At 46.4% G+C, this 57068-nt stretch carries 58 protein-coding genes, 5 tRNA genes and 1 pseudogene (2 of these 64 only partly in view); 28 read left to right on the top strand and 36 right to left on the bottom strand.

The features are described from left to right. Positions 1-684 carry the 5' portion of a methionine adenosyltransferase gene (gene metK / locus DYD54_RS03495; RefSeq protein ID WP_063513766.1) on the bottom strand. Its footprint begins 483 nt before the window's first position, so the window shows 684 of its 1167 coding nt (coding positions 1-684); its start codon is at positions 682-684; its stop codon lies beyond the left edge, outside the window. A 390-nt stretch (positions 685-1074) separates the two neighbouring features. Between metK and DYD54_RS03500 the strand changes: the two genes are divergently transcribed. The 3 genes from DYD54_RS03500 to DYD54_RS03510 are packed head-to-tail and all read left to right on the top strand — an operon-like array spanning position 1075 to position 3210. Then, positions 1075-1281 carry a helix-turn-helix domain-containing protein gene (locus DYD54_RS03500; protein WP_063513767.1) on the top strand — a complete coding sequence of 69 codons (207 nt, stop codon included), beginning with the start codon at positions 1075-1077 and terminating at the stop codon, positions 1279-1281. 47 nt (positions 1282-1328) lie between these two features. Beyond that, entirely contained in the window at positions 1329-2213 is an 885-nt protein-coding gene (locus DYD54_RS03505; protein WP_063514949.1) for a hypothetical protein, read from the top strand. A gap of 10 nt (positions 2214-2223) precedes the next feature. Beyond that, positions 2224-3210: a DNA cytosine methyltransferase gene (locus DYD54_RS03510; RefSeq protein ID WP_063514948.1), complete on the top strand. Its 987-nt coding sequence runs from the start codon at positions 2224-2226 to the stop codon at positions 3208-3210. A gap of 91 nt (positions 3211-3301) precedes the next feature. Here the strand turns inward: DYD54_RS03510 and DYD54_RS03515 are convergent, their stop codons facing one another. Continuing rightward, positions 3302-4474 carry an MFS transporter gene (locus tag DYD54_RS03515; protein ID WP_115265728.1) on the bottom strand — a complete coding sequence of 391 codons (1173 nt, stop codon included), beginning with the start codon at positions 4472-4474 and terminating at the stop codon, positions 3302-3304. A gap of 190 nt (positions 4475-4664) precedes the next feature. Between DYD54_RS03515 and DYD54_RS03520 the strand changes: the two genes are divergently transcribed. From DYD54_RS03520 to secB, 7 genes are all read left to right on the top strand, one after another. Next, positions 4665-5957, top strand: a complete 1293-nt coding sequence (locus tag DYD54_RS03520; protein WP_084260589.1) for an FAD-dependent monooxygenase — start codon at positions 4665-4667, stop codon at positions 5955-5957. 76 nt (positions 5958-6033) lie between these two features. Continuing rightward, positions 6034-6124: transfer RNA gene (locus tag DYD54_RS03525), tRNA-Ser, on the top strand. A 39-nt stretch (positions 6125-6163) separates the two neighbouring features. After that, a tRNA-Ser gene (locus DYD54_RS03530) sits at positions 6164-6254 on the top strand. A gap of 119 nt (positions 6255-6373) precedes the next feature. After that, the gene (gene rsgA, locus DYD54_RS03535) at positions 6374-7453 is read left to right on the top strand and encodes a ribosome small subunit-dependent GTPase A (RefSeq protein ID WP_063513768.1); all 1080 of its coding nucleotides are present in this window, start codon (positions 6374-6376) and stop codon (positions 7451-7453) included. 61 nt (positions 7454-7514) lie between these two features. After that, a complete protein-coding gene (locus DYD54_RS03540; protein WP_063513769.1) occupies positions 7515-7931 on the top strand; it encodes a rhodanese-like domain-containing protein in 417 nt (138 codons plus the stop codon). Positions 7932-8031: 100 nt separating this feature from the next. Further along, the gene (locus DYD54_RS03545) at positions 8032-8292 is read left to right on the top strand and encodes a glutaredoxin domain-containing protein (RefSeq protein ID WP_063513770.1); all 261 of its coding nucleotides are present in this window, start codon (positions 8032-8034) and stop codon (positions 8290-8292) included. A 41-nt stretch (positions 8293-8333) separates the two neighbouring features. Next, a complete protein-coding gene (gene secB, locus DYD54_RS03550) occupies positions 8334-8771 on the top strand; it encodes a protein-export chaperone SecB (RefSeq protein WP_063513771.1) in 438 nt (145 codons plus the stop codon). Between the two features lie 54 nt (positions 8772-8825). Here secB and DYD54_RS03555 read toward each other — a convergent pair whose 3' ends face one another. From DYD54_RS03555 to DYD54_RS03565, 3 genes are read right to left on the bottom strand one after another with little or no spacing between them, the layout of a single operon-like run. After that, positions 8826-9545, bottom strand: a complete 720-nt coding sequence (locus DYD54_RS03555; protein WP_084260590.1) for a YdcF family protein — start codon at positions 9543-9545, stop codon at positions 8826-8828. Positions 9546-9551: 6 nt separating this feature from the next. Continuing rightward, positions 9552-10604 carry a UDP-N-acetylmuramate dehydrogenase gene (gene murB / locus DYD54_RS03560; protein ID WP_370446607.1) on the bottom strand — a complete coding sequence of 351 codons (1053 nt, stop codon included), beginning with the start codon at positions 10602-10604 and terminating at the stop codon, positions 9552-9554. Continuing rightward, a complete protein-coding gene (locus DYD54_RS03565) occupies positions 10597-11055 on the bottom strand; it encodes a low molecular weight protein-tyrosine-phosphatase (RefSeq protein WP_063513774.1) in 459 nt (152 codons plus the stop codon). The genes murB and DYD54_RS03565 overlap by 8 nt, the downstream gene beginning before the upstream one ends. 292 nt (positions 11056-11347) lie before the next feature. Between DYD54_RS03565 and DYD54_RS03570 the strand changes: the two genes are divergently transcribed. Then, positions 11348-11584, top strand: a complete 237-nt coding sequence (locus DYD54_RS03570) for a YMGG-like glycine zipper-containing protein (protein WP_063513775.1) — start codon at positions 11348-11350, stop codon at positions 11582-11584. 76 nt (positions 11585-11660) lie between these two features. Here the strand turns inward: DYD54_RS03570 and DYD54_RS03575 are convergent, their stop codons facing one another. The 3 genes from DYD54_RS03575 to argS all read right to left on the bottom strand — a co-directional run bounded on the left by DYD54_RS03575 (position 11661) and on the right by argS (position 14307). After that, positions 11661-12080 (bottom strand): RNA-binding S4 domain-containing protein, encoded by a 420-nt coding sequence (locus DYD54_RS03575; RefSeq protein WP_063513776.1) that lies wholly within the window; start codon positions 12078-12080, stop codon positions 11661-11663. After that, complete coding sequence (locus DYD54_RS03580; RefSeq protein WP_218563638.1) at positions 12077-12505, bottom strand: ASCH domain-containing protein; 429 nt, start codon at positions 12503-12505, stop codon at positions 12077-12079. Before DYD54_RS03580 ends, DYD54_RS03575 begins: the two co-directional genes overlap by 4 nt. A 62-nt stretch (positions 12506-12567) precedes the next feature. Beyond that, the gene (gene argS / locus DYD54_RS03585) at positions 12568-14307 is read right to left on the bottom strand and encodes an arginine--tRNA ligase (protein ID WP_063513777.1); all 1740 of its coding nucleotides are present in this window, start codon (positions 14305-14307) and stop codon (positions 12568-12570) included. 319 nt (positions 14308-14626) lie between these two features. On the opposite strand from argS, the gene pstS reads away from it, so the two are divergent. From pstS to phoR, 6 genes are all read left to right on the top strand, one after another. After that, positions 14627-15781: a phosphate ABC transporter substrate-binding protein PstS gene (gene pstS / locus DYD54_RS03590; RefSeq protein WP_084260592.1), complete on the top strand. Its 1155-nt coding sequence runs from the start codon at positions 14627-14629 to the stop codon at positions 15779-15781. Positions 15782-15882: 101 nt separating this feature from the next. Beyond that, on the top strand, positions 15883-16836 hold the full coding sequence (gene pstC / locus DYD54_RS03595; RefSeq protein WP_063513778.1) for a phosphate ABC transporter permease subunit PstC: 954 nt from the start codon (positions 15883-15885) through the stop codon (positions 16834-16836). 40 nt (positions 16837-16876) lie between these two features. After that, positions 16877-17797: a phosphate ABC transporter permease PstA gene (gene pstA / locus DYD54_RS03600; protein WP_084260593.1), complete on the top strand. Its 921-nt coding sequence runs from the start codon at positions 16877-16879 to the stop codon at positions 17795-17797. A gap of 33 nt (positions 17798-17830) precedes the next feature. Continuing rightward, entirely contained in the window at positions 17831-18625 is a 795-nt protein-coding gene (pstB, locus tag DYD54_RS03605; RefSeq protein WP_063513779.1) for a phosphate ABC transporter ATP-binding protein PstB, read from the top strand. A gap of 113 nt (positions 18626-18738) precedes the next feature. Next, complete coding sequence (phoB, locus tag DYD54_RS03610; protein ID WP_046696867.1) at positions 18739-19431, top strand: phosphate regulon transcriptional regulator PhoB; 693 nt, start codon at positions 18739-18741, stop codon at positions 19429-19431. Continuing rightward, on the top strand, positions 19431-20714 hold the full coding sequence (gene phoR, locus DYD54_RS03615; protein WP_063513780.1) for a phosphate regulon sensor histidine kinase PhoR: 1284 nt from the start codon (positions 19431-19433) through the stop codon (positions 20712-20714). Before phoB ends, phoR begins: the two co-directional genes overlap by 1 nt. Here phoR and DYD54_RS03620 read toward each other — a convergent pair. From DYD54_RS03620 to DYD54_RS11285, 4 genes are all read right to left on the bottom strand, one after another. Next, complete coding sequence (locus DYD54_RS03620) at positions 20706-20912, bottom strand: WG repeat-containing protein (protein WP_063513781.1); 207 nt, start codon at positions 20910-20912, stop codon at positions 20706-20708. The two genes, phoR and DYD54_RS03620, sit on opposite strands and share 9 nt — an antisense overlap. A 221-nt stretch (positions 20913-21133) precedes the next feature. After that, positions 21134-22678 carry a threonine ammonia-lyase, biosynthetic gene (gene ilvA / locus DYD54_RS03625; protein ID WP_063513782.1) on the bottom strand — a complete coding sequence of 515 codons (1545 nt, stop codon included), beginning with the start codon at positions 22676-22678 and terminating at the stop codon, positions 21134-21136. Between the two features lie 106 nt (positions 22679-22784). Next, complete coding sequence (locus DYD54_RS03630; protein ID WP_063513783.1) at positions 22785-23534, bottom strand: YebC/PmpR family DNA-binding transcriptional regulator; 750 nt, start codon at positions 23532-23534, stop codon at positions 22785-22787. A 72-nt stretch (positions 23535-23606) separates the two neighbouring features. Then, on the bottom strand, positions 23607-23831 hold the full coding sequence (locus tag DYD54_RS11285; protein ID WP_146740117.1) for a hypothetical protein: 225 nt from the start codon (positions 23829-23831) through the stop codon (positions 23607-23609). 119 nt (positions 23832-23950) lie between these two features. Between DYD54_RS11285 and DYD54_RS03635 the strand changes: the two genes are divergently transcribed. Next, positions 23951-24781, top strand: a complete 831-nt coding sequence (locus DYD54_RS03635; protein WP_063513784.1) for an ion transporter — start codon at positions 23951-23953, stop codon at positions 24779-24781. A gap of 59 nt (positions 24782-24840) precedes the next feature. On the opposite strand, the gene DYD54_RS03640 is transcribed toward DYD54_RS03635, so the two are convergent. From DYD54_RS03640 to DYD54_RS03650, 3 genes are read right to left on the bottom strand one after another with little or no spacing between them, the layout of a single operon-like run. Beyond that, positions 24841-26430 (bottom strand): TonB-dependent receptor domain-containing protein, encoded by a 1590-nt coding sequence (locus tag DYD54_RS03640; protein ID WP_063513785.1) that lies wholly within the window; start codon positions 26428-26430, stop codon positions 24841-24843. Next, positions 26406-26681 (bottom strand): hypothetical protein, encoded by a 276-nt coding sequence (locus DYD54_RS03645; protein WP_063513786.1) that lies wholly within the window; start codon positions 26679-26681, stop codon positions 26406-26408. The genes DYD54_RS03640 and DYD54_RS03645 overlap by 25 nt, the downstream gene beginning before the upstream one ends. A gap of 58 nt (positions 26682-26739) precedes the next feature. Beyond that, positions 26740-27366 carry a TonB-dependent receptor plug domain-containing protein gene (locus DYD54_RS03650; protein WP_063513787.1) on the bottom strand — a complete coding sequence of 209 codons (627 nt, stop codon included), beginning with the start codon at positions 27364-27366 and terminating at the stop codon, positions 26740-26742. A 238-nt stretch (positions 27367-27604) separates the two neighbouring features. Between DYD54_RS03650 and DYD54_RS03655 the strand changes: the two genes are divergently transcribed. After that, complete coding sequence (locus tag DYD54_RS03655) at positions 27605-28321, top strand: rhomboid family intramembrane serine protease (protein WP_063513788.1); 717 nt, start codon at positions 27605-27607, stop codon at positions 28319-28321. On the opposite strand, the gene DYD54_RS03660 is transcribed toward DYD54_RS03655, so the two are convergent. Then, positions 28318-29178, bottom strand: a complete 861-nt coding sequence (locus DYD54_RS03660) for a UDP-2,3-diacylglucosamine diphosphatase (protein WP_063513789.1) — start codon at positions 29176-29178, stop codon at positions 28318-28320. The genes DYD54_RS03655 and DYD54_RS03660 overlap by 4 nt on opposite strands. An 83-nt stretch (positions 29179-29261) precedes the next feature. After that, a complete protein-coding gene (locus tag DYD54_RS03665; RefSeq protein WP_063513790.1) occupies positions 29262-29771 on the bottom strand; it encodes a peptidylprolyl isomerase in 510 nt (169 codons plus the stop codon). 274 nt (positions 29772-30045) lie between these two features. On the opposite strand from DYD54_RS03665, the gene DYD54_RS03670 reads away from it, so the two are divergent. The 4 genes from DYD54_RS03670 (at position 30046) to recJ (ending at position 35703) form a co-directional block, all read left to right on the top strand. Next, positions 30046-30903 (top strand): DUF2272 domain-containing protein, encoded by an 858-nt coding sequence (locus DYD54_RS03670; protein WP_167541386.1) that lies wholly within the window; start codon positions 30046-30048, stop codon positions 30901-30903. Positions 30904-31051: 148 nt separating this feature from the next. Then, on the top strand, positions 31052-32809 hold the full coding sequence (locus DYD54_RS03675; RefSeq protein WP_063513792.1) for a glutamine--tRNA ligase/YqeY domain fusion protein: 1758 nt from the start codon (positions 31052-31054) through the stop codon (positions 32807-32809). A gap of 152 nt (positions 32810-32961) precedes the next feature. Then, the gene (ispH, locus tag DYD54_RS03680; protein WP_063513793.1) at positions 32962-33897 is read left to right on the top strand and encodes a 4-hydroxy-3-methylbut-2-enyl diphosphate reductase; all 936 of its coding nucleotides are present in this window, start codon (positions 32962-32964) and stop codon (positions 33895-33897) included. A 39-nt stretch (positions 33898-33936) separates the two neighbouring features. After that, positions 33937-35703, top strand: coding sequence for a single-stranded-DNA-specific exonuclease RecJ (recJ, locus tag DYD54_RS03685; protein ID WP_063513794.1), 1767 nt, complete (start codon positions 33937-33939; stop codon positions 35701-35703). Between the two features lie 170 nt (positions 35704-35873). Here the strand turns inward: recJ and DYD54_RS03690 are convergent. From DYD54_RS03690 to leuS, 8 genes are all read right to left on the bottom strand, one after another. Continuing rightward, positions 35874-35949: transfer RNA gene (locus DYD54_RS03690), tRNA-Asn, on the bottom strand. 1 nt (position 35950) lies between these two features. Next, positions 35951-36026: transfer RNA gene (locus DYD54_RS03695), tRNA-Lys, on the bottom strand. Positions 36027-36112: 86 nt separating this feature from the next. Next, positions 36113-36188 (bottom strand) — tRNA-Lys (locus DYD54_RS03700). A 110-nt stretch (positions 36189-36298) separates the two neighbouring features. Next, on the bottom strand, positions 36299-38290 hold the full coding sequence (locus DYD54_RS03705; protein WP_084260595.1) for a MacB family efflux pump subunit: 1992 nt from the start codon (positions 38288-38290) through the stop codon (positions 36299-36301). 13 nt (positions 38291-38303) lie between these two features. Further along, positions 38304-39611 carry an efflux RND transporter periplasmic adaptor subunit gene (locus DYD54_RS03710; protein ID WP_063513796.1) on the bottom strand — a complete coding sequence of 436 codons (1308 nt, stop codon included), beginning with the start codon at positions 39609-39611 and terminating at the stop codon, positions 38304-38306. A gap of 169 nt (positions 39612-39780) precedes the next feature. Further along, positions 39781-40785 carry a DNA polymerase III subunit delta gene (gene holA, locus DYD54_RS03715; protein WP_228703589.1) on the bottom strand — a complete coding sequence of 335 codons (1005 nt, stop codon included), beginning with the start codon at positions 40783-40785 and terminating at the stop codon, positions 39781-39783. A gap of 17 nt (positions 40786-40802) precedes the next feature. Further along, positions 40803-41291, bottom strand: coding sequence for an LPS-assembly lipoprotein LptE (locus DYD54_RS03720; protein ID WP_063513798.1), 489 nt, complete (start codon positions 41289-41291; stop codon positions 40803-40805). A 19-nt stretch (positions 41292-41310) separates the two neighbouring features. Further along, positions 41311-43902, bottom strand: a complete 2592-nt coding sequence (gene leuS / locus DYD54_RS03725; protein WP_063513799.1) for a leucine--tRNA ligase — start codon at positions 43900-43902, stop codon at positions 41311-41313. Between the two features lie 91 nt (positions 43903-43993). Here leuS and DYD54_RS03730 point away from each other — a divergent pair, with 91 nt between their 5' ends. After that, positions 43994-44350 carry an arsenate reductase family protein gene (locus DYD54_RS03730; protein WP_063513800.1) on the top strand — a complete coding sequence of 119 codons (357 nt, stop codon included), beginning with the start codon at positions 43994-43996 and terminating at the stop codon, positions 44348-44350. A gap of 10 nt (positions 44351-44360) precedes the next feature. Here the strand turns inward: DYD54_RS03730 and DYD54_RS03735 are convergent, their stop codons facing one another. From DYD54_RS03735 to DYD54_RS03760, 6 genes are all read right to left on the bottom strand, one after another. Further along, positions 44361-44624: a hypothetical protein gene (locus DYD54_RS03735; protein ID WP_063513801.1), complete on the bottom strand. Its 264-nt coding sequence runs from the start codon at positions 44622-44624 to the stop codon at positions 44361-44363. Positions 44625-44687: 63 nt separating this feature from the next. Further along, entirely contained in the window at positions 44688-44909 is a 222-nt protein-coding gene (locus tag DYD54_RS03740; protein WP_063513802.1) for a hypothetical protein, read from the bottom strand. After that, positions 44864-45400 (bottom strand): DUF4349 domain-containing protein, encoded by a 537-nt coding sequence (locus DYD54_RS03745; protein WP_063513803.1) that lies wholly within the window; start codon positions 45398-45400, stop codon positions 44864-44866. The genes DYD54_RS03740 and DYD54_RS03745 overlap by 46 nt, the downstream gene beginning before the upstream one ends. 99 nt (positions 45401-45499) lie before the next feature. Further along, positions 45500-46408 carry an acetylglutamate kinase gene (gene argB, locus DYD54_RS03750; RefSeq protein WP_063513804.1) on the bottom strand — a complete coding sequence of 303 codons (909 nt, stop codon included), beginning with the start codon at positions 46406-46408 and terminating at the stop codon, positions 45500-45502. 53 nt (positions 46409-46461) lie between these two features. Continuing rightward, positions 46462-46926 carry a dUTP diphosphatase gene (gene dut, locus DYD54_RS03755; protein WP_063513805.1) on the bottom strand — a complete coding sequence of 155 codons (465 nt, stop codon included), beginning with the start codon at positions 46924-46926 and terminating at the stop codon, positions 46462-46464. Between the two features lie 101 nt (positions 46927-47027). Continuing rightward, on the bottom strand, positions 47028-47321 hold the full coding sequence (locus DYD54_RS03760; RefSeq protein ID WP_063513806.1) for a DUF2218 domain-containing protein: 294 nt from the start codon (positions 47319-47321) through the stop codon (positions 47028-47030). 192 nt (positions 47322-47513) lie between these two features. Here DYD54_RS03760 and DYD54_RS03765 point away from each other — a divergent pair, with 192 nt between their 5' ends. Both DYD54_RS03765 and DYD54_RS03770 read left to right on the top strand, forming a co-directional pair. Continuing rightward, positions 47514-47843 (top strand): CidA/LrgA family protein, encoded by a 330-nt coding sequence (locus tag DYD54_RS03765; RefSeq protein ID WP_228703590.1) that lies wholly within the window; start codon positions 47514-47516, stop codon positions 47841-47843. After that, the gene (locus DYD54_RS03770) at positions 47843-48562 is read left to right on the top strand and encodes an LrgB family protein (protein WP_063513807.1); all 720 of its coding nucleotides are present in this window, start codon (positions 47843-47845) and stop codon (positions 48560-48562) included. The genes DYD54_RS03765 and DYD54_RS03770 overlap by 1 nt, the downstream gene beginning before the upstream one ends. 67 nt (positions 48563-48629) lie before the next feature. Here the strand turns inward: DYD54_RS03770 and htpX are convergent, their stop codons facing one another. The 3 genes and pseudogenes from htpX to DYD54_RS03785 form a co-directional block, all read right to left on the bottom strand. Beyond that, positions 48630-49535: a protease HtpX gene (gene htpX / locus DYD54_RS03775; RefSeq protein ID WP_063513808.1), complete on the bottom strand. Its 906-nt coding sequence runs from the start codon at positions 49533-49535 to the stop codon at positions 48630-48632. A 220-nt stretch (positions 49536-49755) separates the two neighbouring features. Further along, positions 49756-50466 carry a lytic transglycosylase domain-containing protein gene (locus tag DYD54_RS03780; RefSeq protein WP_228703591.1) on the bottom strand — a complete coding sequence of 237 codons (711 nt, stop codon included), beginning with the start codon at positions 50464-50466 and terminating at the stop codon, positions 49756-49758. A 271-nt stretch (positions 50467-50737) separates the two neighbouring features. After that, positions 50738-51343: pseudogene (locus tag DYD54_RS03785) on the bottom strand (nitroreductase family protein). Positions 51344-51493: 150 nt separating this feature from the next. Here DYD54_RS03785 and DYD54_RS03790 point away from each other — a divergent pair. Then, positions 51494-52387 carry a LysR family transcriptional regulator gene (locus DYD54_RS03790; protein WP_063513811.1) on the top strand — a complete coding sequence of 298 codons (894 nt, stop codon included), beginning with the start codon at positions 51494-51496 and terminating at the stop codon, positions 52385-52387. 58 nt (positions 52388-52445) lie between these two features. On the opposite strand, the gene DYD54_RS03795 is transcribed toward DYD54_RS03790, so the two are convergent. Next, complete coding sequence (locus DYD54_RS03795; RefSeq protein WP_063513812.1) at positions 52446-53759, bottom strand: peptidylprolyl isomerase; 1314 nt, start codon at positions 53757-53759, stop codon at positions 52446-52448. Between the two features lie 160 nt (positions 53760-53919). After that, positions 53920-56646: an LPS-assembly protein LptD gene (locus tag DYD54_RS03800; protein ID WP_228703592.1), complete on the bottom strand. Its 2727-nt coding sequence runs from the start codon at positions 56644-56646 to the stop codon at positions 53920-53922. 190 nt (positions 56647-56836) lie between these two features. On the opposite strand from DYD54_RS03800, the gene DYD54_RS03805 reads away from it, so the two are divergent. Continuing rightward, a protein-coding gene (locus DYD54_RS03805; protein ID WP_063513814.1) for an aminoglycoside phosphotransferase family protein crosses the window boundary here: on the top strand, positions 56837-57068 show its start. The gene runs 779 nt beyond the window's last position; the window shows 232 of its 1011 coding nt (coding positions 1-232); it begins with the start codon at positions 56837-56839; the stop codon falls past the right edge of the window.

The following is a 57068-nucleotide window of genomic DNA, read 5'->3' on the forward strand; positions in this document are numbered from 1 at the left end:
TGGGTTGATGTGATAAAGCGTATCTTTGTGTAGCAGTTCGCTTGGAATGACAGGCTTGATGATCTCTTCCATGACGGCTTCTTTGAGTGCATCATAGCTGATGTCTGGGTGATGCTGTGTTGATAATACCAATGCATCGACAGCCAGTGGCTTGTGATTGGAGTCATAACGTAGGGTAATCTGAGCCTTAGCATCAGGGCGTAGCCAGTCTAATGTACCATCTTTGCGAAGCTGCGCTTGGCGCTCCATCAAGCGATGACTTAGCTGGATTGGCGCTGGCATCAGCACGTCTGTCTCATTGGTGGCGTAGCCGAACATCAGACCCTGATCGCCTGCACCTTGGTCTTCTGGGCGTTGTCTGTCCACGCCTTGAGCGATCTCAGGGGATTGCTTGCCAATCATGTTAATAACCGCGCAGCTATTACCATCAAAGCCTAGATCACTGTGATTGTAGCCAATCTTATTTACGGTGGCGCGTACGATGCCTTCAATGTCGATGTTCGCGTGAGTACTGATCTCGCCAGCTAACACCACGGCGCCAGTCTTGGTGAGGGTCTCACAGGCGACACGTGCGTCTTTGTCCTCAGTTAAGATGGCGTCAAGCAATGCGTCGGAGATTTGGTCTGCCATCTTATCAGGATGACCTTCTGAGACGGATTCTGAAGTGAATACTTGATAGTTCATAAAAAATCACTTAATAAAAAAGATAAAAAATTGTGTGAATTTTGGTGGCTTTTCTAGGCTTGACAAAATGATCTGACGACCGAATGCACAAGGCGAATTACGATGTGTGGTCAGGACTGTATTGATAAAAGCTAATACAGCTAAAATCACAAGGTATTTGGGGGAGAATTATAAGATATTTTTGGGGAAATTGCTAATGAAAATTTTTCATATAGTGATGAAAAATGGTGTGGGTTCTGGGTATGTACTTTGATTGCATATGGATTTTAAAAACCAAATGAGTCTTACAAACTAACAAAAGAATTTTTTTGTTGCTTATAATCCGTTGTTTTATAGACAACAAAAAAGGATAATTTCACAGCTCCGATCATTATAAATAAGTAGGTGTGTATGATCTTACAGCAGGTTGGCATGAGAGTGCGTGAACTTCGCAAGGCAAAAGGACTGAGTCAGGAGAAATTTGCCTTACAAGCAAATATTGATCGCACTTATTTGGCAGGAATTGAGTCAGGCAAACGCAATCCTTCCTTAAAAAATTTAGAAAAGATTTTAAATACACTAGATGTGTCATTTTGTGAATTTTTTCAAGATATGTAATTGTTGATTATAAGCAACAATTTTGGTATAATTGCATGGAGTCTATTGTGACTAATTTTAGTAAATCAGAAAGATGGATTGAAAGCTTGTTTGTTGTTGGCGAAAGTGTAAATTTTCAAGGGCAAAAATATACTGTGACATCAGTTGGTAAACCTAGACCGACCAGTGGCGAAGCGAAAACCGATATTTATATCTTACTTCAAAATCAAAATGATAGTCGCGAAGTTAAAATTTCTTACAAAAAGGATAATGCTGATTTTCTTGAAAATAAAATTAGAGCTGAGCGTGCTGAACAATTATTTGGCGATGATTGGAGGGATGTCATTAAAAATTCAACAATCCAAATTCAATCTCAGTTCACAGGTAGAAAGCTTATCTTTAAATCAAAATTTAAAAGAACGGAGATGGGAGCGATTACGCTTGGATGGAAGTTCGAGTTAATGAATAAGCTAAGTGGAGAATTATCTGGTCAGATTATTTTGAGTCATAAGCAATATCAAGATGTATTAAGTGGAAATAATTTATCAGTAAATAAGAAAAATGCTTTCGTTAATGGGGAGGTGATTCCAAATTCGGGTGTAGCAAATTATATCTTGACTGGCGATGATTTTGATGATGTTGAAGATGTATTGAGCAAATTGGAAAGTATAGATGAATATATTCAGCGTTGTCCAAATATCTATTTTGCCTGTAAAGCGTTAAATTACCGAACCTTTAAATCTAAATATGATGGTAATCGCTCGCTTGCAGTGCAGGTAGAGTGGTCCGTCCAAGATAATAAGCTTGTGCCGAATTTGGTATTTGATAGACCGCTTACATTTAATGGCTTGGATTCAGCTAAGAAATTATTAACTTGTTTGCAGGAATTGGGCGTTAAAAATACAGATGATATACATGAGAATAACTGTTTAATGAGATATGTGTATGAGTAGTGTGAGTAAAATGAAAATAATCAGTTTATTTAGCGGTTGTGGCGGATTGGATTTAGGGTTTGAAAAAGCAGGGTTTGATATTGTGGTTGCCAATGAATACGACAAAAGCATTTGGGCAACTTTTAAAGCCAATCACCCCAAAACCAAACTCATAGAAGGCGATATTCGCCAAATCAAAGAAAGTGATTTTCCCGATGATATTGACGGCATTATTGGCGGACCACCGTGTCAATCGTGGTCAGAAGCAGGGGCATTGCGTGGCATTGATGACGCTCGTGGGCAATTATTTTTTGATTATATTCGTATTTTAAAAAATAAACAGCCCAAATTCTTTTTGGCGGAAAATGTCAGTGGAATGCTTGCCAATCGCCATAATCAAGCGGTAAAAAATATTTTAAAACACTTTGATGAATGCGGTTATGATGTTACTTTAACAATGGTTAATGCCAAAGATTATGGCGTGGCACAAGAACGCAAGCGGGTTTTTTATATTGGATTTAGAAAAGATTTAAATATCCATTTTGAATTTCCAATCGGTTCAACCACCCACGATAAAGATAAAATTACTTTAAAAGACATTATTTGGGATTTGCAAGAAACCGCCATTCCTGCATTGGAAAATAATAAAAAAAATCCACAAGCCGTTAATCATAATGAATATTTTATTGGCGGGTTTTCGCCCATTTTTATGAGCCGAAATCGTGTCAAAGCGTGGAATGAACAAGGTTTTACCGTGCAAGCGTCTGGACGGCAATGTCAATTACACCCACAAGCCCCCAAAATGCAAAAAGTAGAAGCTGATAAATTTGAATTTGTGGCGGGCAAAGAGCATTTGTATCGGCGAATGACGGTGCGAGAAGTGGCAAGGGTGCAAGGTTTTCCTGATGATTTTGTATTTATTTATCAAAATTTAAATGATGCTTATAAAATGATTGGCAATGCTGTGCCTGTCAATTTGGCTTATGAGATTGCAAAGGCGATTCGGAAGAAGTTGTGAATTGCAATGCTGAGATTTTAGTAGTTATTTATGTTAAGTTGTCGTTTTGTTTTGGTTGCAGTTAGCAATCTATCTAATCCTACTTCTAACCCTACCTTCTCATCAGTACCCACACCACCACCAAAGCCACCACCTGCACGGCGGTGATCATTGCCACCGTAAGCCCCCACGCGCCTTTGGCGTAGGCAATCGCACACGCCCATGCGCCGATACTGCCACCGCCGTAGTAGCCCATATAATATAGTCCTGAGGCGAGCGAACGACCTTCGGTAACATGAATGCCGATATAGCTGATGGTGGCTGCTTGTGTGATGAACACCCCTGACGACATGACAGTCAGTCCGACAATGATCAGCCATAACGGCGCACTTAATGTGATAAACAGACCAATCATAGAACAGATCACCGCGCCGATGATGACATTGGTCATGCCGAACTTGGCGATGAATTTGCCTGACAAAGGAGTGATGATCATGCCGATTAAGTATAAAGAGAAGATATTAGCAAGGTGAGAGGCGTTTAGATGATATGGCTCATCCGCCAGATGTAGGTTAATAAAGGTAAAGCAGCCCACGAGCGAGAACAGGACGCAGCCGCCCAATAGGCAGGCATTCATGACCTGTAGGTTCTTGGTGTGTGATAATAATAAAGCAAGCGAATGTTTAAAGTTATCGCTTTTGATGAAGTTTTTTGATAATGGTAGGGCTTTGAATGCCCACAACGCCCCGATGAGTGTGCAGACCGCCATGACGCCATAGCCATAGCGCCAACCAATCAGTTCGTGCAGATGCCCTGCAAAAAACCGCCCGCTAAAGCCGCCAAGTACCGTCCCTGCCACATATAGACTCATCATCTGCGCCACATGACTGCTGTACTCTTCACTAACATAGGCGATCAGCACCACCGTAATACCTGGTACAGCCAACCCCTGCAAGAATCGCCATATTGACAGCTCATCCACCGTACCGCTCACCCCAATCATGCCGGTCGGTATGGCGAGTAATAACAGCGAACCGACGATGAATATCTTTCGTCCAAAGGCATCGGACAGCATGCCCATGAATGGCGACATCAGCGCGATGGCCATCACTGTCGCCCCAACCGCCACGCCAATTGCTATCTCGGATGCGACAAAATCCGCCATCAGTACAGGTAAGATCGCCTGCACCGAATACACCTGCAAAAATGCAAAAAACCCAATCATCGCAACGGTGAATTTCTCAATGAAAGTGGGCTGTCGAAGGGTGGTGGGCTGAGTATTCATGGTGTTCTGGGGTTAAAAGTGGATATTGTAGCATGATTTCTGGGGCTTGCCATGCGCTTTTGTGTTGATTTGCATCAAATTACTGCCACCATCAAAAGCTGATTGATGGATTTTAAAATAATCCTTCTGGTGCATCGACTTTAGGGTGGACTGTGATACAATTTAGGCAGTTTTTTGAGGATGTATAGCAATGAGTGAAACCAATCAAATTTATGATGACACGAACAACAATAATAACTACGTTAATAACCATGTGCTAATCATTGGCGGTGGACAAGTTGGGCTGTCTTTTGCGCTACTGTTGGCGCATCATGGTATTTATAGTACGCTCATCGAGCAGTTTAAATACCCGACCATCAGCCCGGATGATGATGTTGCTCGTTCTGAATATCTAGACAGTCGCAATACTGCGCTATCAAGACGTACGGTGCAGATTTATACCGAGATAGGGTTGTGGGAGAGCTTGCAGAGCCATGCCTGCCGAATCGATGGCGTGGAGATCAGTGAGCTTGGCAGTTTTGGGCGGGCAAAACTTGATAAGACTGCTGAAGGTGTGGAGAGCTTTGGGCAAGTGATGGAGAATGCTTGGCTTGGTCGTCAGCTGCTGTTGGCGGTGCAAGCGAGTGAGTTCATCACGCTCATCGATGGCGCGAATGTCACCGACATTCGCCAAGATGATAAGCTTGCGATGGTTGTGTTTAACCAAGATGGCAAAACCAAAGAGCTGTCCGCACCCTTGATCGTGGCGTGCGATGGGCGAGATTCTATCAGTCGTCAGATCCTTAAGGTCGGCGTAGATACACACGACTATGGTCAGGTAGGTATCGTTGGCGTGGCTCAGACTGATAAGCCACATGGTCACATCGGCATTGAGAAATTCTCCGCTGTCGGACCGTTGGCGGTACTGCCGCTAACAGATGGACATGGCGATGGCATGGATGGTACAACGCAAGGCTATCGTCGTTCGGTTGTCTTCATCTGCAAGGCAGGTGAAGAAGAGCGCTATCTCAATGACGATGCGTATTTTATGAATACTTTGCAAGAAGTATTTGGCAGTGACGCGGGTCGCTTCGTGGCGGTGGGGCGCCGTGGTGCTTATCCACTGAGCCGAGTATTGGCGCACAGACAGGTGGTCGGGCGCTGCGTCATCATGGGAAATGCAGCACACACCCTACATCCTGTGGCGGGTCAAGGTTTTAACCTGTGCCTAAGAGATGCACACGCCTTGGCAAATATGCTTGCGCACGAGAAAAATCGCCATGCGGATTATGATTTTGGTAATTATGCCAATCTTCGTGCTTATGAGCAGGCGCGCCAAAAAGACCAAAAGCGCGTCATCAAGTTCTGTGATATGGTCGTTGGTAGCTTTACCCATCCTAATCCTGTGATGAAGCTCATGCGCAATGTGGGTTTGATCGCCTTTGATAAAGTGCCAGGAATTAAGCCTTTGGTGGCGACTTATGCCATGGGATTGAAATCTTAACGGATGCCATAAAATTTTTGTAAAAACTTAAAAAACGCTTGCAATTTCATAAAAAACCGCTATAATACACGCCTACGGAAGCTTGGCAGAGCGGTTGAATGCACCGGTCTTGAAAACCGGCGTGGGTTTGTAGCCCACCGAGAGTTCGAATCTCTCAGCTTCCGCCATTATTCTTGATTTTGTCCCTTTATGGGAAATACCGCTTAGGAAGCTTGGCAGAGCGGTTGAATGCACCGGTCTTGAAAACCGGCGTGGGTTTGTAGCCCACCGAGAGTTCGAATCTCTCAGCTTCCGCCATCATATAAAAACCATCTATTTATTAGATGGTTTTTTTATTACTTTAAATCGCCATAAAAAATTGTTCAAATGATGAATTTACGTTAGAATGAAAGAATTTATAAGCAAATAAGTCATTTATGTCCTTAATACGCCGCCGTAAACTCACCAAAAACCAAACCCGTCAAATCCAAAAAAACCAAGACACGCTCATCGATGATGGGACTCTCGTGTCGGGAGTGATTGTATCGCATTTCGGTAAGCAGCTTGATGTGCAGATCACTGATTTTCCTGATGTTTTGCCTGACTTTCCCCAAGATGCTACGCCGAATACATTGAAGATTGGTGATGTTTGGCGCTGTCATACGCGAACCAATTTACCGATGATGGCAGCAGGCGACCGCGTAAAATTCAGCGTGGATACAACCGCAGGCATGGGGCGAATTGAGGTGTTGTCTGAGCGACATACGCTCATCACCCGCCCTGATCGATATAATAAAGTTAAGCCCGTGGCGGCGAATGTTGAGACGCTTGCCATCGTATTTGCACCATTGCCTAAGCCTACGACCAATCTAATCGATCGTTATCTGTTGGTGGCACGACTAAGCGGTGTCAGACCGCTGTTGGTGCTAAATAAGGCAGATCTCCTGGATGACTTTGAGGAGGTTAGGCAGATTTATCAAGAATATCAAGCGATCGGTGAGCAGTACGGCTTTGACGTGATTCAGACGTCAAGCCTAAGCCATGATGGTCTGGATGAATTAAGGGTTCAGTTGGCAGACAAGCTGACCATCTTCGCAGGACAGTCTGGTGTGGGCAAATCCAGTCTGATCAATCAAATCCTACCCGATGCCAATCAATCCACCAACATCATCTCCATCGGCTCGCAGTTAGGTCAGCATACCACGACGACCAGCCGCCTGCTGCCATTTGATGATGGCGACCTGGATAAAGGCGGCATCATCGATACGCCTGGCATTCGTGAATATGGCATCTGGCATCTGTCGGCGGATGACATCATGGCAGGCTTTGATGAGTTGATCGCTTTAAATGGCTTGTGTCAGTTCCGCGACTGTAATCACGCGCCGAATGCCAAAGGCTGTGCGCTCTGGCAAGCGGTGGCTGACGGCGAGATTCTTGGGCGACGCGTTGAGAGTTTTAATGAGTTGGTGGCAGAAGCCAAAATGGGGGCGTTATCCGCCAGAAATATGGCAAAATAAGTGCAATTTTATGTACTTATCGGTATAATAAAGCTTTTGAATTTTTTAAATTGGAGCGAACGTGGAACGTTGGTTTACATTCATGGGTAATCACCCGATTTTATTTGGTATTTTGGCGGTACTAATCATCGCGTTTTTTATGGTGGAGGGTAAGCGTAACGGGAGAAAAGTTCCGCCAAGTGAGCTGGGCCTGCTGGTGAACAACCATCGTGCGTGCGTGATCGACATTCGTCCTGCCAATAAATTCGCAGTATCGCACATTTCAGGGAGTCGCAACATTCCTTTTAATGAATTAAAAAACCACCTAGATGAGCTGCGTGCCATCGAAGAACCTGTGATTTTTGTGTGCGATATTGGTATGCAATCGGGCGCTGCGGTAAGCCTAGTGGGTAAGCCAAACTTCATGCGACTGTCAGGCGGTATCCAAGGCTATCAGGCGGCAGGGCTTCCATTGGCTGTAGCAAAAGTGAAAAAATAACACTTTGGGCTTGAAAATGTATTTTTTGGCCCAATTGATAAAAATAAGAATTGGTTATTTTGACCATTTTATCATTCACAACTGTTAATAAGTGAATCCAATGACACAAGCAACCTTATACATCAAAGAAGAATGCCCATACTGCCGCGCTGCGCTAAAGCTACTTGACGATAAAGGCGCAGATTACGTCTCTACAAGTGTGTACGACATGAGTAGTCAAGAGCGTGCAGAAGTGGCAGCCAAGACGAATAACTATCGCACCGTGCCACAGATTTTTATCGGCGAGACATTCATCGGTGGCTTTGATCAGCTTAATAAGCTTAATCAAAGCGGTGAACTTGATGCGATGCTAAACAGCTAAGCTTTTTTATTACTTTAACCAGATAATCATAGGAATTTAACATGACAGAACAAGCACAACCACAGCTAGGTCTTGAGCGTATCTACGTTAAGGACATCTCTTTTGAAGTGCCGAATGCAGACGTATTCACCAAAGAATGGCAGCCAGAGATGGACATCAGCCTAGCAACTGCATCGAACGACCTTGATGAAGATCACAAAGAAATCGTTCTGACAGTTAGTGTTACCGTAAAAAACGGTGGCAGCACAGCATACATCGCAGAAGTGCAGCAGGCGGGTATTTTCTTGCTACGCAACATTCCTAAAGAAGATTTGGCTCACTTGCAGCAAGCCTATTGCCCGAATATCCTATTCCCATATGCCCGTGAAGTGATCAGTGATCTGGTATCTCGTGGCAGCTTCCCTCAGCTACTGCTGGCACCTGTGAACTTCGATCAAGCTTATCTACAAGCTCAAGCAGAAGCAGAAGGTAACATCTAAGCCTCCGCTAGGATAAAAAATAAGCAGTCTTTTGGCTGCTTATTTTTTTGGAGATTAGTTATGTGAGAAGATTCTGGGTTTTCTTCTGGGTGTGCCGATCTCTTCTAGGGTGATCTGATCAGCGGTTCGACAGTTCTCTTGTGGGCGAAAGATATCGCGCGCCAGAGCGGCGATCTCATAAATAGCGCGGCGCGAATGGATGAGATTATTCTTAGGGTCTCTCCATCGTAGCGGCATGAATAGCGGGGCGGGGTGTGGGGTGGTATCGACACCTGCGCGAGCGAATTGGCGTCTGGCACGCGCCATGTGATAGCGGTCAGTGACCAGATAGATGCTTTTTGGAAGCTCGTGATGATCAAGCAGCTTGGCGGTGAAGATGGCATTTTCGCAAGTGTTCATGCTGGCATTATCGCTGGCGGTGACGGACTTTCTTAGACTGCTGAGATAGTCGTCAAACCAAGGCGACTCTACACCACTTGTGATGATGGGTAGTTCTGTGTCTTTGTGCAACTGATAGGTGCTGTTAATGCGAGATTGGCTATAGTGATTTAAAATAATGCGTCCATCGTCTCGCGTCAGACCGCCACCCAGTACCGTGATGGCGATTGGTTTTTTTGGGCTGCTTAGCGTCACCCTACTAAAGGCATCTAAGAAAAATACACTAACATTGGCAAAAATTGGTGTAAATGGCAATACAGCGACAATCAGTGCTGTCAGTGTCAAGCACAATACCATTCGCCATAGCTGGGTGAGAAATCTTCGCCAAGATTGCATGATAGTCTACTTCACCCACACAGGTTCGCGAACCAAAGTAACACCAAATTTGTCCTGCACGGTGCGCACGATAAAATCCTGAGTGGTGCGGATGTCATCCTGTGTGGCAGTATAAGGCGCATGATTGGTTAGTACGAGAGCTTGTTTTTTGTGTGTTAGGATGGGGGCGATGCCTTTGCCTTTTAATCCAGCTTTATCAATCAGCCAGCCTGCTGGCACTTTGATGACTTGATCGTCAATCGGATAGCTTGGTAGGTCGGGAAATTCAGCTTTTAGGGTATTGAATTGCGCTATCGGGATGATAGGGTTTTGAAAGAATGAGCCGCAATTTGCCAGAACAGCAGGGCTGGGCAGTTTACTCTCTCGGATGGCAACCACTGCATGAAAGACATCGATAGGATGCGGTAGGTCTCGAACGTTTTTAGTGGCGAAATCCTGCGCCATGACGGACAGATCACCATAGTTGGTTAGAGTTTTGCACTCGTTTTTATGAAGCTTAAATATCACATGACTGATAAGATGACGACCTTCGTTGTCCTTAAAAAAACTGTGTCGATAATCAAACTGACAAGCATCCGCCCCAAACTCATGTCTTTGACCATCAGTCAAATCATAAGCGATGACTTTAGTAATAAAATCAGAGACTTGCACGCCATAAGCGCCGATATTCTGCACAGGACAAGCACCCACCAGCCCCGGGATGAGTGCCAGATTCTCAAGTCCGTAATAGCCTTTATCTAAGCAGGCTTGTACAAATTCGTGCCAATCCTCACCACAGGCGACCTCTAATGTGACGCTATCGGCGTTATCATCAAGGACTTTAATGTCTTTTATTCTAGGTAGAAGTACGAGCGCATTTAGCTCATTTGGCAAGATGACATTACTGCCAAATGACAGCACAAATAAGGGTAGGCTGTGCTGCGCCGCAAAATCAATGGCATGACGTATGTCGTCAGCCAGTGTGTCGCTACTATCTAGAATCATCGCATGTCGCGCGGTACAAGACAGCGCCATGGTGTTGTTGTGCGATAGGTCGTAATGATTGAGAATGTCAGCCACGATGATCGCCACCTCTCCATGTATCAATCCAGCGTCTGCTTGCTTGTTCAATATGTTCAAACATCGCATCAAAATCGCTCACGTCGCCATAATAAGGATCGGCGACTGCCTTATCATCGAACATCATGACTTTGGCGGTGGCATTGCTGGGTGCGATTTTAAGTAGATTGGTCAGATTACTCTCATCCATCGTAAAGATTGCATCAAAATCATAAAAATCCTGCGCTGTAACTTGGCGAGCGCGCAGCATGGATAGATCGTAGTTTAAATTTTTACCCACTTGGATGGCCCTGGGATCAGGAGGATTACCAATGTGGTAGCTTGCTGTGCCTGCAGAATCAAAGCGAATGTCTAGCCTAGCATCGCGTGCAATGTGTGTCATCACTGCTTCAGCAGAAGGGCTTCGGCAGATGTTGCCAAGGCAGACAAAAAGGATGGAGGTTGGCTGCATAATTATTCGAATTCTTCGGTGTTAAATTGACCCATTTTAACATAAATTGCACTGAGAATGAGTGCGATTATTTGGACTATTTTTGGTGATGTCGTGAGATTTTAGCAATAATCTTCACCAAATGTACGACAAATAATCCCATAAAATATACTTAAGATTATTGTTAAGACAACTAATTTTCTTGGAATTTCATCAAAATTAGCCAAAGAGTACATTTGTATTTCTTTTGAATTTAACTACCCAAGGGTGGCAACAACAAGGCAAATGATGCCAAACATTAAGAGAGAATCTTATGAATCGTAAATTATTAACAACTGCTGCATTGAGTGCAACTGTACTATTAACTGCTTGCGCAAGCGGTCCTTATGCTAACGACCCACAAGCACGCAACTCTGTTGTTGCCAGCACAATGGCAGACGCAGCTATCGGCGCATTAAGCCGCAGCGATGGTGATCGTAAAGACATCGGTAAAGGCGCTGCAGTTGGTGCAGTGGTTGGCGCTGGTACAGGGTACGTTCTGGCTAAATAATCTAAAAGCTAGAAACAAAAAAACACCGTATTTATGTACGGTGTTTTTTGTTTTGGTGTATTCAAATATATTTAAATTACCAATTATTTTTAAATTTCTCAATGTCCCGACGTTGTTTTTTGTCGGGTTTGGTGGATGGTCTGGCAAGGTTTTGTAATTTGCGTTGCTCGGCAAAAAACTCTCGGGTGGTAATGCTCTCATCCGTCTCATCGTATAGCGTTTGGGCGATGGTAGCACTGCCCCGATTGTCAGATAAGGCTTTGATAATGATGGTTTTTTGTTCTTGGACGCTGGCATGACCTTGGCGAATGGTTAGGGTGTCACCCACTTGTAGCTCTTTGCTCGTTTTGATTTTTTGACCGTTCATGTGGACTTTTCCGCCTTCTATCGCTTCTTTGGCAAGGGTGCGAGTGCGAAAAAATCGTGCCGCCCACAGCCATTTGTCGGCACGGACTTTATTTAGGGCTTGGGGTTCTTTGTTGGGTTGATTTTTCATGGGGTGTCCAGTATTTTTATAACATCAAAGGTTTCAAACAACAACCACATTTTATCATCAAATACCCCAAACCGCTCAAAAAATTCTTGATGAGCCGTCCGCCAAAAATCAAGCGACAAATCGCCTTCGCCTTCTTGACGTGCCAACTTTTCATCAACATCACAAAAGCGAATGATGAATTGGGTGGTGTTTTGGATAACACAGCGTGGGCGGTTTTGTCCGTCTGTGATGACTTGCAGGCTACCAACGGGATAAGCTGGCTCGTCCAAATGCCAATGCAGAGCGGTGCAAGTGGCTCGCTTTTTGCCGTCTAGGACAAGCCCTACAAGTTCGTCCGCCATTTTGGGGCTGTCGCCAAATGACCAATGGGGCAGGGTGGTAATGTTTAAATTGTCGGTGCTCATATTGCCAAATTTGTCAAACATAAGTGCTTCCAATTTAAAAAATTGCCATTAGGATAACCCAATGGCAATCTTGAATTTATCAATTACATTTTCTCAACCGTCTTAATGCCGAGTAAATCCAAGCCCGTTTTTAAGGTCTTAGCGGTCAAATCTGCCAGTTGCAGACGGCTGTTTTTGGTGTCGTCATCTGCCGACAGTATCGGGCAGGCTTCATAAAACGATGAAAAAATCCCAGCCAATTCATACAGATAGCCACACAACACATGGGGCGTACCGTCTTTGGCGACTTGGCGTAGGGCTTCTTCAAATTGTAGCAATTTGACCGCCAACGCTCGCTCTTTGTTGTCCGTGATGACAATCTCGCCTGTTAGTGTGTCAGGATTTACCCCTGCTTTGGCAAAAATAGAACGCACACGGGTGTAAGCGTACTGCATATAAGGGGCGGTGTTGCCTTCAAAGTTTAACATACTGTCCCAGTCAAACACATAATCGGTCGTGCGGTGCTTGGATAGGTCGGCATATTTGACCGCCCCAATGGCAACCGCATCAATGAGTGCCGTCCGCTCATCGGCAGTTACGTCTGGGTTTTTGCTGTCTATCAAGACGGTGGCACGGGCAACCGCTTCATCAAGCAGGTCGGCAAGTTTGACCGTACCGCCTGTGCGAGTTTTGAACGGTTTGCCGTCTTTGCCAAGCATCATGCCAAAATTGTGATGTTCTAATTTGAACGTATCAGGCGCAAATCCGCCAAGCCGTGCAATCGCCCACGCCTGTGCCATGTGTTGGGCTTGACGAGTGTCAGAATAGACAATGGCACGGTCAGCGTGCAAGGTGTGATAGCGATAGCTTGCGGCGGCGATGTCGGTGGTGGTGTACAAAAATCCGCCGTCTTTTTTCTGAATGATGATACCAAGTGGCTCGCCTTCTTTGTTTTTAAATTCGGGCAGATATACCACAGTCGCCCCGTCATCTTCTACCGCCACGCCTTTGTCTTTTAGGGTTTTGACGATGTCAGGGAGCATGGGGTTGTATAGACTCTCGCCCATGATGTCTTTATCGGTTAGGGTTACGTTTAGGCGTTCGTAACTGGCTTGGTTTTGGCTCATGGTAATGGCAACGAGTTTTTGCCACATGGCAAGGCAATATTCATCGCCACTTTGGAGTTTGACCACATAGCCACGAGCTTTTTCGGCAAAGTCGGTATCGCTGTCATAAGTTGCTTTGGCATCACGATAAAAGGCTTCTAGGTCGGATAATTCCATATCGGACGCATTTTCATTTTGCATTTTTTCAAGGTAGGCGATGAGCATACCAAACTGCGTCCCCCAGTCGCCCACATGGTTGGCACGAATGACGGTGTCGCCCAAAAATTCAAGCACACGTACCGAGCTGTCGCCAATAATGGTAGAACGCAAATGCCCAACGTGCATTTCTTTGGCGACATTTGGCGACGAATAGTCAATGACAACTGTCTCGGTGTGGTCGGACGTAATGCCCAAGCGGTCGGACGTGCGAGCGGTATGGGCGGACTTGGCTAGAAAATCATTGTCAAGAAAGATGTTAATAAAGCCCGGCCCTGCGATTTCTAATTTTTCGGCAATGCCGTCCAAGGCTTGGCTATTTTCCAGCTCATCAAGCACTTTTTGGGCAAATTCTCGTGGGTTTGTGCCAAGTTTTTTGGCGACGCTCATCACGCCATTGGCTTGGTAGTCGCCAAATTGGGGCTTGCCTGATTGCTTGATGACAGGGTCGGTGTCTTTGTCCGCCCCTGCGTTTATCATGGCGGTTTGTAGGTGGGTGTGAAGTAGGGATTGGATAGTCATGACGGCTCTTACGAATGAATAAAATTAAACCGATTATTATACTAAAAATTTAGCAATTTGGGGGGGAAATCATCGATGAAAACAATCACAGGGTTTTTACCATGATGGTAAAAGTAAGATAAATTGGCTTGGTCGGAAAAGATGGGAAATTTTTCGGGTATTTGAACCAAATTTACCAAAAAACAACATTGTCATACAAAAACTAAAAAATAAATTACTTGTCATATAACTGTCATTTTTGGTTGTTAAACTTAGCGCCAGTAAGTTAGTGGTATCTCCTTAACACCCATGGCGGGACAACTTTTCACAAGGTAATAATATGAAAGCAAATAAGTTCATCATCTCAGCACTATGCCTATCACTAGGCGCGATGACTCTAGCAGGTTGCCAAGATAAAGCAGCACCAGCAAAAGAAGGTGCAGAGCAAGCACCAGCGGCTGCAGCACCACAAGAAAACGCTACCGCTCCTGCGGCTGCAATTGATAAAGTTGCAATGAACGTAACAGGTGCAGGCGCATCATTCCCACAACCTATCTATGTACAATGGGCGCAAGGCTTCCTAGAAAAAGCAGGCGGTCAAGTTAACTATCAATCAATCGGTTCATCTGGCGGCGTGAAGCAAATCGTGGCTAAGACGGTTGATTTTGGTGCGACCGACTCGCCAATGAGCGCAGAAGAGCTTGATAAAGAAGGTTTAGTGCAGTTCCCAACCGTGATCGGTGGTGTTGTGCCAATCGTGAACATCGAAGGCGTTGAAGCTGGCGCATTAAAGCTAACTGGCGACGTTCTGGCTCAAATCTATCTAGGCGACATCACTAAGTGGAACGACCCAAAAATCGCTGAGCTAAACCCAGACCTAACCCTACCTGATGAGAACATCGTGACCGTATTCCGTTCTGATGGTTCGGGCACAAGCTTCATCTTCACCAACTACCTAAGCCAAGTATCTACCAAGTGGAAAGACACTGTAGGCGCAGACAAGACAGTTAAGTGGCCAACCGCTCAAACTGGTACAGCAGGTAAAGGCAACGAAGGCGTGGCAACGTATGTAGGTCGTGTGAAGAACTCGATCGGCTATGTTGAATATGCATACGCAAAACAAAACAACATGGCGCACACCCAGCTTCAAAACGCAGCGGGTCAATTCGTTCAGCCATCACAAGAGACATTCGCGGCAGCAGCAGATGTTGATTGGTCAAGCACCAAGGGCTTTAACCTAGTTCTAACCAACCAACCAAGCGACAACGCATGGCCACTGGCGTCAGCAACTTTCATCCTAGTTCACAAGAACCCAGCTAACCTAGACAACACCAAAGCCGCTCTGACTTTCTTTGATTGGGCATTTAAAGAGGGTGACGACATGGCAAAAGGTCTTGACTATGTGCCACTACCAGCGAACGTAAAAGACCTAGTTCGTAAAGAGTGGGAGCAAGTGGTTGGTCAAGATGGTAAACCACTATACGTAGGCAACTAAGCCTAAACAAGAAAAAACCATCGCTATGGTGGTTTTTTCTTTTATTTATGATTTTTCATTGAATGTTGTGATGTATCTAAGCGTGATTGGAGACGCTTTTCATGGATAATGTCCTTGCCAAAAAATTAAAACGCGAGCAGCTGTACGATAAGGTATTTGTCGGAACGACTCGACTGTTCGCCACATTGGTTCTGCTTATTTTGGGTGGTATCTTGGTATCTCTCATCTACGGTGCTTGGCCCAGCATCCAAAAGTTCGGCTTTGACTTCCTAACGTCGAGCAACTGGGATGTTGTCGCTGGTGAATATGGCGCATTGGCACCGATTTATGGCACGATCTTGACATCCATCATCGCGCTGGGTATCGCCACACCTGTAAGCTTCGGTATTGCCATTTTCTTAACCGAGCTTTGCCCAAAATTCCTAAAAAAACCCCTAGGCATCTGTATTGAGCTGCTAGCAGGTATTCCTTCGATTATTTATGGTATGTGGGGTCTATTCGTGTTCGCGCCGATCTTTGCAGACCATGTTCAGCCTGCACTTGCCAAGACCATCGGTCAGATTCCTGTACTTGATAAGCTCTTCTCAGGCGTGCCGATGGGCATTGGTATCTTGGCAGCAGGTTTGATTTTGGCGATCATGATTATTCCATTCATCGCATCTGTCATGCGAGATGTCTTTGAAGTGACACCACCCATGCTAAAAGAGTCTGCCTATGGATTGGGTGCAACCCGCTGGGAAGTGATCCGCAGTGTGGTACTGCCTTATACCAAGTCAGGTGTTGTCGGCGGCATCATTCTGGGTCTTGGACGTGCGCTGGGTGAGACGATGGCGGTGACATTCATCATCGGTAACACCTTCAACCTAAGCCTGGATTTGTTCGGCTCTGGCGTATCGATTACCTCAGCACTTGCCAACGAATTCGCCGAAGCCATCGACCCAATGCACGTATCATCGCTGCTGTTCTTAGGCTTGATCCTGTTCATCATTACATTCATCGTGCTGTGTATCTCAAAGCTTATGCTCATGAGAATGACCAAGAACGAAGGCCGATAAGCCAATCAAACCGTCAAATTGTAAATAAAAGGAAAAACCCATGCAAATCGAAGTCGCCAATAAACCAAAAGTTAACGTGCCACGTCTAGATACGCCACTATTTCCTGCGGTGAATAAGACATCGGACAATGCCATCTATACACGCCGCCGCCTGATCAATAAAGGCTCGCTCTTGTTCGCTTATGTGGCGATGGCGTTTGGCTTGTTCTGGCTTGGTTGGATTTTTTATACGCTATTTTATGAGGGCATCACGGGGCTTGGTGCGCACGTATTTAGCCTAGATACACCGCCGCCGGGCATGCAGGGCGGTCTGCGTAACGCCATCATCGGTAGTCTTATGATTACTGCCAGCGGTCTGCTTATCGGTACGCCGATTGGTATTTTTTGTGGTATTTATTTGGCGGAATTTGGACGTAATAGCAAACTGGCTGCTGCCACACGCTTTATGAACGACGTGCTACTGTCTGCACCATCTATCGTGATCGGTCTATTTATCTATGGTCTGATCGTTGTGCCACAGGGTCGGTTCTCAGGTTTTTCAGGTTCTTTGGCATTATCACTGCTGGTGATTCCTGTCGTGGTGCGTACCACAGAGAACATGCTACGCCTTGTCCCGAATGCGCTTCGTGAAGCTGCCTTTGCACTAGGCACACCTAAATACAAGCTGGTCAGCATGGTTACTCTAAAAGCCGCCAAAGCAGGTGTGATGACCGGTGTACTGCTTAGCCTTGCGCGTATCTCAGGTGAGACTGCACCGCTACTGTTCACAGCCTTGAATAACCAATTCTTCAGCACTGACATGTCATCACCGATGGCGAATTTGCCGAACGTGATTTATCAATTCGCCATGAGTCCTTATGCTGACTGGCACGCTCTGGCATGGACGGCGGCACTACTGATCGCATTGTCTGTATTGACGACGAACATCATCGCACGTGTCATGCAGTCTAAGTCACACTAACTTAAACCATTGTACTGAATTTTGAGAATAACCATGAACCTACCAACTTCTGACATCATCGCACCATCAGCCCAAGCGCCAAAGATCAGCGTGAAGGATTTTAACTTCTACTATGGCAAATTCCACGCGCTAAAGAACATCAACCTAGACATCCCTGCACATCAGGTAACAGCATTCATCGGTCCGTCAGGCTGCGGTAAATCAACGCTACTTCGTAGCTTCAACCGCATGTACGACCTGTATAACGAAAGCCACACCACAGGTAAGATTCTGCTTGATGGCAATGACATTCTGGGTGCTGATGTGGATGTGAACCTGCTGCGCGCTAAGGTGGGCATGGTGTTCCAAAAACCCACGCCATTCCCGATGTCAATCTATGACAATGTCGCCTTTGGCGTGAAACTATACGAAAAGCTAAGCAAAGCCGACATGGATGAGCGTGTCGAATGGGCGCTAAAAAAAGCCGCGCTATGGACGGAAGTTAAGGACAAGCTAAAGCAGTCTGGCAACTCTCTGTCAGGTGGTCAGCAGCAGCGTCTATGCATCGCACGTGCGGCAGCCTGCCGCCCTGAGGTGCTACTGCTTGATGAGCCGACATCTGCACTAGACCCGATCTCTACAGGATTCATCGAAGAACTGATCGGTGAGCTAAAGCATGACTACACCATCGCCATCGTTACCCATAACATGCAGCAAGCGGCTCGTGTGTCTGATCAAACCGCCTATATGTATCTGGGCGAGCTGATCGAGATCGGTGAGACGAACACGATGTTCACTCAGCCAAAAGTGCAGGCGACCCACGATTACATCACGGGTAAATTCGGCTAATACGCTCAAATTTTTTGTTTCACATTTTGAGAAATTGATGGTACATTTGAGCTATTGAATGTACCATTTTTTCCAGAATTTTTAGTATTGATATCAAGAAAAAAGGATATGTCATGCCAAGCATACTTGTCGTAGAAGATGAACTGTCTATCCAAAGACTGATTGAATTTGGTTTGCAGCAGGCGGGATTTGAGGTGAACTTGGTCGAAAGTGCCGAAGGCGCTAAGGCGGTCATCGATGATCGTCTTCCTGATGTGGTTCTACTTGATTGGATGCTGCCGAAGATGTCTGGCGTGGACTTCGCCAAAGAGCTACGCATGAACGAGCGCACCAAGGATCTGCCCATCATCATGCTGACCGCACGCGGCGAAGAGGCTGATAAGGAGCTTGGACTGAATCTGGGTGCAGATGACTATGTCACCAAGCCATTTAGTCCGCGAGAGCTGGTGGCGCGCATCAAGGCGTTGCTTCGTCGTCGCGCCCCGCAGAAGACAGACGACATCGTACAAGTTGGTAGACTGACCCTAAGCCCGCAGGAGCATCAAGTGAAAGTCGATGGCAAGGCGATTCATTTTGGTCCGACAGAGTTTAAGCTCTTGCATTTCTTCATGACACACACAGATCGTATCTATAGCCGCGGTGAGCTATTAGACTTGGTATGGGGTGATCATGTATTCATCGAAGAGCGGACGGTGGATGTACACATTCGTAGGCTAAGACGCGAGCTTGAAGAGGTGGGTGTGGCACACTACATCGAAACGGTGCGCGGCGTGGGTTATAGCTTTAATGATAAAGGTCAGGCCTGATGGTGCAGATGTTGGCGGTATTGGCATTTGCGCTGTTGTGCGGTGTGTTTGGCTTTTATATGGTTGGTGATTATGCTGGGTTTATCTTTGCGATCATTGTGCTGGTGGCTTGGGGCGTGTACCATAGCATTCATCTGCATCGATTGACCAAATGGCTCAACGACAGACGTCAAGCGATGCCAGAGGCGATCGGGTCGGGAAGTGGGCAGGGCGGTGTCTGGCAGGGCGTTTTTGATAAATTGTCCATCGAAGAGCGCAGCCGAACCAAGCGCAAACAACGCCTAACAGATACCATTCACCGCCTAAATCGCATGATGGCAGCCATTCCAAGTGCCGTACTTATCGTGAATGAGAAAGGCGGCATCGAATGGAAAAACGCCCGCGCTGACGAATATCTGGGGCTCAAGCCATCCAAGCTTTCATTAAAAGAACAGATTGATCATGAAGAATTTTCGTTATTTTTGGACAAAGCGATCGCACAAGGGGGGAGTGTGGACGATAAACTGACTTTGAATCAAAAAACCCTACTGATGAATTTGATTCCCATCGAGGCGAACGCCAACATGCTCATCGCGCATGACATCAGTGCCAGCGAGCAGCTCAATATCTCAAAAAATACTTTCATCGCTAACGTCTCACACGAGCTTAGAACGCCATTAACCGTCATTCAAGGCTTTCTTGAGACCTTGGCGGATAACGATCTTGATAAGCCATTGCAGCGTGAGTTTATTGGACTCATGCAAAAAGAAAGCTCAAGGATGCTTGATTTGATCGAAGGCTTGCTTACTTTATCCCGCTTAGAGAACGACCAAAAAAGCCTAGAGCACGCCGAACCCATCAATCTATCCGAGCTGATCGAAGGCATCTGCCAAGACGCCAAAGCACTCAGCAGCCACCACCACATCACCAGCGACATCGCGCCTGACGTGTGGGTATCAGGGGTGTACAAAGAGCTGTATAGCGTGTTTAGTAACCTTGTGTTCAATGCCATTCGCCACACTGACAACAGCACTGATGTCCATGTTCATCTGTCTGTGGGTGATGAGATTGAGTTTTTTGTGCAGGATAATGGCGAAGGGATTGATGCTGAGCATTTGGGACACTTAACCGAGCGATTCTATCGCGTGGATAAGGGTAGAAGTCGTAAGACGGGCGGTAGTGGGCTTGGGCTTGCCATTGCCAAACACGCCCTTGCGCGTTATCATGCGACTTTAAGCATTCAGAGCGAAGTGGGCGTGGGCAGCGTGTTTGGGGTAAAAATGCCAAAATCCGAGTCAGTCTAGGCGTTTGCCTGTTTTATCTATATGAAAATACTGACCATTTAGCTCTACAAGGGCTTTGCCATTTTTAAATCCCCAAGAGTAGTTGCATTGAAAAGATATGGCTGTTTTACCCGTTTTATCAACATAACCGTATTTGTTGTTTTTCTTTGCAATTGCCAAGCCATCTTTTAAACAACGCACATAATCATACCCCGCCACTTTCGGTCTTTCACACGCCAAAGCGGATAAGGTTAAGCGGATAAGGTTAAAAGGGATAGGGCGATGACAAGGGGTTTAGAAGTTTTTTCATAAAATTTTCCATTGGGTTGGGTGCCTAGTTTATTTTACAAAAACTCTTTGTAAGAACAAACTTTTTGGCTGCTGCAGGCAATAAAAGACACGGCAACTAATTACCGTGTTACCGTGTTTTTTTTTTGGGTTTATTTTAAAAACACCCCATAGCCAACATTATCCGTCAAATCTTCACATTCATAGCCAATCTCGGTCAGTGCGTCCACGATTTGCCGTCCGCTTGTGGGCGTGGCTTGTAGCCCCACCAAAATCCGCCCTTCCGCCGCTCCGTGATTGCGATAGTGGAATAAAGTTACGTTAAAATCCTGCCCCAATTTTTCAAGGAAGTTTAACAACGCCCCTGGACGCTCGGGAAACATAACACGAAACAGGCGTTCATCGGTCAGTCGCCCATGCCCGCCAATTAAATAGCGGATATGCGTTTTGGCAACTTCATCATCGGTTAGGTCATAAGCTTCGTATCCGCCCTTATCTAGCATATCGACAATCGTGGCACGCTCTTTTTGACCGTCTTTTAAGCCAATGCCGACAAACACCTGGGCGACATTGGGGCTGGTAGCATCTAGGCGATAGTTAAATTCGGTGATGTTTCGCCCCTGTAAACAGCGACAAAAATCTAAAAACGCCCCTGCCTGTTCGAGCAATTTCACCGCAAAAATCGCTTCTTTGTTCTCGCCGATCTCGGTGCGTTCGGCAATATAACGCAAGCGATCAAAGTTCATATTTGCCCCTGAGACGATTGCCACGCAGTTTTTGCCAGTCAAGTCATGCTCTTTGATGTATTTTTTTAGCCCTGCCAACGCCAACGCCCCAGACGGCTCAACGATGTGGCGGTTTTCTTCAAAGATGTCTTTCACACTGGCACAAATTTCATCGTTATTGCACGTTATCACGTCATCGATGACCTTGCCTTGCCCGTTTGATTTGGTTAGATTGGCGATGTCAAAAGGAATTTGTCCGATTTGAGCGACCGCCACCCCGTCTGCAAATAGGCTTACCTGTGGTAAGCGAGTGCGTTTGCCGTCTGCTAAGGCGACTTTTAGGCACGCTGCCCCTTCGGATTCCACCGCAATGACCTTGACGTGCGGGGCAACCTCGCCTAAAAATGCCGACATGCCTGCCACCAAGCCACCACCGCCCACAGGCACAAAGACGTATTCCATGTCTCGCCAGTCTTGCGACAGTTCTAACGCCACCGTGCCTTGCCCTGCAATCACCAGCTCATCATCATAAGGGGCGATGTAGGTCATGCCGTCCGTTGTTGCCTTGTCTATGGCAAAGCGGTTGGCTTCATCAAAGCTGTCGCCATGCAAATACACCGTACCACCAAAGGCTTTAACGGCTTGCACCTTGATGTCGGGCGTGGTTTTTGGCATGACGATTAGGTTATTAAGTTTTAGGCGGTTTGCCGAGTAGGCAACCCCTTGGGCGTGGTTGCCAGCAGATGCACAGATGATGCCCTTGGCTTTTTGTTCGTCTGATAATTGGCTGATTTTATTGTATGCCCCACGCAGTTTAAAGCTAAATACAGGCTGTAAGTCTTCGCGTTTTAGGCGAATGTCATTGCCAAAGCGTGCGGATAATTTGTCCGCCTGTTCAAGCGGAGTGCGAATGGCAACGTCATAGACGGTGGCGGTGATGATAGAACGGACGTAGTTAGATAGGGTGGTCATGAGTTTTCCTTGTCATAACGAATTTTTATAAAAATCATCAATGTAAAATCGCCCAAATCTGCATAAACGGACTTGGGCGATGTTTTATGGGCAAAAAGTTTTGTGATTAAGCATCAAGCTGTGCCATGACGTCATCGCTAAAATTGACGTTGGTATAGACTTCTTGCACATCGTCCAAATCTTCTAGCATATCGATCATTTTTAGCACTTTTTGAGCGTCGTCAATGTTGTTGATATCAGCGGTGGTGCTTGGTGACATGGTAACTTCCATACTGTCAGCTTTTAGATCGGCTGCCAACAGGGCATCCACCACAGCGCCGAAGTCATTAGGCTCTGTGATGACAAGCAGGCTTTCACCGTCATTCTCGATGTCGCTCGCGCCTGCTTCTAGGGCGACCTCCATGACTTTGTCTTCTAGTGATACGTCATTAAAAATAATCTCGCCACGCTTAGAGAACAGATACGCCACTGAGCCTGATGTGCCTAGGTTGCCACCGTGTTTGCTGAATGCATGGCGAACCTCGCCCACGGTGCGGTTTACGTTGTCGGTCATGGTCTCAACGATGACTGCCACACCGCCCACGCCATAGCCCTCATAGGTAATCTCTTGGACGTTGTCGCCTTCTCCGCCGCCTTGACCGCGCTCAATCGCACGCTTAATCACGTCTTTGGTCATGTTGGCGGCGTTGGCTTTTTCTAGCACGGCACGCAGGCGTGGGTTGTTGGCAGGGTCTGGATCGCCACCTTTACTGGCAGATACGATTTCACGAATGATTTTAGTAAAGATTTTGCCTTTTGCGGCGTCTTGTTTGGCTTTACGATGTTTGATGTTCGCCCATTTACTATGACCTGCCATAGAATGCACCTTTTAAATGAAAATAATAGAATAGGTTATTATACAAGGTTTGGGCGAATTTGCCAATATTTGCTAGGGGCAATGTGTGCGAATCAAGAAACGCTGATGCGTTTCTTGATATTCAGGCGAACTCATGTCAGGATAGCCTTGTGGTGTGCGTGGGACTGGGATATGGCGTTGGCAATTTGGGTCGTAAGTCGGGTAGGTTTGGGGTGTTTGACGCTTACTTTCAGAAAAATCTGTCATGTTCATGCAAGCGGTCAGGACAAGGGGTAGCATTAAGATGATGATTCTCATGATAAATCAAATGTAAAAAGCCTAAAACGTATCAATTATAACAAGAATTTTGTAAAAATACTATCCCAAGCCCCAACTTTATTATAAAATACACCCATCTTTCTCTCATTCTATCTTGCATGAAAGCCCCTGTTTACAAAAAAAGCCTGCCCTTAAAAGAGAAAATCCACATCGTCATCGAAGGCACAGACACCCGAACAGGTAAGTTCTTTGATGTGCTGCTGCTGATTGCTATTGCATTGTCGGTGGCGGTGGTCATGCTCGATAGTGTTTTGATTTTGCGGCTGCAGTACGGTCAGCTGTTTTTTTATGCTGAATGGCTGTTTACTATTCTTTTCACCATTGAATACGCGCTGCGATTGTATTCTGCGCCGAATCGCAAGCGTTATGCATTTAGCTTCTTTGGGATTATTGATTTGCTGGCATTATTACCAAGCTATCTAAGCTTGTTCTTCGTGGGCACGCAGTATCTGCTTGTGGTGCGTATTCTGCGTATTTTGCGCATCTTTAGGGTGTTTAAATTACGCTCATACATGCAGCAGGCGGGATTTTTGGCGGCGGCGTTTAAGACCAGTCAGCATAAGATCATCGTGTTTTTCTTATCGTTGTTGTTGCTTGTGACGATTTTTGGTTCGGTGATGTATGTGGTTGAAGGTCCTGAGAATGGCTACACCAGTATTCCGCTGTCGATTTATTGGGCGGTTGTGAGTTTGACGACGGTGGGTTATGGTGACATCTCACCAAAAACCCCAATCGGTCAGGCGATCGCATCGATGGTCATGATTACAGGTTATGCGATCATTGCCGTGCCGACGGGGATTTTTACCGCTGAGCTTACCCGAACCATGCGCCCACAGCTACATCCCATCAGTTGCCCAAAGTGCGGTAAATTCGGCCATGCATCCAACGCCAAGTTCTGCGACCGATGCGGGCATGATTTGCACGTCTAAATAGAGTTAACAAAATAAAAGCCAATCGCGATGGATTGGCTTTTTTTATTGAGAAATGATTAGAATTCATAAGTGAGCGATAAGGCGTAGTTACGACCTGGGGCGGTGTAGCGGTTGAAGCCATGACCTGCACTACCGCGGATATTACTATAATCCATAAAGTTATTAATACTAGGATTGTTGCCAAACTGACGCATATTTTCCCAAGGATAGTAACGTAAATTGGTCAGGTTATACACACCAGCTTGCAAGGTAAGCCCTTTGGCTAGTTTATAACTGCCATATACGTCAAATACCCAAGTATCTTTAATGCGATTAAGGTGGTCATAGGTTGCTACCTCTTCGCGATAGCCTGAAGCACGACCCCAATCTCTGACCGCTTTGACGTATTTGGTTTCGTCAGGACGTTTGGCTTCGGTGAATTTTGCTTTAAAATGCAAAGAGGCTTTATCATCATCACCAAAATAATAATCCATACCTAGGATGGTACTACTAGGTACAGAAGCTAATGTATTGATTTCTAGCACGCCATCAGCCTCTTGGTCAGCAACTACTTTGGCTTTATCTTTAGATTTGTGATAATCTAGTGTTAGATACATTCTGTCATTTGTGCCTAGGTATTTTGAGATGTCAGCACGTACACCTAATTTATAGCCTTTGATTTGAGCATCATTTAAATTTTCAGAAATGATACAAGTAGATTGTGAGCAACCCCATTTTGTGGCTTTGGCTTTGCTATCCCATCTATCCCAATAACTTGTGTGAATAAAGTTTTTATCATCACTTTGGTAGGCAGAACCTGTGAGTGTCAGCACATCATTGGGTTTAAATTCAAGCTCTAACTCATGGTTGACTGATGTTTCGGGTTTTAGATTGGGATTGATGATTTGTTGTGTGGCAAAGCCCTGAAAGGCTGAGTACATTTGTGTTATGTTGGGTGCTAAGAATCCTGTGCCAACTTTATAGCGAGCGGTAAGCTTATTTGGTACAATGTGATACCCAAAAGCACCGCTATAGGTAAATTTGTCAAAAGATGGCTTTTGGTTGTAAACGCCATTAACATAATCTTGGCAAAATACTAAGTAGGTATTGGCTGGGCAGGTACTAACTTCATTTTGTTCGTTTGTGCGAATATCACCAAGATAGGTGTCATTTTGGAAGTAAGGAGCAACCTTGTGGTAATCATAACGCACGCCTAATTTGGCATTTAGACGGTCATTAAAATGTATGTCATCAGACAATATTAGGCTATAAATGTCCTTTCTTGCGTCAGGAAAGACGACTTTATAAGGTTGAGTAGCCTGTGTCATTACACCACCGCTGTTATATAGTGCGCTGATATTGGTTGCTTTATAATCTTGCTTATTATAAGTGGCGGTTGCACTAAATTGGTGCGTACCAAATTTGCCCCAATCTATCGGCATGAACTTACCATCTAGCCTAAATTGGTTGGTTGTGGTTTCGGTGGGGCGATACTCTCTTCTGCCCAAGGACAATGTGGGAAACCCTGAATAAATCCAAGTGTCAGCAATACCCAGCACTTCTTGATGCTGATATTTAGCTTCTAGGCTTTCCAACCATGTACTGCCATTGGGCAAAAAGCGGCAGTTTAGCCCATAACTTTTCATCTCTTCGGTGTCCTCAGGCATGCGATAACCCGAACTGCCACTTTTGCTATACGCATAAGAGTGTGTTTTTTTTGTTTTTGGTAGATGGCTTGTACGCCAAGACGATGACTGTCATTAATGTGGTAATAAAATTTACCTAGTACACCATCACGCTTGTAAGTCAAGCTGTCGGGATAAAAGGTGGATTGGGGTTGTGAAGCACGACCGAGTTCACCATTACCTGCAAAATCATAATTGATATTATGTTCACGTTCTTTATTATGACTACGCATATCGTGATTTTTAAGTTCATGACCTTTACGGTGAGCATAATTGAGTAAAAGCTCTGCCTTATTCCATACCCTCCAATCCTACAGCAGTCAAAAGCTCTTCATTTTTGGCGGTGTAGCCAACCTTGGCATAACCGCCTAAATTACCATCACCTGTAACCATACTGGCAGGCTCTTTGGTTTTATAGGCGACAGGGCCACCCACAGCACCCGAACCTGATACAATGCTGTCAGCGCCTGCAGTTACTGATACTGACCCCATCATCTCTACATCGGGGTTAAACCGTCCCTCATAGATGTCGCCATAAGGGGAGAACAGCTCATTGCTTTCAATCTCAGGCAACGCCACCCCATCAATATTCATCGCCACACGGTTGCCGTCTACGCCACGAATGGCAAAGCCTTTATTGCCATAGCGACCGACTTCTGCCACGTCCACTTCGGTATTATAGCGGACGAGGTCATGAGCGTTTTGGATATTTTGCTCATCAAGCTCACGGCGTGTGATGATCTCTTCGCCAACTTTTTCTCTGGGTTTAGCATTTACGGTGACATTTAGAGTATCTAGCGTGACTCCGGGTTCGTTAGTATCTTGAGCGGTCGATTGGGTGCCATAAGCCATCATTGCAGGAATGATGAGCGCCAGCAGCACTTTATTGGTTTTTGGAAAGGGTGTGTGTTGTGCCATGCGGTTTTCCTTGGTTGAACATAAATAAAGTTGAACAAAGACTGTCCAAAGCGTAGCAATGTTAAGAATTTATTACAATAATGTAATTTATGGGGAATTATAACCGAGTCATTTTATTAAGTAGATAATAATCTATTTTATTTAGATATAATTTTCAATTAAATAATATTATCATTAATAAATAATAGTTTGAAAAAGGGGTATAATGCTGATTCTTGAATTGGTATTGATGTGATTTATGAACTTTCAGAATTTATTAATAAAAGCACCCGTCACCTTGTTGTTGATTGTGATTTTTGTGGGGTTTGCCTTATACCAGCTCACCCAAGGTGTTAGCATGGATAATCCTAGCACGAGTGATTTGTTGCGCTTTGGGGCGAATTTTTTGCCGTTGTCGCTCACGCATGAGCCTTGGCGTATGACTTCTAGTGTGTTTTTACATATTGGGATCATTCATCTGCTTTTTAATAGTTTTGCTGTGTACTATTTTGGACAAGTTACAGAACAGATCATTGGTAAGTGGCAGTTTTTGATGTTGTTCTTGTTGTCAGCGGTGGGTGGTAATCTGTTAAATCTATTCATTACTTGGCAGGATGTACAAGCAGGTGGATCAGTGGGGCTGTCAGCAGGCGCGTCGGGCGGCATCATGGGACTTGGTGTATTCTTATTGGTGCTAGCGGTGATGCGTGCACCGACGATGTTCGTCTTGAATGCCAAAAGTCTATTCGTTGTGATGGCGATTAACCTTCTGATGGGGTTTTCACTGCCAGGCATTGACAATGCAGCGCACATTGGTGGTGCATTGATTGGGGCGTTGTTTGGGATGGTGGTGTCATTGGTGTTGAAATCTAAGCTGTCGCGCGCATGGTTTTGGAAGATGTCAATGGTTGTAGCGGTAGTTTTTGGCGTGGTTTGGTGGCAGCTGCATACTCAGGTTTTGGCGCTAATAGCCTAAGATAAGACCATTAGATCGCTTTTTTGAAATGTAAATACCAAGTGGTTCTGGCATCTGACAGGATGGCGAAACTCCCATAAACCCATCTCACCATCATCAAGCACTGCCCCGATAACTGCCGTCACTTGATTGCTATTAAGTCGCCAGTCACCAAGAACGACTCTTTTTTTACCATCAATGTTATGCACGGCTGGCCGATGTGTGTGCCCATGCATCAGAATGTCGCATGTAGCTAGGGCGTTATGGGTTGCATTGTCATTCACGTCCATGATGACGGCAGTTTTTTGGGATTTGTCGTTTTGGGATTTTTGTTTGATGTTTTGAGCGAGTTGCCTGCGCTTGGCCAGTGGCTGCTTTAGGATTAGCCAAGAGATGACGGGGTTTTGAATGATTTTGCGGTAGCGTTGATAGGCTTTGTCATCGGTACACAGGCGATCACCGTGTTCTAGGCGAAGTTTTGATGCGTTGGATAAAGTTAAAAAATAGGGTTCTTTAATCAGTGTACCACCTAAGAAATCGCACAGACCTTGGCGTATCATAAAGTCGCGATTGCCATGCATGATATAAATGGTGGTCTTGTCGGAAAGCTTTTTTAGCTGATGTATAATGGGCGTAAGCCAATGCGCAGACTTTTGGGCATCAGATAAGCTTAAATAATCATCATCACCAATCCAGCTATCCAGCCAATCTCCTAAGATATAGAGTGTCTGCAGATTTGGCAAAGCCATCAAATCCTGTAATAGTGCCAAAAACGCCTGATTCAGCATTGCGGTATCGGCCGATAAATGCAAGTCGCTCACAAATACCATGCGGATGTCGTGAGGCTTGGTGGTCAGAAGATGATTGAAATCTTGCATGTTGAATCAGCGCTTGAATTTATGAGTGATGAAAATCACAAAAGGGCGAAAAATTTTCCGCCCCTTATGGTGTTTGCTTTGGGTTATTTTGAGATAACTTTGGCAGAGTTGATGACGATTGGCGTGCTAGGTACGTCTGAATGGTAGCCATAGCGACCTGTCGCAACGCCTTTGATTTGATTAACCACATCCATGCCGTCGGTTACTTTACCGAATACCGCATAACCCCAGCCTTGTGGTGTTGGGCTTGAGTGGTTTAGGAAGTCGTTGTTTTTAACGTTAATAAAGAACTGAGCGGTTGCAGAATGCGGGTCTTGGGTACGAGCCATGGCGATGGTGCCGATGTCGTTTTTTAGGCCGTTGTCAGCTTCGTTCTTGATCGGTGTGCCGGTGCGTTTTTCGTTCATGTCCGCGTCCATGCCGCCGCCTTGAATCATAAAGCCATCAATCACACGGTGGAAAATTGTACCGTCGTAATGACCGCTTTCAACGTAGTCGATGAAGTTGGCAACGGTGACAGGGGCTTTTTCGGCGTTTAGTTCGATGACGATGGCGCCGTGAGTGGTGTCAAATTGTACAACAGGCATATCCATGATTATTCCTTACAATAAAATAAAAAGTTAAGTATCAAAAATGATGGCTAAATTATAGCATACCCTTAATCAAATCCCAATCAAAAGCCAAAAAAATTACATAACCCACCCGCGCTATTAAGCTATCATTAATCTGCGTAAAACTTACGCAAAAAATAGGGATGCGACTTGCCAAGTGTGAAATTGAACCCAAAGTCATACCTATGCTACAATGCCCTAAAATCATAAATCACTTATAAGAATAATGCCAAATCTAAAAAGCTGCTTAAGCTTCATGTTACCTACATTATTACTGGCCGGCTGCGCAAGTATCGATTCATCAGACCGACAAGTTCGGCGTGCAGAATTGTGGCAGTCGCCATCAGTCAGCTTTCCTAATCATACCAGTAAAGCTGAGCGAATTCGCGCCATCGCCATCAAAGAGCATCAAGCATGGGGTGAGCCTTTTATTACCGCTCAGGGGCGCATCGCCAAGTATGACCATTATGAATCAGAGAATGCTCGATTGACAGATGGTGTTCGTGCGTGGGAGCGGGTGACAGCGTATTGGCGCGACAGCGGTGTTCTGCCGCGGTTAGACAGGTCTTTTAATTATCAAAAATGTAATAAGTTGGATACGAGTCACAATTCAAACATGAATATCTGCCGAGCCTTTGCCAGTGATGTGGCATGGTCGGCAGCGTTCATCTCCTATGTGATGGCTCAGGCGGGCATTGAGGATTTTTATGTATCGCCGCGCCATTATGATTATATGTATCGTGCGTGGCAACAGAAGGGCAGTTATCACGCTAAGAATCCTAAGCAGACAGCGCCCAAGGTCGGGGACATGCTGTGCTATGTGCGTGGCGGTTCATCGCTGTCTAGCTATGAGGCACTGACCGACCATATGGCGAATCAATCTGGAGGATTGCCTGCGCACTGTGACATCGTCACGCAGATTTATCAGCCTAAGGCAGAAGCATGGCTGATCGGTGGCAATGTGCTGCACGCCGTCATGCTAAGAAAGCTGCCCATCGATGACGATGGTCGTTTTGCCTTGCCTGAATACCAAGGGGAATGCAATCCACAAAGTGAGCAAAACTGTAATCTCAATCAACAAAATTGGCTGATGTTATTACAGTTGCAGCCTTAAATCTGAAGCATGCCTTGAAGTGCTTATAAAAATTCTACAATTTGTTTTTGTGGAATTTTTTATTGTCATAAACTGTGTTAAAATAGCATGATTTATGCTAATTTTGGGCGACGAATTGCCCTTAAAAATAACTGAAAAAAGGTAATCCATGACCGACATCACCACTGAGAAGAATGATTTTATTCGTCAGATTATTCGTGACGACTTGGCGAGCGGCAAGCACGACAGCATCGTTACTCGCTTTCCACCAGAGCCGAATGGTTATCTGCACATCGGGCATGTCAAATCCATCTGCCTAAATTTTGGCGTGGCAAAAGAGTTTGACGGCTTGTGTAATCTTCGCTTTGATGACACCAACCCAACCGCTGAGAAGCAGGATTATGTGGACAGCATCAAGGCGGACGTTGAATGGCTTGGCTTTAAATGGGCGGGCGATGTGCGTTATGCGTCTCATTATTTTGATCAGCTGCACGCATGGGCGATTCAGCTCATCAAGCAAGGCGATGCTTATGTGGATTTTCAGACGCCTGATGAGATTCGTGAGCATCGCGGCGGCTTTGGCAAGCCGTCTGTCGAATCGCCACAGCGAAATGCGACCATCGAAGAGAACTTGGTGCACTTTGATGACATGAAAAATGGCAAATACAAAGAAGGTCAAGCCGTACTTCGTGCCAAGATTGACATGAATCATGCCAACATGAACATGAGAGATCCTGTCATCTATCGTGTCATGCACGCTCACCATCATCAGACGGGCGACAAGTGGTGCATCTACCCGATGTACGATTATGCCCATCCGCTGTCCGATGCGATCGAGAACATCACGCATTCGCTGTGCACGCTTGAGTTTGAAGATCATCGCCCGTTTTATGATTGGGTGGTTGAGAAAGTTGGCTTTGAAGTGCCACCACGCCAATATGAATTTAGCCGTCTAAACCTAGATCACACCCTAACTTCTAAGCGTAAACTTAAACGCTTAGTGGACATGGGTGTCGTCTCGGGCTGGGATGATCCGCGCATGCCAACCGTGGCTGGTATGAGGCGTCGCGGTTATCCTGCTGAGGGTTTGCGTGATTTTTGTGAGCGCATTGGCGTATCTAAAGCAGATGGCGTGGTTGATTTTCGTCAGTTGGAATTTAGTGTGCGTAGCGCGCTCGAGAATACTACCGCACGTGGCATGGCGGTGCTAAGACCATTAAAAGTCACCATTGCTAATTTTGATGAGGCGGTGGCAGACTTTGAAACCCTTAAAAAAGATACTGTTAAGGCGCGTCTGGACGATAACGTCCTTTGGCTAACTCAGCCTAAGCATCCAAATGTTGATATGGGCAATCGTGAAATTCCATTCACCAGGACCATTTACATTGATCAGACCGATTTTGAAGTGAATCCACCGGCAGGCTACAAGCGACTGTCGCCAGAGAACCGTGAAATCCGCCTACGTAACAGCTACATCCTAAAAGTAGAGGAGCACATCACCGATGATAACGGTGATGTGGTCGAGTTGATCGCCACCATCGATCCTAAGACGCTGGGTAATAATCCTGAGGGACGCAAGGTCAAAGGTGTGATTCACTGGGTGTCAGCAAGTCACGGTGTGGATGCAGTGGTGCGCCTGTATGAGCATCTATTATTAGAAGATGATGAGATCAATCAAGATGCCACCTTGCACGAAAAAGACATGCTTGATGCGGATACAGATGCTGATACACTATGGATTAAGCAGCACCTTAATCCTAATTCTCTCACCGTCTATCAGGCGGTGGTTGAGTCATCTTTGGCAGAAGTGTCAGGCGGTGAGAGATTCCAGTTCGAACGTGAAAGCTACTTTGTGGCGGACATTGTCGAGACGACCAAAGAGCTGCCTGTATTTAACCAGATCGTTGGCCTAAAAGACAGCTTTTGATATTAGCCAACCAATTAAACCGCATGTTTATCGTGCGGTTTTTTTATTTGTATTTAAAAATAAAATCCCCAACCATCAATCAATTAATGCGTAAAATCCCCAAATATGATAAAGTAGTCAGTTAAAATAAACAAAAATAACAGAGTGATTATATGAAGATCTTATTAGCCAATCCACGCGGTTTTTGTGCCGGCGTGGATAGAGCCATCGCCATTGTTAATGAGGCATTGCGCCGCTTTAATCCGCCTATTTATGTGCGTCATGAAGTGGTTCATAATAAATTCGTGGTTGAAGATCTTGCCAACCGCGGGGCGATATTCGTTGAAGAGCTTGATGAAGTGCCTGATGGTGCGATTGTGATTTTCTCGGCGCATGGCGTATCTAAGGCAGTTGAGGACGAGGCAGCTCGACGTGATTTGACTGTATTTGATGCCACTTGCCCCTTGGTGACCAAAGTTCATATCGAGGTGGGTAAATTTGCCAAAGAAGGCATGGATGCGATTTTGATCGGGCATGCAGGACATCCTGAAGTTGAAGGAACGATGGGGCGATTTGATACGACCTTTGGCGGGCGCATTCATCTGGTTGAGGATGCTGATGATGTTGCGAATTTAAATTTTGAAGAAGACAAGGAGCTTGCTTTCGTTACTCAGACCACGCTGTCGATGGATGATACGGCTGTGGTGATTAATGCATTAAAGGATAAATTCCCACAAATCAACGCCCCGCGTAAGGATGACATCTGCTACGCCACCCAGAACCGTCAGGATGCGGTAAAGTCGTTGGCGGCAAACTGTGACATCGTTCTGGTGGTCGGGTCGCCAAATTCTTCTAATTCTAACCGCCTAAGAGAGCTTGCTGAGCGACTGGGTGCTAAGGCTTATCTTATTGATAACGCTAGCCAAATGGATCGTTCATGGTTTGATGGTGTGGCATGTGTGGGTGTAACGGCAGGCGCATCAGCCCCTGAGGTGCTTATCCAAGAAGTGCTAGACACCCTGCAATCATGGGGTGCCCAAAGCCCAGAAGAGATCAGTGGCATCGAAGAGAATGTTACATTTAGCCTGCCAAAATCCTTGCGTGCGTGATTGGTCTGGATTTAAGAATCAAAACAAAGAAGAATTACAATGACAAAGCTTAATTTATCACTGCGCTACACAGGTGAGATTGATGATGAACTGGTTCAGACCTTCGGTTCTGTGACTTTGGCGCGTGTGCTGCTCGCTCGTGGCATTCACGATGAGGCACAGCTAGATACTTCGGTTGGACAGCTGTTGCCTGCATCTGACTTAACAGGACTTGATGGGGCAGCGACCTTAATCAGTCAAGCGATCGATGAGCAAAAGCGTATTTTGATCGTAGGTGACTTTGATTGTGATGGTGCAACTTCAACAGCGCTCATGGTTCGCTGCCTAAAAGAGATGGGTGCTGATGTGAATTTCTTGGTGCCTGATCGATTTAAATTTGGTTATGGATTGACACCAGAGATTGTCAGCTATGGCGCAGAGGAATTTAACCCAGAGGTTATCATCACTGTGGATAATGGCATCTCAAGCCATGACGGTGTCATGCGCGCCGATGAGCTTGGCATCCAAGTCATCATCACAGATCACCATCTGACCACCAAGCCATCTCCGAGTGCCGCCGCTGTCGTGAATCCTAACCAACAAGGCTGCAATTTTGGCAGTAAATCCCTGGTCGGCGTGGGTGTGGCATTCTATGTCATGGGTCGTGTGGCGCGCATCCGCCGTGAAGCAGGGCTATCAACGACAAGTGTCGCCAAGTATCTAGACCTTGTGGCGCTGGGTACGGTGGCGGATGTTGGAACACTGGATCAGAACAACCGCATCTTAGTGACGCATGGGGTAAATGCCATCCGTAGTGGACGAGCTTGTCATGGGGTGCTTGCGATATTAGAGCAGTCGGGTCGCGACCATGAGAAAATCAGTAGCGATGACTTGGGTTTTGCCATTGCTCCCCGCATTAATGCTGCAGGGCGTATGGATAATATGCGCACAGGTGTTGAATGCTTATTGGCGGATGATTGGAGCCGAGCGCATACGCTGGCGTTGGAGCTGAATAAATTGAATCACTCGCGCCGCGCCATCGAGACGCGAATGCGAGATGAAGCGAATGACATCATTCATGAGTTGCACCTTAGCTCTGCAGAAGAGATCAGCCTGCCGCGCGCCATCATTCTATACCAAGACAACTGGCATCAGGGGGTTATTGGCATCGTCGCAGGCAGAATTAAGGAGTGCCTGTATCGTCCGACCATCGTATTCGCTCCAGCAGATGCCCAAAAAACTGACGACGATGATTACATCAAAGGTTCAGCCAGATCTATCGCTGGCGTGCACATTCGTGATGCCATTGAGGCGGTGGCGATCGCACATCCGCACTTGATCACGCATTTTGGTGGGCATGCCATGGCGGCAGGACTTACGATTAAAAAGCGGCATTTTGATGAATTCATGCAGGCGTTCTTGATGGTGATGGATGAATTTGATGAGTTGATATTTAACGAAGAGCATTTCACAGATGGCGAACTACTGCCTGAGGACTTTAGCCTAAGATTTGTATCAGAATTAAAGAGCATCAGCGTTTGGGGTAACGGCTTTGCACCGCCTAGCTTTGATGGTGAATTTGAGGTGCTAAACTTCCGCGTGATGAAAGACAAACACCTAAAACTAACCCTTCGCCTGCCTCAGGTGCAGTATCCCATTGATGCCATTTGGTTTAATTATGATGCGGACAAATGGGATTATCGCGCCAGTCGTGTTCATATCTTATTCGCCTTAGAGATTAACGAATGGCAGGGCAATCAGAGCCTGCAACTGGTCATCAAAGATTTGGCAGTAGGTCAAATTGCACCGATGATGCCGCCGTATTAAGAACAAAAAGCGCGTTCAAATGAATGCGCTTTTTATTTGAGGTAATTTGACCTGTAATTTATTCATTATGAATATCAGTAACTAAGGTCGGTGATTTGACAATTACAATGAATGATTTAATAGATATAAAAAGAAAGCCCTTCTTGATATGAGAAGGGCTTCTTGGAATATGGCTCCCCAACCTGGGCTCGAACCAGGGACACACGGATTAACAGTCCGATGCTCTACCAACTGAGCTATTGGGGAATGGTGGGTCGTGCAGGATTCGAACCTGCGACCAATTGATTAAAAGTCAACTGCTCTACCAACTGAGCTAACGACCCGATTTGTGTTGCGTATTATACTAGATAATTTCAACTTTGCAAGTATTTTTTTAAATATTTTTAAAACTAACTTGCTATTAGGATAATGGTGGGTCGTGCAGGATTCGAACCTGCGACCAATTGATTAAAAGTCAACTGCTCTACCAACTGAGCTAACGACCCTTATCGCTAATGTGGTGCGTATTATACAGTATATTTGGATGTTTGCAAGTGGTTTTTTATGTTTTTTATAAAAAATCGCAAACTTTTAAGTTTGCGATTTTATTGGGTGATTAATTATGTGCCAACGCATCCACAGGGTTGAGTCTTGACGCATTACGGGCGGGTAAAAAGCCAAACACCACACCAATGAGTGTTGAGCAGACAAAGGCAACCACGATAGATAGGGGCGAGTAAATCACACCCACGCTGTCGCCCCCAAATTTATTGACAAGACTGCCCACACCAAAGGCAAGCAAAATCCCCAAGACACCGCCCAAGATACACACCAACACCGCCTCAATCAAAAACTGCCCCATGATGTCCGACTGCCTTGCCCCAACCGCCATACGCACGCCAATCTCGCTGGTGCGTTCGGTCACGGACACGAGCATGATGTTCATCACGCCAATACCACCCACGATGAGCGAGATAATCGCAATCGACGAGATGAGCATGGTCATGGCGGTGGTCGTGGACTGCACTGTCTCTTTGATACTGTCGGTGTTCATGATGTTAAAATCTTCTTCGCCATGGCGGGTGCGTATCAAATCCTTGATGGCAGTCTCGGCGATGGCAGATGGCGTACCATCGGCAATCAGCACAACAAAACGGTCAATGTAGCTGGTGCCAAGCATACGATACATGACGGTGGTATAAGGCAGATAGACGGTGGGCGAGTTACTGGTGCGGGCAAAGGACGATGTTTTTTCGGACAACACGCCCACGATACGGGCAGGGACGTTGCCGATGAGCAGGGTTTGTCCGATAGGATTGCCTTCGTTATTAAAATAGGTCTTGTAGGCGTTTTGGTCGATGATGACATCCTGGGCGGACGTGGCGACACTGGTTTCATTAAACATCTGCCCCATAGCCAATTTTTCGCCCGTAACGGACAAATAGTCCTTACCCACGCCCATTACCGTGCCTGTCGTGTCTTGGTTTTGGTAGCGGATATTGACCGATTTGTTTACCATGGGGCTGACCGACAAGGCATAGGGCTGATCGGCAACGGCTTGGGCGTCCGCCACGGTGAGATTGTCCCGCCCAAACCGCCGTCTGGCATCGCCCCACGGATAGCCGTTCATCACGGTAATGGTGTTGGTGCCTAGGGCGTTGATGTCGGCTAGGATTTTGGCTTGCGAGCCTTGCCCAAGCCCCACGATAGACACCACAGAGGCGATACCGATGATAATCCCGAGCATGGTTAAAAGCGTTCGCATTTTATGGGCTTTCATGGCATAGATAGACATTTTAAAGGCTTCTTTTAGGCGGTCTATCACGCCAAATAGGGCGTTTTTTGAGCCAAAGGTATTTTTGCTTGTGGCGGTGTTTTGAGTATTGTGATTATTATCTTGCTGTTCTTGATTTCTGGCATTATCGGTATAATAATCAGCGATGATATGCCCGTCTTTTAGCTCAATCACTCGCTCGGCTTGGCTTGCCAAACTTGGGTCGTGCGTTACCATGATGATGGTGTGTCCGTCATCTTTTAGGCAGTGCAAGATGTTCATCACTTCCTTACCAGAACCGCTATCCAACGCCCCTGTCGGCTCGTCTGCTAGGATAATACCGCCCCCATTCATCAAGGCTCTTGCAATAGAGACACGCTGTTGCTGACCGCCTGAGAGCTGATTGGGGCGGTTGGTGGTTTTCTCGCCCAAGCCCAATTGGGTAAGAAGTTTGGTGGCTCGCTCACGCCTTTTGGTGGTGTTCATGCCTGCATAGACGGCAGGGATGGTAACATTATCAAGGGCGTTGATGTCGCCAAGCAAGTGATAACGCTGAAAAATAAAACCAAAATGCTCACGTCTTAGCTTAGCAAGCTCTTCACTATCCATGTCGTCCACAGATTTGCCAAAAATGGTATAGCTTCCGCTCGTGGCTTTGTCAAGACAGCCCAAAATGTTCATGAGCGTGGATTTGCCTGAGCCTGATTGCCCAATGATAGCAACCATTTCGCCTTGATAAAGCGTTAAATCAAGCCCGTGCAAAATACGAATATTAGTGTCGCCAGCAGGGAACTCACGCACGAGATTTTTGACTTGTATGAGTGGGATTTTCATGATTTTCTCCCTATCATCTCATCATTGGTGGGCGGTTTCGGCGTTGTTTGTTTTCACCGCTTTGACTTGCTTCGCCAATCACGACTTTATCGCCAGCGTTTAGCCCTGATTTGATTTCGGCATTGACACGGTTGTTTAGTCCCACTTGCACGTCCACAGGCTTGGCAATGCCGTCCGCCCCAACCACCTGCACGCTGTATTTGCCCTTGCCCCCTCTTAGGGCAGATGACGGTATGGTGAGTACGTTTTTGACTGAATCGGTGATGATATTGACCTGTGCGGTCATGTCAATGCGAAATTTACGTTCGGCATTATCCACGTCCAAATAACCGATATAATACACCGCCGAGTCCGTGCTACTGGTCGTGCTGATGTTCTCGGGGGCAGGCTCAACCCCTGCCAGCGTGGTGTCAAACTGCTGCTGGGTATTGCCAATGATGTTAAAGCGAGCAGGCATTCCTGCACTTACGTTTACCACGTCCGCCTCGCTGATTTGGGCGTTAATGCGGACACGGCTAAGGTCGGCAAGCGTTACAATGGTCGGGGCAGACTGCATGGCGTTCACTGTTGTGCCTTCTTTTTGGGTAACAGAAACAACTGTACCGTCCATTGGGGCGACTATCGTGGTATAGCTTAAATCTTCGGTGGCGGTGGATAGGTCATTTTGGGCTTTGTTAATGCTGGCTCGCTGGCTTTGGATGTTCGCCTGTGCGGTGGCAACGTCATTTTTGGCGTTTTGCACGTTTGCCCTTGCCACGTCCACGTTGGCACGAGCGACTTCGACCGCACTTTGGGCATCATCATAATCTTGGCGACTGATTGCATCAATTTTTAAAAGACTCTCCAAGCGAGCAAAGAACTGTTCGGCTTTTTTGAGTTCGGCAAGGCGTGCTTGTAAGGTGGCTTCTGAGCTTGCCACATTGCCTTGACTGGATGCCAGATTTGCTTGGGCTTGGGCAAGGCTGGCCTGGGCTTGTTGTAGATTAGCACCCGCATTTGAGACGGTATTTTTTTGTTCTACTTGGTTAATTTGGGCGATCAGGTCGCCTTTTTTGACTTCATCGCCCACGTCCACGTACAGCTTGACAATTCGCCCTGATACCTGAGCCCCCACGTCCACGCTGTAAATGGGCTTGACTTTGCCCGATGCCATGACCGTGTTTTCAATGTCGCCCATCACCGCATCGGCAGTCAGATAGGACGGTGGGGCTTCTTTGGGTTTAAAGAAATAATAAAGCGCAAGAGCGATCAAGGCAAGCAAGATAACGATGATTGGTAACTTGGTGTACTTGGTAAATTTGGGTTTGGCGGCTGTGTTCATAATCACCTGCGGACAATAATTAAAGGGCAAAGAGGGTTAAAATATCGATGAAATATAAAAATCTTTTGGCAAAAATTTAAAAATGATAAAAGCGACTTATGATATCAATTTCATCTGTGTATAGTATGGGTCAAACCAGTATTTTTGTGCGTATTTTTTTAATTTTGTGTTACGGCGTTGTAAGCTGGTTAGACCGCATTGGTGTGCCGCACAGTGACAACACCAACTGCTGCAACAGGTGCCATACATTAGCATCATTAACACCTTTGATGGTCTTGTCGATGTCACAAATGGCGCTTAGCCAAGATTGACTTGTTAAGGTTGGTGAACGTCTGGCGGCGTTGGTGTAGCTTGATATTTTATTGCGCCAGATGCCTAGGTCGCTAGGGTTTTTGCCTGCTTGAATTTGTAGGATGAGGCGCGCATCTTTGGCGAGTGCCCATAGGATAATGCTTGGCGCAATGTCGGTATTTTTTAGATGATTGAGAATTTGTAGGGCTTTTGGGGTGTTGCCTGCCAGTACGGTGTCGGATAAGTCAAAGACGCTAAATTCCGCACCGTCCACAAGGCAGGTTGTGAGCATGTCGATGTCAATGGCAGCATTCGGGTATAGTAATGACAGTCGCCAAAGATTTTGATGGGCGGTAAGTAGGTTGTGCTCGGTACGCATCATGAGCATCTGCCAAGCATCGGCATTTAGGGTAACGCCAATATGACGCGCTTGCATCCTAAGCAGCTCGCCGCGCATCCTTTCATCGTAAATGTTGCCATCGATGATGAGTCCAAGCTGGTCGAACAGCTTGATGGCTTTGGTGCTGAGTGATTTTTTGTCTTGTTTTGGGGTTTGCCACAGTAGATGATGCAGTGTGTCTGGCGCAATGCGAGCCAGAGCATCAAGAGTGTCTTTGTCGGGCTTATGGTTGCCAGAGACGATGATTGCGCTAGTATCGCCGAACAGGCTTAGGCTGTCAAGTTCAGCGATGACATTTATCCAAGATTTGGCTGAGGTCAGCTCGATGCGTTTGATGGTCTGTTCGTGTGCTTGCCAGATGGGGCGACAAGCATCAATGATCCACTGACTAATCAGCGGCTCATCTGAATGAATGAGCCAAAAGCCTTGAATGGGCTGACTGCTTGCAGGGTCCGCACCCCGAAGCTGCTCATACAGAGACACAAAACGCTGCTGCATTATCAGAGTTTGGCTTTGGCGTAGTACTGTTCAGCGATACGCTGAGCCAAGTGATCATAGAGCCACGTTTTGGTTTTCTCACCTTGTTGATCGATGGTAACGACACTGGCCTCATTATATTGATAGCTTTGCTCAACTTGAACAGGCGCGCGATGAGTCTGACCGCCGATGGTGTAACTAACATCTGCCATCATCACCAAGCGAACCTCGGTTAAGGTACCGACCAATTCGTAACGACGAAGACGAAGATTGTCCACTTTGACGGTGTTGGCGGCAGTCGCTTGCTCTGATACACCCAATAGCTGTAAGCGCTTAACCAAAGGACGCTTTAACCCTAGTGCAAATTGGTTATCCTCTAGGATTAGCTGAGTGCTAAGGTTGGTAGGGGCAATCACAGCAGCTGTACGATCGCTGCCGCGTAGGGCAAAGCCACAAGCACTTAGGCTTGTCGCTGTTGCTACCACAAATGCTAGTGCAAGGGCTTTTTTCATGTTGATTCCTATTTATCAATCAGCCTGCAACCACGAAGCTGACCAGTTTATTTGGTACGACGATGGCTTTTTTGATCTCGCCCGTCAAGAATTTATCGACGCCATCGACAGCTTTGGCAAGGCCGATAAGCGTGTCATTATCCAAGCCTGTCGCTACATCCATCTTGCCGCGAACCTTGCCGTTTACCTGCACGACCATGGTAATGGTGTCATTGGCAAGGGTGTCTTTGTCAAGGCTGGGGAAGCTGATGGCACGACTATCAAAGCCGAATTGCTCTAGCAGATACTCACCAGCATGAGGCGCATACAGAGCCAGCATCGACAGTAGCGTAACGATGGCTTCGTGACGTGCTGCCAAGTCGTTGGTGTCATTCACATCGAAGCTGCCAATCTCATTAGCAAGCTCCATGAGAGATGAGACGGGCGTGTTTAGCGCCAGATGCTCTCCCAGACTGACATCGATCTTGGCGATGGTCTCGTGCGTCTTACGGCGTAGGTCTTTGGCAGCTTTGGTTAGTGTATTCTTATCGATTGCAAGGTTGTTGTTGCCATCGATGGCGGCTAGGTGCTCATTGGCGATGCGCCATACTTTTTTGACGAAGTTGTGCGGGCCTTTTAGTGCTGAATCTGACCACTCTAGTGTCTGATCGGCAGGTGCGGTAAATAGCGTGTATAGACGGACGGTGTCAGCACCATATTGCTCGATGATCTCTTGTGGGTCAACGCCGTTGTTCTTCGATTTTGACATCTTCTCGATCTTACCGATCACGACAGGCTGACCGTCGGCGATGAGGGTCGCTTCACCATTCTCGACATTAACCTCGTGTGGGAAATAGTAAGTCGTCGAACCGTCCGCATTCTCACGATAGAATGTTCCTGCCAGAACCATACCCTGAGCCAGTAGGTTGGCAAATGGCTCGTCGCCACCGACCAGACCCTCGTCACGCATGACCTTATGGAAGAAGCGAGCGTATAATAAGTGTAGCACCGCATGCTCAACACCGCCCACATACTGATCTACAGCAAGCCATTTGTCTGCGCCTGCACGACCGACCATCTGCGTGTCGTCATGTGGTGTGGTGAAGCGCTGAGCATACCAGCTACTCTCTACGAAGGTATCAAAGGTATCTGTCTCGCGCTCGGCAGGCTGTCCGCATTTTGGGCAGGTGCAGTTGACGAATTCTGGCATGGATTTAAGTGGGTTGCCACGTCCGTCAGGCACGACATCAGTCGGTAATACGACAGGCAGATCGGCTTCATCGACAGGAACAGTGCCGCAGTATTCGCAGTTGATCATCGGAATTGGGCAGCCCCAATAACGCTGACGAGACACACCCCAGTCACGCAGACGATACTGAGTGGTGATTTTGCCTTTGTCGCCTAGAATCTGTGCGATCTTAGCGGTGGCGTCATCTTTATTAAGGCCATCTAGCTCGCCTGAATTAATGCACACACCGCCTTTGTCGCCATACCATTCTTGCCAGTTTTTATCATCATAAGCCTGTCCGTCCACGTCGATCACTTGGCGGATGGGTAGGTTGTATTTATTGGCAAATTCAAAGTCGCGTTCATCGTGGGCGGGTACTGCCATGACTGCGCCCGAACCATAGCTCATCAGTACGTAGTTGGCAACCCAGACAGGCACACTTTGACCTGTGATGGGGTGGATTGCAACCAAGCCTGTATCCATGCCGACTTTCTCGGCTTTGGCGAGGTCTGCTTCTGCGACTGAGCCTTGTTTGCATTCTGCGCAGAATTGGGCGACCGCTTCGTTGTGACGGGCGGCGTATTGAGCCAATGGGTGCTCGGCTGCAACTGCAAGGTAAGTCACGCCCATGATGGTATCAGAGCGGGTGGTGAACACGGTGAGCTTGTCGGCTTGACCATCGATCTCATAAGCGAAGTCCAGCTCCATGCCGTGGCTTTTGCCGATCCAGTTTTGTTGCATGGATAGGACTTGTTTTGGCCATTTACCTTCTAGGGTTTTTAGGTCTTCTAAGAGTTCGTCAGCGTAATCGGTGATTTTGAAGTAGTACATTGGGATGTCGCGTTTTTCAACGATTGCGCCAGAGCGCCATCCACGACCGTCTATGACTTGTTCGTTGGCAAGGACGGTATTGTCCACAGGGTCCCAGTTTACGGTGGATAGCTTCTCATATACCAAGCCTTTTTTGTAAAGCTGTAAAAATAGCCATTGCTCCCATTTATAGTAGTCAGGATTGCAAGTGGCGAACTCACGAGACCAGTCAATGGAAAGACCTAGCGATTTTAGTTGCCCACGCATATGCTCGATATTGGACATCGTCCACGCATGGGGGGCAACCTCGTTGTCAATGGCGGCGTTTTCGGCAGGCAAGCCAAAAGCGTCCCAGCCCATCGGTTGCATGACGTCATAGCCCTTTTGGCGGTAGTAGCGAGACAACACGTCTGTGATGGCGTAGTTGCGAACGTGTCCCATGTGGAGCTTACCGCTTGGATAGGGGAACATGGAGAGCATATAGCGGGTGGGCTTGCCGTTGTCGTTATTGTCGGTGTGGTAGCGGTTATCAGCTTGCCATTTGGCTTGCTGGGCTTGCTCAATGGCTTTAAAATCGTAATTGTTTAGGCTCATGATGGGCTAACTCAAAAATAAAAAATTTAACACGCTATTATAGCCGATTTTTGTTATAATTTGCCAATATTTTGTAAAGCGAGACACCCCCATGACGACCATTTATGGCATAAAAAACTGCAACACCATGAAAAAAGCATTTGATTTTTTAAATCAAAATGGCATAACGCATGAGTTTTTTGATTATAAAAAGTCGGTATTAAGCCAAGATGACTTCGCCAAATTTATGGCAACCTTTGGCGAAAAAGTCATCAACAAGCAAGGCACCACTTACCGCAAATTGGACGATGACACCAAAGCCATCTTGACCAGTGGCGACACGAGTGCCATGTATGAGATTGTCAAAGCCAACCAAAGCGTCTTAAAACGCCCGATAGTCGTGGGCGATGATGTGGCACTGATTGGTTTTGATGAGAGTGAGTGGGGTAAAGCATTCGGGCTGGTATAATGGCTGTATTTCATTCTTGACTGCTTGGTGGGTGGTCTTTTTTAGACTCCCCTTTTGTTTTTATCTTAATCTTAAACGGTCTGTTATAAAACAGCTTAAACACTTTTTTATAAAATAGAGCGGCGACAATCAGCCCCAAAGCAAACGCCCACAAACTTGCCAACCACAAGATAAATTCTAAGAAATACAGCCAACCTGTGCCGATACTCTGGACAAAGCGATGACCAAAATTCGCCCGCTCGTCTTTGGCGATATACGCCTGTGTGTCAGGCATAACTGATTCAAAAATTTGCGGATTTTGATAAAAAGCAAGTGTTATCGTACTAAATGCCACTTGCTAGGCAAGAGCCTTACGGTCAAGCTCGGCAAGGGTTTGGCGGTATTTTGAGTTTGTCATCTCGCCCACATGGGTAGACTTGTCCGCCAAATCGTCCGTTTTGGTGGCGTCAAGCTCGCCCAGTTTGGCTTGGCGTTCGGCTTCTATCTGGGCGTGTAGGGCGTTACGTTGTAAGTCTAGGGCGACATCAGTGGCGTTAAATTCTTGACCGTCCAAAAACACCACTTGTCCTTGCACCCCTTTAAAAACTCGCCCACATTCGCCTTGGGGATACGCACAGTCATCATGCCATGACGCACAAAATGGGTCAGCACTTTGAGCCGCTCTCTCCCAATCGGGTAGCGGTGCGTGTCGGTGGTGTTGTTATAAATCTTGGACGTTTGGATATATCCGCCCGTTTGCAGAGTTAGGCTCTCAAGCTGGTCTTTGGTGGCAACCACGTCTTTGACGGCAAAATTTACGTCCGCCTTGATGATAAAGGCTTTGTTTGCCAAATGAGCCTGCTCGCCTTGGGCGGTGGCTTGGCTGTCAAGGGTAGGATTGTCGGGGTTTGATTTGTCAGATTTACCACTTGCGTCCATACTGGCAACGTCTGCCATATCCACACTTGCCACATCAGAGCTTGCCGACTGATGAGACATCTCGCCGTCATGGGGCTTGGAGCAGGCGGACAATAAAGCGATAAAGACGATAAGGGCAAGGGGTTTTTGCATGGGGATTTCCAAACAGGTTTGGGCTAATATAGATAATTATTCTCTTTAAAGCAAGTTTTACGCATAAAAAAGACAGCTTGATGACCGTCTTTTTTACCACTAATTACCCCTTAAAATCTGCGTACCCACACCTTCTTCGGTAAAGATTTCAAGCAAACAAGCGTGTGGCACTCGCCCATCCACGATGGTCGCACTTCTAAGCCCTGCCTTGATCGCATCCAATGCCCCTGCGATTTTGGGCATCATGCCCCCGCTGATGGTGCCGTCAGCGATGAGATTATCCACGTCTGTAGGCGATAGACTGGTCAGGATATTGCCACTTTTATCTAGCACGCCTTTGATGTTGGTGAGCAGAAGCAGGCGTTCTGCGTTTAAAAACTCAGCGACTTTACTTGCCACAAGGTCGGCATTGATGTTATAAGTCTCGCCATTTTCGTCCACACCTAAGGGGGCGATGACGGGGATAAAGTCGCTATGGATAAGCATATTGATGACATCTGTATTGACATCGGCGACTTCACCGACAAAGCCCAAATCAATGGGGCTGCCATCTTTATCCGTCATGGCAAGTTTGGCCGCACGGATAAGGTTGGCATCTTTGCCTGTCAAGCCAATCGCCTGTCCGCCGTGCTTGTTGATAAGATTGACGATAGATTTGTTTACGCTGCCGCCCAGCACCATCTCTACCACGTTCATCGTGTCTTTATCAGTAACTCTCATACCGTCTATGCGGTCGGACTCACGCCCAAGCTCATTCATGAGATTATCCACCTGCGGGCCCCCGCCATGCACCACCACAGGGTGAATGCCAACCGTTTTTAGTAGGACAATATCACGGGCAAAGGAGCTTTCTAGCACAGGGTCGGTCATGGCATTACCGCCGTATTTAACCACGATGAGTTTGTCTTTATAACGCTGGATATAAGGCAGGGCGGTCGTGATGACCTCGCTTGTGTGTTTGGCTTCGTCTAGGGTTAGGGATTTGTGGTTTGGGGCTTTGTATTGCATGGCATTTTCCTTTCAAATAGTTGTAAAAATTTATCAATTACCAATAAAATCAATCACTTAATCCCAGAGCTACCAAACCCACCTGCCCCACGCTCGCTGTCATCGCTAAATTCATCGACAATCTCAAAACTTGGACGTACCACAGGCACCACCATATATTGAGCCATGCGTTCGGCAGGATTTAGGGTAAAATCGCTATCGCTTCTGTTCCACACCGATACCATCAGCTCGCCTTGATAGTCAGCATCAATCAGGCCAACAAGATTACCAAGCACAATGCCATGCTTGTGCCCAAGTCCTGAACGTGGCAAAATAATCCCTGCAAAATTGGGGTCTTTGATATATATTGCCATGCCTGTACCGATGAGTTTGGTCTCGCCCGCTTTGATAACCACAGGTTCATCAATGCACGCTCTTAGGTCTATGCCTGCCGAGCCGTCTGTGGCACGAGTGGGCAGGGGGAAATTAGGGTCAGAGCCGATTTTGAGGTTTAGGAGTTTGACTTGTACAGATTGCATGGCTGGTCCTTTGGAAGAATTATTGGTAAATCATAAACCAAGAATTATAACCGATTTTACAGATTTTCAAAAATAAATCCTGCGATGTGTAGGATTTAAATTCATTCACTCCAATGATATTCAAAAGTCTCTCCAGCCATCCGATTAAGGTGGTCGGTGATGACGAAGCGAAGTCGTTCTTCATCATAAGGGCGTTCTGGGCTGTCGGTGCTTTCGTTGCGAACATATTCAATATGAAGTTCGTTGTCGGTTGGTGTAAAGGTAACGTCTGCGCCAGCCATGTTCACAAAATAGCCCATGTCGGCCTCAGTAACAGTAACTTTGTGCTTAAAATGATTGGTAAGGCGCTTGGCGATGCGGGCGGCTTGGTCGGTTTGAATGGTGGTTTTTGGCATATGATGCTCCTTGTAAATTATCAGTAATGATAATAAGTCTTATTCTGCGCCTAGGCAAGTATAAATTTGGCACATAATTGTAAAAAATCCTTACGCATCATTTGGTGATTTGGCGCCTTTGCGTTACAATTGACATTATTTTGGCTGAGGCTTGCTGTGTTATTGCGTCCGATTTTGATTGTGTTTTTGTGTTTGTTTCTGGGTCAAGTAATCGTTGAGGGGCTGGGCTTGCCACTGCCTGCCAGCATCATTGGACTTTTATTGCTGTTCATGGCATTACAATCAAGGATTGTTAAGCTAGATACGATGCAAAAGCTTGCCAAGATCATGCTTGATCATCTTGTGCTGCTTGTGATTCCTGCGTGTATTTCTATCATGCAGTACTTGGATGTCATTGCTGATGATTTGTGGATTTTATTGACTGCGACCATCGTAAGCACGCTGCTCGTGTTAATCAGTACCGCCAAGAGTTACGAGTGGCTAAGAAGACGACAAAAGCACTCTTTAAAAGGATCTAAGTGATGTCAGTATCCATCATTGAGCAGCTATCCCCGTTAAAGAGCAGTCCGTTTTTGTTGTCATTTGTGCTGATCGGTGCGTTTGAGCTTAGCCTGTGGCTGCGCCAAACTTTAAAACAACCCTTGATTAATCCTACCTTATTAACTACGGTGGCGGTGATTTTGTTTTTAAAATTATTCGATGTGTCGTGGGAGGTTTTTAATCAGGCAAGTGGTTATTTGAGTTTTTGGTTGCAGCCTGTGGTGGTGTGCATGGCGGTGCCGCTATATGTACAGTGGCAAAAAATCCGTGCTCAATGGCTGCCCATCATGGCATCTCAGCTTATCGGTTCTGTGGTGGGTATTGTCTCGGGGGTTGGGCTGGTGCGACTGCTGGGAGGTGCTGAAGATAGCATGATTGCCATTGCAGCCAAGTCTGTCACCATGCCGATCGCCATCGAAGTGACGGATGTGCTTGGTGGTGTGGTGGGCATCAGTGCGGCGACGGTATTGGTTGCAGGCGTGACAGGGCAAGTGATGGGTGTGTATGTCCTGCATCAAATGCGTGCTCGCCGATCTATGACTCAAGGTCTATCGCTGGGCGCAGCATCCCACGCACTAGGTACAGCCAGAGCAATGCAAATGGGATCGCGTCATGTGGCCTATGCGACCGTTGGGTTGATATTAAATGGCATTTTAACTGCATTCTTGGCGCCTGCGATTGCCCCATTTTTGTTACCCTAAATTAATACACAAAAAAGCACCGCCATATGACGGTGCTTTTTTGCTGATCGAATTTATGTTGATTGGATCAGTTAGGTAGCTTTTGTAGCGACGCGATACGATCATCTAAGGTTGGGTGGCTACGGAACAGATTGGCAATGCTAAAGCCAGTTGATTGCCCGCTTGAGATGGCGAATGCTTTCATCGATTCAGGCATCTGATCGGGACGAGCTTCAGCAGGGCGAAGGGCGTTCAGCGCAGCGATCATGTTGTCACGACCTGCTAGGCGTGCACCCATCTCATCAGCGCGGTATTCACGTAGGCGAGAGAACCACATCACGATGGCGCTGGCCAAGATGCCAAGCAGGATATCCATCACCATACTCGTCACAAAATACGCAATACCGGGGCTGTCGCTTTCATTTTTAAAGATTGCTCTGTCCACAAAATTACCGATAATACGTGCAAAGAACATCACAAAGGCGTTCACCACACCTTGAATCAGGGCAAGTGTTACCATGTCGCCATTAGCAACGTGACCGATCTCGTGAGCCAGTACCGCTTCGACTTCTTCGGCGGTCATGGTGTGTAGCAGACCTGTAGAGACAGCGACCAGTGCGCTGTTCTTGTTCCAGCCGGTAGCAAAGGCGTTCGGCTGCGCATTATCAAAAATACCCACTTCAGGCATGCCAATACCGACTGCTTTAGCTTGTTTGGCGACGGTATCGATAAGCCATTGTTCTGTACCGTTACGCGGCGTCTCAATGACGACGGTTCCGGTAGATTTCTTTGCCATCCATTTTGACAAAAACAGCGAAATGATTGAGCCTACCATGCCATAGACTAGACACATCACGGCCAAACTTGCATAGTTAAGACCGTTCGAGCCATGCACACCGCCCAAGCCAAATACGCTGGACAAAATACCAAAAACGATGCTAAATACGACCAAAACCGCTATGTTGGTTAATAAAAATAAACCAATTCGCATCATGGGCTAGTTTTCCTTTTAAAAATAAATCTTCTGATAAGTTAAATACGTTAATTCAAAATCAGATTTTCATTAAAAAATCTGATTGATGGTATTATAAGGGCAAATTGGGAAAATTAAAGAGATTTTGAGCCCGATGCACAAAAAATAACAAAATCATCATATCTGCATCAGGTTTGTTTGATCATACCGCCAGTCGGGTGACTGGTGGTATGTTATTAGATTAGTTGCTATTAACCGTGGTATAAGTCTTATTCACATAGACACGACCTGCTGTCTGAGAGAGTGTTGGTATCTGCGGCGTGCTATCACTATCGGCATGAATGGCAGCTGGCGTCGGTGAGGTGTTCGTCTGAGGCGCTGTATTCATCGCAAGCTGATAACTGCTGCCACGCATGAGGTTGGTGTCATTAACATATAATGTCTGATAGCGACTATTGACTTTGCGCACGTAATTTCTGGTCTCTCTAAATGGAGGAACGCCACCATAACGTCTGACGTTGGCATGACCTGCGTTATATGCTGCGATGATGTGATCTCGGTTTGAGAATCGTTGCGACAGCCAGGCGATGTACTTGACTCCACCCTCGATATTCTGAGCAGGATCCCAGACATTCATCACGCCCATATCTCTGGCGGTGCCAGGCATGAGCTGCATCAGACCTTGTGCGCCTGCTGGAGAGCGGGCATAAGGATTGAATGATGATTCGGTGTGTATGATGGCTTTGACCAGCGCAGGATCAACGCCGTGACGCTCAGCAGAAGCGCGAATTATTGAGTCATAGCTGCCGCTGTTACTGATGCCAGAGCTTGCATAAGTGCTTGCGTTGGTGCCGCCAAAAGCACTGCTGCTGTAGTTTACGCTGATGACCTGAGTGAATTTGTTCACACCGCTTGAGTTTGGCTTGATAACAGTAAGGAGTTTATTATCCACATCAGCTGCCATGGAAGATGAGGCTGATAATAATACGCCTACTAAAATCAAAGGTAATAAGCTAATTTTCTTCATAAAGTTTAAGAATCGCGAAAATTGCGCGCATTATAGCACATACCGAATAAAGACACGATTCGTTATTTTGTTGGCGCTTGGTAACGAATTGGGCGAATTATTGCTTAAAGATTGATAATATTACCAGTCATCATGCACAAAAAATAAGGGCGCTATTGCCCTTATTTTGATTGAAAGATGGTTAACGTCTTAGAAATCATGCGCCATATGAGACGAAACGGTCTTCAATCGGTGTATATTCTTTCTCGCCAGCTGGTGCGTCGATGCCGCCAAATACGAGCTGTGCGCGAAGCTTCCAGTTGCTTGGGATGTTCCAAGTTTTAGCGATGGCATCGTCAATCACAGGGTTGTAATGTTGAAGGTTGGCGCCCACTTGTAGGGTGGCTAATGTGGTCCATAGCGCATACTGGATCATGGCGTTGGCGTGATCTGCCCAGATTGGGAAGTTCTCGGCGTAAGCAGGGAACTGCGCTTGTAAGCCTTCAATGACACTCATGTCTTCAAACAGCAGTACCGTACCAGCAGCAGTCTTGAACATGTTTAACTTGCTCTCGGTGGGTGCAAAATTCTCGGCAGGCACGATGGCGCTTAACGCCTCGATGGTTAGATCTCATAGCTTGTCGTGTTCTTGTCCATGCAAGACGACCAGACGACTCGACTGTGAATTAAATGATGATGGCGTGTGCAGTACCGCGTGCTTTACAACGTCATCGATCTCTTGGGTGCTGACAGGTAGGTCTTTATTTAGTACATAAATAGAGCGACGAAGTTCGGCGGCTTGTTGTAGAGTCTTGTAAGTCATGTGATAATCCTGTGATTAAATTGATTTGGTGGTGTCATTATAATCGATAGCCATGAGAAAACAATGGTGATTTTGTTGATGGATTATTTCTTAATAAGAAATAATCTAAAAGCATGTTATAATTTAAGAAATTATTAAGCTTTTAAATTTATGGATACTTTAACCAGCATTCGCGTGTTCCATCAAGTGGTGCAGAATGGTAGCTTCACTAAAGCAGCCGATGCGCTTGATATTTCGGTGGCGATGGCAAGTAAGCACATTGCACATCTAGAGCGTACACTTGGCGCAAAACTCCTACATCGCAATAGTCGCAACATCCACCTTACTGAGGCGGGCGAGCATTATCATCAAGAATCTTTGCATGCCATGGAGGTGCTCGATAACGCAAAGCAGGTCGCCACAGGGGCATCCACGCATCCGCAAGGTGAGCTAAAAATCACCATGCCTAGATGGTTTGCCAACCCTAAGGTGGCTGGATTCTTGGCAGAATTTCAACAACGATACCCAGATATTGTGCTTAATCTGTCGCTGTCGAATCAGCTGGTGGATCTGGTGGCAGAAGGGTTTGATTTGGCGCTGCGCTTAACTTATGAACCTAAGCCATCTTTGATCACAAGACCATTGACGATGATGGATTTTTATTTGGTGGCAAGCCCTGATTATCTGTCTAGGCACGGCACGCCCACCACGCCCGATGAGCTCAACGAGCATCAGGCAATCTTGCCAACTTATGTCAAAATGGACAGCCTGACCATCACTCATAAGTTAAATAAAACCAAGCATACCATCGAGCCTACTGCAATCATAGTCAGTAATGACACTCCGATGAATACAGAGCTTGCCCTTGAAGGCATGGGGATAGGCTATGCGCCTGATTGGCTTTTGGAGCGTGACTTAGCGGAAGGTAGATTGGTGCGATTATTGCCTGATTATGATGTGCTGTCGGTGACCTTGTACGCGGTGTATATGGATCGAGCTTTTTTGAGTGCAAAGGTACGTGCTTTTATTGATTTTTGGGTGGAGAAGTGCCAAAAGGAATCTTGATTCAGCATCAAAAAAGACGCCAATCACGGCGTCTTTTTGGTTTTTTGAAGTATTTAAATTATTTAAAAATTTCAATATGAGCAGCGGCGCGCATTTCTTGAATCCAATCTTCTTCGGCTTGAGGTGCGATACGGCTAAAAATCATCTCGCGGGCAGCATTTTTGCGATATTGATCGGTCACGTCACGCGTGCGCTCATTATCAACTTTTAGGATATGCCAACCGAATTGAGAGCGGAATGGTGTTGAGTAGTCGCCTTTTTCGGTGTTTTTCATGACGTTTTCAAATTCAGGCACCATCTGATCTTCGCCGACCCAGCCTAGGCTGCCACGTTGCTGCGCTGACCCTGAATCATCCGAATAAGTGGCAGCTAGGTTGGCAAAATCAGCGCCTTTTTGAAGTTCGTTGTACAGGGCGTTGATTTTTTGTTCTGCGATGGCGGCATTTTGGGTGTCGTCCACACGCGCTAGGATGTGGCTTGTTTGCCATTCTGGAATCAGCACGCGAGCATTGTCATTTTTGGCGACCAGTTTTACCACATCGATACCAGCCTTGGTTACGATGGGCTGTGTGACGCTGCCAGCTGATAGATTGGTAATTTGGGCGGCGATATGGGCAGGTAGGGCGCTTTGATTAATCATGCCAGTGTCTGCACCTTGCGGCTGTGGCTCATAGTCCTTAACTTTATCAAGCGCGGCATTCAGTGAGTCGCCATTTTGTAGATTGGTGGTGATTTGTTCAGCGACAGATTGCGCACGAGCTTTGTCTTTGGTGTTAGCGTCCGCCTTATAAGGCACGCGAATGTGAATCAGGTGGTATTGCGTCTGTGAGATGCTAGCTGCATCGGGCGAGTTCAAGAAAACTTCAACTTCCTGATCGGTGATATTAACACGTGTCGATACTTGGTGCTGCCACAACGCGCCAATCGCAGCATCCTCGATGAGCTGCTTACGTAGAGCAGCATAGCTACCAGCTTGCTTGCTGTCTAGCGAGGACTGTAGCGCCGCTAGAGAGTCTAGACCTTGCGAGCGGGCGATTTGTAGCATTTGGCGGTTAATGACAGCTTCGTTGGTGGTAACGCCAGCGCGATTAATGATGCCAAGCTGGATCTTACGTGTGATTAAGCTGTCTAGTGCGGCGCGCTGGATCTGTGCAGGCGTGGCGTTGATGTTGTTGGCTTGGTATTCGGCAGCCAGTGCAGCACTTGCAGCGATGAGTTCGCTTTTTAGGATGATTTCGTCATTGACGGCGGCGATGATGCCATCTGTGCTCTGCGAAGTACTAATATTAGCGCTAGCAATAACGGATGAGCCTAGAGCGCTTACGGCAAGTAGGCCCATGAATAATGGGCGAATTAAAAATTTGCCTTGCATATCAATTCCTTGGGAAATTTGTTTTGTTAATAAAAAATCTCATTAAGTGTAGCATTTGCCACACACATCGTCAAATGTGAGCGCATAAATGTTAAGCACTGTGCAAAATTTTACCAAACCGACAGCTAACACAAAATACTGTAACGATTTGGCAATACTATCAATAGGTGCGTTGCCATGCATTTTGGATGTTTTCATAACCTAATACTTTATCGTTCATGAGGTTATTTAGGCGTCCGCCGCTGGTAATGCCATTTAGGCGAATCTCTGCCATGATGGCGTTGTTGGCATCAGCATCAGGGTTTAGGCTGTTGCGATAACGGCGCGCATAGACAGATAACCCATAGCAGCAGTCTTCATAATTAATGCCTACCAACGCATCTAGTAAGCGGTCGTTACGATAGTCGTATTGTGCTTGACCAAGCAGACGCCAGCGGTTATTAATCGGGAAAATGGCAGCTGCGGTATAGGCTTGCAGCGGAAGTTGAACAAGTGCTTTGTTTTCTTTGCGGTTGATCACGCCAAAGCTATACAGGCTTTGCTCATTTGGCTGATAACGAATTTGGGCGGTGACGTGATTGAGGTCATAGTCATGAGAGAATGAACCATCTGCATCGACCCATAGGCTGTTCAGTGGCTGCGTGCTTGCTTTCCAAGCCAGACCCGAGCTGTTTTCGCTATAGGCTTGACTGTTATCGATGCCAACATTCAGATCATCCAGATAAAACTGCTGCGCTAATCCGCCATCAAAACGTGTCAAGCCATCTTTGTCGATATAACGATAGCTCAGCGCAGGTGTAATCGCGTGTAAATCTTGAATGCGGTCGTAGCCCAAAAACCATGAATCAGACAACAGCTGATCGTAGCTCATGGCTGAGAATGCAGTTTCAAAGTTTGGAATATTGCTTTGATCTTTATGGGGGGTGTAGTTGTATTTTAGGCGTGGTGATAATACCTGATAGCCGCCTAATGACTCATCAAACCACCCAAATGGCGAGCCTGATTTTTCAAAGAATGCCGCAGTATCTAGCCCGATCTGTGGCGCAAATACTGAATATGAGCCTTCTTTTTCGCTAAGATTCTGAACCGCCAGACTGTCTTCGTCATAAGAGGCGTATAGGTGATTTAGGCTGACCTTTGGCGTGAAATAACCCCATGAGCGCAGCATCGGATAGCTTGCTGAGATTTGGTTGTACATGCGCACACCGCTTTTTTCGGTTTCAGAATTATCCTTGATGGATTTTTTGAAATAGGCAGTGTTGTGAATGCCGGTCACATCCATGCGGTCTAATGAGCTTGGAATATTGAATCGCTTACCAAGCGCATCGGTTGATTTGGGTAGAGAGTAGCTCACAGCAAGCTGCGGCAGGCGAGAATATGGCTTATCCTTGTCTTGGATTGACGTGCCATCGCTATTGGTGCCATCAAGCGTCTGGAAGGTCTCAGCTTTTAGGTCGGCAGTCAGATGCTCGTTATAGTAATTAACACCGATGCGTCGTGATAGATTCAAAGGATTGTTTTTTAGACCCAGCGTGTCAAAATCATTGAGGTATTCGCTGTCCGATACATGGCGATAGGTCGCATAAGCCGATAAGTTTTTGAGGGCTTTTGAGTGCCATTCATGGTCATAGAATAGATGATAACGATCTTCATCGTTGTATTTACGATCGCTTGGCAGGTAGCCACCATCAATAATGCCTGAGCCGTACTTTTCGGTCAAGTAGCGAAACTCCGCTTCAAGCATCGGGTTTCTGTTCGTGAATACCGTCGGGCTTAAGGTTAAATCATAATTCGGCGCAAGATTCATGTAGTAAGGCGTCGTCACCTCAAAGCCATCAGAGAAGCCAAAGCCTGCGCGCGGCAACAAGAAGCCGCTACTGCGACGATCATCGATAGGGAAATTAAAATACGGCAAATAAAAAACAGGCACATCTTTAATTTTTAATGTGCTGTTCTTCGCGATGCCGCGCCCTGTATCGCTGTTGATCTCAATGCTGTCAGCATCCAGATGCCATTTGCGCTCGGTGGGTGGACATGTGGTGAACATCACATCATTCATGTGGTATTCACTGTCGCTGACTTTTTTCATTTCTTTGGCGTGCCCGTGCGCACCGATGGTCGTGCTGGCAAAGGCGACGTCCTGCGCATTAGCGGTTTGGGTTTGGGCGTTATAGTCCAATTCGCCAGCCACGCCAATGATGCCTACGCCCGCGCCTTTATTTTGTTTGTCGTTATTTGACTCTTGGGCGTTTAGGATGTTGGCAGGATTATCCCCAAAAACAACTTGGCCGCTGGCGTTCGATTCGCCAGTTTTTGGGTTAAAGGTAATCTTATCGGCAAGTACTTGCTGACCATTTTGTTCTAGGATGACGTTACCTGACAGTTCAGCGTATTCATCGTTATCATAATAACCATAATCCGCCTGAGCGTAGTAAGTGCCATCGTTGTTCTTGGTTTGGTCTGCTTGGGCTTGGAATGAACTTGTTGATGATTGCGCTTCTACGTCGTCAGAAGGCATTGCATCAGATGCCGCTACATCATCCAAAAAGTCCACAGTGTCATCATAATGATTGTCCGATTCTGTGTCTGCACCCAGCTGTTCAGCGAGCGTTTGGCTTTGGCGGTTTTGACTTGGGTGTATCCACACGCCCTGACAGCGCGCATCTTTGCTAGGTTTGGCGTGATAATAGCTTGCCAATCTCTCTAAGCTTTTGCTCGGTTGGCTGGCGGTTTCTTGGCTGTTTTGGGTGGATTGGGCGGCTTCAATGTTTTGTGCGAGCGCACCCATGGGTAATAAACTTACCCCAAATAACGCCATACGAACGCTCATCATCAGACGTGCTTTTGCGTGAGTGGAGTGCGTAGGAGTGAGTTTGATTGATTTCACAGCCAATAACCTTGTTTGATCTTTTTGGTAAATGTTTGCTATTTTACACTATTTTTTAATAAAAATTGCAAGATTTTATAATCATGTTGAATTCTGTTTGATGATTTTATTTGTCATCAAATTACGCATGATTCTGTGAAACGTGGTAAAATTTGCGATAATTTTCTTTTTGATATTTTAAGGAATCAACATGACAGCACGCCATGATGAGATGATGGCTTTTTTGAATGCTAACCTAAGCATGGGTTTTCGTGTGGAGAGCTTGGCGGGCGATGCCAGCTTCCGCCGTTATCATCGTATCTATATGAACGCTGGTGAGGGTGTGTACACCACTTATCTGCTCATGGATGCACCGCCTGATAAAGAAAGCGTGGTCGAATTCGTGAATGTCGCTGAGATCATGACCAGTGCTGTCAATGTGC

The sequence above is a fragment of the Moraxella ovis genome (assembly GCF_900453105.1).
Lineage (GTDB): Bacteria > Pseudomonadota > Gammaproteobacteria > Pseudomonadales > Moraxellaceae > Moraxella > Moraxella ovis.

Excerpts from the sequence above, each read along its gene's own strand:
- DYD54_RS03500 (WP_063513767.1), top strand. The coding sequence starts at position 1,075 with ATGATCTTACAGCAGGTTGGCATGAGAGTGCGTGAACTTCGCAAGGCA.
- DYD54_RS03510 (WP_063514948.1), top strand. The coding sequence starts at position 2,224 with ATGAAAATAATCAGTTTATTTAGCGGTTGTGGCGGATTGGATTTAGGG.
- DYD54_RS03515 (WP_115265728.1), bottom strand. The coding sequence starts at position 4,474 with ATGAATACTCAGCCCACCACCCTTCGACAGCCCACTTTCATTGAGAAA.
- DYD54_RS03520 (WP_084260589.1), top strand. The coding sequence starts at position 4,665 with ATGAGTGAAACCAATCAAATTTATGATGACACGAACAACAATAATAAC.
- rsgA (WP_063513768.1), top strand. The coding sequence starts at position 6,374 with ATGTCCTTAATACGCCGCCGTAAACTCACCAAAAACCAAACCCGTCAA.
- DYD54_RS03545 (WP_063513770.1), top strand. The coding sequence starts at position 8,032 with ATGACACAAGCAACCTTATACATCAAAGAAGAATGCCCATACTGCCGC.
- secB (WP_063513771.1), top strand. The coding sequence starts at position 8,334 with ATGACAGAACAAGCACAACCACAGCTAGGTCTTGAGCGTATCTACGTT.
- DYD54_RS03555 (WP_084260590.1), bottom strand. The coding sequence starts at position 9,545 with ATGCAATCTTGGCGAAGATTTCTCACCCAGCTATGGCGAATGGTATTG.
- DYD54_RS03565 (WP_063513774.1), bottom strand. The coding sequence starts at position 11,055 with ATGCAGCCAACCTCCATCCTTTTTGTCTGCCTTGGCAACATCTGCCGA.
- DYD54_RS03570 (WP_063513775.1), top strand. The coding sequence starts at position 11,348 with ATGAATCGTAAATTATTAACAACTGCTGCATTGAGTGCAACTGTACTA.
- DYD54_RS03575 (WP_063513776.1), bottom strand. The coding sequence starts at position 12,080 with ATGAAAAATCAACCCAACAAAGAACCCCAAGCCCTAAATAAAGTCCGT.
- DYD54_RS03580 (WP_218563638.1), bottom strand. The coding sequence starts at position 12,505 with ATGTTTGACAAATTTGGCAATATGAGCACCGACAATTTAAACATTACC.
- argS (WP_063513777.1), bottom strand. The coding sequence starts at position 14,307 with ATGACTATCCAATCCCTACTTCACACCCACCTACAAACCGCCATGATA.
- pstS (WP_084260592.1), top strand. The coding sequence starts at position 14,627 with ATGAAAGCAAATAAGTTCATCATCTCAGCACTATGCCTATCACTAGGC.
- pstC (WP_063513778.1), top strand. The coding sequence starts at position 15,883 with ATGGATAATGTCCTTGCCAAAAAATTAAAACGCGAGCAGCTGTACGAT.
- pstA (WP_084260593.1), top strand. The coding sequence starts at position 16,877 with ATGCAAATCGAAGTCGCCAATAAACCAAAAGTTAACGTGCCACGTCTA.
- pstB (WP_063513779.1), top strand. The coding sequence starts at position 17,831 with ATGAACCTACCAACTTCTGACATCATCGCACCATCAGCCCAAGCGCCA.
- phoB (WP_046696867.1), top strand. The coding sequence starts at position 18,739 with ATGCCAAGCATACTTGTCGTAGAAGATGAACTGTCTATCCAAAGACTG.
- phoR (WP_063513780.1), top strand. The coding sequence starts at position 19,431 with ATGGTGCAGATGTTGGCGGTATTGGCATTTGCGCTGTTGTGCGGTGTG.
- ilvA (WP_063513782.1), bottom strand. The coding sequence starts at position 22,678 with ATGACCACCCTATCTAACTACGTCCGTTCTATCATCACCGCCACCGTC.
- DYD54_RS03630 (WP_063513783.1), bottom strand. The coding sequence starts at position 23,534 with ATGGCAGGTCATAGTAAATGGGCGAACATCAAACATCGTAAAGCCAAA.
- DYD54_RS11285 (WP_146740117.1), bottom strand. The coding sequence starts at position 23,831 with ATGAGAATCATCATCTTAATGCTACCCCTTGTCCTGACCGCTTGCATG.
- DYD54_RS03635 (WP_063513784.1), top strand. The coding sequence starts at position 23,951 with ATGAAAGCCCCTGTTTACAAAAAAAGCCTGCCCTTAAAAGAGAAAATC.
- DYD54_RS03640 (WP_063513785.1), bottom strand. The coding sequence starts at position 26,430 with ATGCCTGAGGACACCGAAGAGATGAAAAGTTATGGGCTAAACTGCCGC.
- DYD54_RS03645 (WP_063513786.1), bottom strand. The coding sequence starts at position 26,681 with ATGCGTAGTCATAATAAAGAACGTGAACATAATATCAATTATGATTTT.
- DYD54_RS03650 (WP_063513787.1), bottom strand. The coding sequence starts at position 27,366 with ATGGCACAACACACACCCTTTCCAAAAACCAATAAAGTGCTGCTGGCG.
- DYD54_RS03655 (WP_063513788.1), top strand. The coding sequence starts at position 27,605 with ATGAACTTTCAGAATTTATTAATAAAAGCACCCGTCACCTTGTTGTTG.
- DYD54_RS03660 (WP_063513789.1), bottom strand. The coding sequence starts at position 29,178 with ATGCAAGATTTCAATCATCTTCTGACCACCAAGCCTCACGACATCCGC.
- DYD54_RS03665 (WP_063513790.1), bottom strand. The coding sequence starts at position 29,771 with ATGGATATGCCTGTTGTACAATTTGACACCACTCACGGCGCCATCGTC.
- DYD54_RS03670 (WP_167541386.1), top strand. The coding sequence starts at position 30,046 with ATGTTACCTACATTATTACTGGCCGGCTGCGCAAGTATCGATTCATCA.
- DYD54_RS03675 (WP_063513792.1), top strand. The coding sequence starts at position 31,052 with ATGACCGACATCACCACTGAGAAGAATGATTTTATTCGTCAGATTATT.
- ispH (WP_063513793.1), top strand. The coding sequence starts at position 32,962 with ATGAAGATCTTATTAGCCAATCCACGCGGTTTTTGTGCCGGCGTGGAT.
- recJ (WP_063513794.1), top strand. The coding sequence starts at position 33,937 with ATGACAAAGCTTAATTTATCACTGCGCTACACAGGTGAGATTGATGAT.
- DYD54_RS03705 (WP_084260595.1), bottom strand. The coding sequence starts at position 38,290 with ATGAAAATCCCACTCATACAAGTCAAAAATCTCGTGCGTGAGTTCCCT.
- DYD54_RS03710 (WP_063513796.1), bottom strand. The coding sequence starts at position 39,611 with ATGAACACAGCCGCCAAACCCAAATTTACCAAGTACACCAAGTTACCA.
- DYD54_RS03720 (WP_063513798.1), bottom strand. The coding sequence starts at position 41,291 with ATGAAAAAAGCCCTTGCACTAGCATTTGTGGTAGCAACAGCGACAAGC.
- leuS (WP_063513799.1), bottom strand. The coding sequence starts at position 43,902 with ATGAGCCTAAACAATTACGATTTTAAAGCCATTGAGCAAGCCCAGCAA.
- DYD54_RS03730 (WP_063513800.1), top strand. The coding sequence starts at position 43,994 with ATGACGACCATTTATGGCATAAAAAACTGCAACACCATGAAAAAAGCA.
- DYD54_RS03735 (WP_063513801.1), bottom strand. The coding sequence starts at position 44,624 with ATGCCTGACACACAGGCGTATATCGCCAAAGACGAGCGGGCGAATTTT.
- DYD54_RS03745 (WP_063513803.1), bottom strand. The coding sequence starts at position 45,400 with ATGCAAAAACCCCTTGCCCTTATCGTCTTTATCGCTTTATTGTCCGCC.
- argB (WP_063513804.1), bottom strand. The coding sequence starts at position 46,408 with ATGCAATACAAAGCCCCAAACCACAAATCCCTAACCCTAGACGAAGCC.
- dut (WP_063513805.1), bottom strand. The coding sequence starts at position 46,926 with ATGCAATCTGTACAAGTCAAACTCCTAAACCTCAAAATCGGCTCTGAC.
- DYD54_RS03760 (WP_063513806.1), bottom strand. The coding sequence starts at position 47,321 with ATGCCAAAAACCACCATTCAAACCGACCAAGCCGCCCGCATCGCCAAG.
- DYD54_RS03770 (WP_063513807.1), top strand. The coding sequence starts at position 47,843 with ATGTCAGTATCCATCATTGAGCAGCTATCCCCGTTAAAGAGCAGTCCG.
- htpX (WP_063513808.1), bottom strand. The coding sequence starts at position 49,535 with ATGATGCGAATTGGTTTATTTTTATTAACCAACATAGCGGTTTTGGTC.
- DYD54_RS03790 (WP_063513811.1), top strand. The coding sequence starts at position 51,494 with ATGGATACTTTAACCAGCATTCGCGTGTTCCATCAAGTGGTGCAGAAT.
- DYD54_RS03795 (WP_063513812.1), bottom strand. The coding sequence starts at position 53,759 with ATGCAAGGCAAATTTTTAATTCGCCCATTATTCATGGGCCTACTTGCC.